General features: G+C 65.4%; 58 protein-coding genes, 1 tRNA gene and 1 pseudogene (2 of these 60 only partly in view). 28 read left to right on the top strand and 32 right to left on the bottom strand.

Annotated features, from left to right (window positions below):
• Together ccmB and U0023_RS08005 are read left to right on the top strand one after the other, a co-directional pair.
• Positions 1-565, top strand: partial view of a heme exporter protein CcmB gene (gene ccmB / locus U0023_RS08010; protein WP_009490617.1) — the 3' portion only. The gene continues 104 nt to the left of window position 1, outside the view; only the last 565 of its 669 coding nucleotides appear in the window; its start codon lies off the left edge, out of view; the stop codon is at positions 563-565.
• 2 nt (positions 566-567) lie between these two features.
• Complete coding sequence (locus U0023_RS08005; RefSeq protein ID WP_009490616.1) at positions 568-1056, top strand: GNAT family N-acetyltransferase; 489 nt, start codon at positions 568-570, stop codon at positions 1054-1056.
• Between the two features lie 3 nt (positions 1057-1059).
• On the opposite strand, the gene U0023_RS08000 is transcribed toward U0023_RS08005, so the two are convergent.
• Positions 1060-1761, bottom strand: a complete 702-nt coding sequence (locus U0023_RS08000) for an ArsR/SmtB family transcription factor (RefSeq protein ID WP_009490613.1) — start codon at positions 1759-1761, stop codon at positions 1060-1062.
• 78 nt (positions 1762-1839) lie between these two features.
• On the opposite strand from U0023_RS08000, the gene U0023_RS07995 reads away from it, so the two are divergent.
• Positions 1840-2169, top strand: coding sequence for an NIPSNAP family protein (locus U0023_RS07995; protein WP_009490611.1), 330 nt, complete (start codon positions 1840-1842; stop codon positions 2167-2169).
• Entirely contained in the window at positions 2166-2531 is a 366-nt protein-coding gene (locus U0023_RS07990; protein WP_009490609.1) for an antibiotic biosynthesis monooxygenase family protein, read from the top strand. The genes U0023_RS07995 and U0023_RS07990 overlap by 4 nt, the downstream gene beginning before the upstream one ends.
• Here U0023_RS07990 and U0023_RS07985 read toward each other — a convergent pair.
• Positions 2515-3501 (bottom strand): M23 family metallopeptidase, encoded by a 987-nt coding sequence (locus U0023_RS07985; RefSeq protein ID WP_009490607.1) that lies wholly within the window; start codon positions 3499-3501, stop codon positions 2515-2517. The genes U0023_RS07990 and U0023_RS07985 overlap by 17 nt on opposite strands.
• A 190-nt stretch (positions 3502-3691) precedes the next feature.
• Here U0023_RS07985 and U0023_RS07980 point away from each other — a divergent pair, with 190 nt between their 5' ends.
• Genes U0023_RS07980 through U0023_RS07970 form a run of 3 tightly spaced genes read left to right on the top strand, consistent with a single transcriptional unit; the run spans position 3692 to position 5162 of the window.
• A complete protein-coding gene (locus tag U0023_RS07980; protein ID WP_040638305.1) occupies positions 3692-4432 on the top strand; it encodes a heme ABC transporter permease in 741 nt (246 codons plus the stop codon).
• A gap of 3 nt (positions 4433-4435) precedes the next feature.
• A complete protein-coding gene (gene ccmD, locus U0023_RS07975) occupies positions 4436-4591 on the top strand; it encodes a heme exporter protein CcmD (protein ID WP_009490603.1) in 156 nt (51 codons plus the stop codon).
• Positions 4584-5162: a DsbE family thiol:disulfide interchange protein gene (locus U0023_RS07970; protein WP_009490601.1), complete on the top strand. Its 579-nt coding sequence runs from the start codon at positions 4584-4586 to the stop codon at positions 5160-5162. Before ccmD ends, U0023_RS07970 begins: the two co-directional genes overlap by 8 nt.
• Here the strand turns inward: U0023_RS07970 and U0023_RS07965 are convergent.
• A complete protein-coding gene (locus tag U0023_RS07965) occupies positions 5128-5616 on the bottom strand; it encodes a YaiI/YqxD family protein (protein WP_009490599.1) in 489 nt (162 codons plus the stop codon). The two genes, U0023_RS07970 and U0023_RS07965, sit on opposite strands and share 35 nt — an antisense overlap.
• 137 nt (positions 5617-5753) lie before the next feature.
• Here U0023_RS07965 and U0023_RS07960 point away from each other — a divergent pair, with 137 nt between their 5' ends.
• Positions 5754-7097 carry an adenylate/guanylate cyclase domain-containing protein gene (locus tag U0023_RS07960; RefSeq protein WP_195904170.1) on the top strand — a complete coding sequence of 448 codons (1344 nt, stop codon included), beginning with the start codon at positions 5754-5756 and terminating at the stop codon, positions 7095-7097.
• Between the two features lie 3 nt (positions 7098-7100).
• Here U0023_RS07960 and U0023_RS07955 read toward each other — a convergent pair whose 3' ends face one another.
• The 5 genes from U0023_RS07955 to fabA all read right to left on the bottom strand — a co-directional run bounded on the left by U0023_RS07955 (position 7101) and on the right by fabA (position 13767).
• Positions 7101-7727 carry a thioredoxin domain-containing protein gene (locus U0023_RS07955; RefSeq protein ID WP_009490595.1) on the bottom strand — a complete coding sequence of 209 codons (627 nt, stop codon included), beginning with the start codon at positions 7725-7727 and terminating at the stop codon, positions 7101-7103.
• Positions 7728-7851: 124 nt separating this feature from the next.
• Positions 7852-10428, bottom strand: coding sequence for a bifunctional diguanylate cyclase/phosphodiesterase (locus U0023_RS07950; RefSeq protein ID WP_009490593.1), 2577 nt, complete (start codon positions 10426-10428; stop codon positions 7852-7854).
• A 390-nt stretch (positions 10429-10818) separates the two neighbouring features.
• Complete coding sequence (fabI, locus tag U0023_RS07945) at positions 10819-11649, bottom strand: enoyl-ACP reductase FabI (protein ID WP_040638301.1); 831 nt, start codon at positions 11647-11649, stop codon at positions 10819-10821.
• A 158-nt stretch (positions 11650-11807) separates the two neighbouring features.
• Entirely contained in the window at positions 11808-13031 is a 1224-nt protein-coding gene (fabB, locus tag U0023_RS07940; RefSeq protein WP_009490583.1) for a beta-ketoacyl-ACP synthase I, read from the bottom strand.
• Between the two features lie 214 nt (positions 13032-13245).
• Positions 13246-13767, bottom strand: coding sequence for a 3-hydroxyacyl-[acyl-carrier-protein] dehydratase FabA (gene fabA, locus U0023_RS07935; protein WP_009490581.1), 522 nt, complete (start codon positions 13765-13767; stop codon positions 13246-13248).
• A gap of 230 nt (positions 13768-13997) precedes the next feature.
• Between fabA and irr the strand changes: the two genes are divergently transcribed.
• A complete protein-coding gene (gene irr / locus U0023_RS07930; RefSeq protein WP_009490579.1) occupies positions 13998-14468 on the top strand; it encodes a Fur family transcriptional regulator Irr in 471 nt (156 codons plus the stop codon).
• Between the two features lie 47 nt (positions 14469-14515).
• On the top strand, positions 14516-15388 hold the full coding sequence (locus U0023_RS07925) for an O-acetylserine/cysteine exporter (protein WP_009490577.1): 873 nt from the start codon (positions 14516-14518) through the stop codon (positions 15386-15388).
• Here the strand turns inward: U0023_RS07925 and U0023_RS07920 are convergent, their stop codons facing one another.
• Both U0023_RS07920 and U0023_RS07915 read right to left on the bottom strand, forming a co-directional pair.
• Positions 15389-15538 carry a DUF3096 domain-containing protein gene (locus U0023_RS07920; protein WP_009490575.1) on the bottom strand — a complete coding sequence of 50 codons (150 nt, stop codon included), beginning with the start codon at positions 15536-15538 and terminating at the stop codon, positions 15389-15391.
• Positions 15539-15612: 74 nt separating this feature from the next.
• Positions 15613-16146: an SH3 domain-containing protein gene (locus tag U0023_RS07915; RefSeq protein WP_009490573.1), complete on the bottom strand. Its 534-nt coding sequence runs from the start codon at positions 16144-16146 to the stop codon at positions 15613-15615.
• A 164-nt stretch (positions 16147-16310) separates the two neighbouring features.
• Between U0023_RS07915 and U0023_RS07910 the strand changes: the two genes are divergently transcribed.
• From U0023_RS07910 to U0023_RS07900, 3 genes are all read left to right on the top strand, one after another.
• Positions 16311-17303 (top strand): 2-hydroxyacid dehydrogenase, encoded by a 993-nt coding sequence (locus U0023_RS07910; RefSeq protein WP_009490566.1) that lies wholly within the window; start codon positions 16311-16313, stop codon positions 17301-17303.
• 302 nt (positions 17304-17605) lie between these two features.
• On the top strand, positions 17606-18331 hold the full coding sequence (locus U0023_RS07905) for a Crp/Fnr family transcriptional regulator (RefSeq protein ID WP_040638300.1): 726 nt from the start codon (positions 17606-17608) through the stop codon (positions 18329-18331).
• 14 nt (positions 18332-18345) lie between these two features.
• Positions 18346-18624, top strand: coding sequence for a hypothetical protein (locus U0023_RS07900; RefSeq protein ID WP_009490564.1), 279 nt, complete (start codon positions 18346-18348; stop codon positions 18622-18624).
• Between the two features lie 6 nt (positions 18625-18630).
• On the opposite strand, the gene U0023_RS07895 is transcribed toward U0023_RS07900, so the two are convergent.
• Positions 18631-19884 (bottom strand): flavin monoamine oxidase family protein, encoded by a 1254-nt coding sequence (locus tag U0023_RS07895; RefSeq protein ID WP_154661018.1) that lies wholly within the window; start codon positions 19882-19884, stop codon positions 18631-18633.
• A gap of 98 nt (positions 19885-19982) precedes the next feature.
• On the opposite strand from U0023_RS07895, the gene U0023_RS07890 reads away from it, so the two are divergent.
• The gene (locus tag U0023_RS07890; RefSeq protein WP_009490562.1) at positions 19983-20714 is read left to right on the top strand and encodes a sulfate transporter family protein; all 732 of its coding nucleotides are present in this window, start codon (positions 19983-19985) and stop codon (positions 20712-20714) included.
• 108 nt (positions 20715-20822) lie between these two features.
• Here the strand turns inward: U0023_RS07890 and U0023_RS07885 are convergent, their stop codons facing one another.
• A complete protein-coding gene (locus tag U0023_RS07885) occupies positions 20823-21929 on the bottom strand; it encodes a complex I NDUFA9 subunit family protein (protein ID WP_009490561.1) in 1107 nt (368 codons plus the stop codon).
• A gap of 179 nt (positions 21930-22108) precedes the next feature.
• On the opposite strand from U0023_RS07885, the gene U0023_RS07880 reads away from it, so the two are divergent.
• A tRNA-Leu gene (locus tag U0023_RS07880) sits at positions 22109-22193 on the top strand.
• A gap of 280 nt (positions 22194-22473) precedes the next feature.
• Here U0023_RS07880 and rpsU read toward each other — a convergent pair.
• The 5 genes from rpsU to U0023_RS07855 form a co-directional block, all read right to left on the bottom strand.
• Positions 22474-22776, bottom strand: coding sequence for a 30S ribosomal protein S21 (gene rpsU / locus U0023_RS07875; RefSeq protein ID WP_009490560.1), 303 nt, complete (start codon positions 22774-22776; stop codon positions 22474-22476).
• 69 nt (positions 22777-22845) lie between these two features.
• Positions 22846-23040: a hypothetical protein gene (locus tag U0023_RS07870; RefSeq protein WP_040638231.1), complete on the bottom strand. Its 195-nt coding sequence runs from the start codon at positions 23038-23040 to the stop codon at positions 22846-22848.
• Positions 23041-23083: 43 nt separating this feature from the next.
• The gene (locus U0023_RS07865; protein ID WP_009490559.1) at positions 23084-23431 is read right to left on the bottom strand and encodes a DUF6481 family protein; all 348 of its coding nucleotides are present in this window, start codon (positions 23429-23431) and stop codon (positions 23084-23086) included.
• A gap of 45 nt (positions 23432-23476) precedes the next feature.
• Positions 23477-23674 carry a hypothetical protein gene (locus U0023_RS07860; RefSeq protein ID WP_040638230.1) on the bottom strand — a complete coding sequence of 66 codons (198 nt, stop codon included), beginning with the start codon at positions 23672-23674 and terminating at the stop codon, positions 23477-23479.
• 107 nt (positions 23675-23781) lie between these two features.
• Complete coding sequence (locus tag U0023_RS07855; protein ID WP_009490556.1) at positions 23782-23991, bottom strand: cold-shock protein; 210 nt, start codon at positions 23989-23991, stop codon at positions 23782-23784.
• 554 nt (positions 23992-24545) lie between these two features.
• Here U0023_RS07855 and U0023_RS07850 point away from each other — a divergent pair.
• The 3 genes from U0023_RS07850 (at position 24546) to U0023_RS07840 (ending at position 26928) form a co-directional block, all read left to right on the top strand.
• Positions 24546-24698, top strand: coding sequence for a hypothetical protein (locus U0023_RS07850; RefSeq protein WP_009490554.1), 153 nt, complete (start codon positions 24546-24548; stop codon positions 24696-24698).
• A 508-nt stretch (positions 24699-25206) separates the two neighbouring features.
• Positions 25207-25875: a transglutaminase-like cysteine peptidase gene (locus U0023_RS07845; protein ID WP_009490549.1), complete on the top strand. Its 669-nt coding sequence runs from the start codon at positions 25207-25209 to the stop codon at positions 25873-25875.
• 111 nt (positions 25876-25986) lie between these two features.
• Complete coding sequence (locus U0023_RS07840; RefSeq protein WP_009490547.1) at positions 25987-26928, top strand: cytochrome c oxidase assembly protein; 942 nt, start codon at positions 25987-25989, stop codon at positions 26926-26928.
• Between the two features lie 6 nt (positions 26929-26934).
• On the opposite strand, the gene U0023_RS07835 is transcribed toward U0023_RS07840, so the two are convergent.
• On the bottom strand, positions 26935-29250 hold the full coding sequence (locus U0023_RS07835) for a heavy metal translocating P-type ATPase (RefSeq protein WP_009490546.1): 2316 nt from the start codon (positions 29248-29250) through the stop codon (positions 26935-26937).
• A gap of 75 nt (positions 29251-29325) precedes the next feature.
• Between U0023_RS07835 and U0023_RS07830 the strand changes: the two genes are divergently transcribed.
• Entirely contained in the window at positions 29326-29742 is a 417-nt protein-coding gene (locus tag U0023_RS07830; protein ID WP_009490545.1) for a MerR family transcriptional regulator, read from the top strand.
• A gap of 118 nt (positions 29743-29860) precedes the next feature.
• Here U0023_RS07830 and U0023_RS07825 read toward each other — a convergent pair whose 3' ends face one another.
• The gene (locus U0023_RS07825) at positions 29861-30877 is read right to left on the bottom strand and encodes an LLM class flavin-dependent oxidoreductase (RefSeq protein WP_009490544.1); all 1017 of its coding nucleotides are present in this window, start codon (positions 30875-30877) and stop codon (positions 29861-29863) included.
• Between the two features lie 313 nt (positions 30878-31190).
• Here U0023_RS07825 and U0023_RS07820 point away from each other — a divergent pair, with 313 nt between their 5' ends.
• The 3 genes from U0023_RS07820 (at position 31191) to U0023_RS07810 (ending at position 35337) form a co-directional block, all read left to right on the top strand.
• Positions 31191-32375 carry an AraC family transcriptional regulator gene (locus U0023_RS07820; protein WP_245272900.1) on the top strand — a complete coding sequence of 395 codons (1185 nt, stop codon included), beginning with the start codon at positions 31191-31193 and terminating at the stop codon, positions 32373-32375.
• A 146-nt stretch (positions 32376-32521) separates the two neighbouring features.
• The gene (locus U0023_RS07815) at positions 32522-34696 is read left to right on the top strand and encodes a mechanosensitive ion channel family protein (RefSeq protein WP_009490542.1); all 2175 of its coding nucleotides are present in this window, start codon (positions 32522-32524) and stop codon (positions 34694-34696) included.
• Between the two features lie 167 nt (positions 34697-34863).
• Positions 34864-35337 carry a helix-turn-helix domain-containing protein gene (locus U0023_RS07810; protein ID WP_009490541.1) on the top strand — a complete coding sequence of 158 codons (474 nt, stop codon included), beginning with the start codon at positions 34864-34866 and terminating at the stop codon, positions 35335-35337.
• A 96-nt stretch (positions 35338-35433) separates the two neighbouring features.
• Here the strand turns inward: U0023_RS07810 and U0023_RS07805 are convergent, their stop codons facing one another.
• From U0023_RS07805 to U0023_RS07770, 8 genes are all read right to left on the bottom strand, one after another.
• On the bottom strand, positions 35434-35727 hold the full coding sequence (locus U0023_RS07805) for a hypothetical protein (RefSeq protein WP_009490540.1): 294 nt from the start codon (positions 35725-35727) through the stop codon (positions 35434-35436).
• Between the two features lie 80 nt (positions 35728-35807).
• A complete protein-coding gene (locus U0023_RS07800) occupies positions 35808-36098 on the bottom strand; it encodes a hypothetical protein (protein WP_009490539.1) in 291 nt (96 codons plus the stop codon).
• A gap of 118 nt (positions 36099-36216) precedes the next feature.
• Positions 36217-37494 (bottom strand): MGH1-like glycoside hydrolase domain-containing protein, encoded by a 1278-nt coding sequence (locus tag U0023_RS07795; protein WP_009490538.1) that lies wholly within the window; start codon positions 37492-37494, stop codon positions 36217-36219.
• Between the two features lie 25 nt (positions 37495-37519).
• Complete coding sequence (locus U0023_RS07790; protein WP_009490537.1) at positions 37520-38569, bottom strand: ABC transporter ATP-binding protein; 1050 nt, start codon at positions 38567-38569, stop codon at positions 37520-37522.
• An 11-nt stretch (positions 38570-38580) separates the two neighbouring features.
• The gene (locus U0023_RS07785) at positions 38581-39441 is read right to left on the bottom strand and encodes a carbohydrate ABC transporter permease (RefSeq protein WP_009490536.1); all 861 of its coding nucleotides are present in this window, start codon (positions 39439-39441) and stop codon (positions 38581-38583) included.
• Positions 39438-40289, bottom strand: coding sequence for a carbohydrate ABC transporter permease (locus U0023_RS07780; protein WP_009490535.1), 852 nt, complete (start codon positions 40287-40289; stop codon positions 39438-39440). The genes U0023_RS07785 and U0023_RS07780 overlap by 4 nt, the downstream gene beginning before the upstream one ends.
• Positions 40290-40355: 66 nt before the next feature.
• The gene (locus tag U0023_RS07775; protein ID WP_009490534.1) at positions 40356-41639 is read right to left on the bottom strand and encodes an ABC transporter substrate-binding protein; all 1284 of its coding nucleotides are present in this window, start codon (positions 41637-41639) and stop codon (positions 40356-40358) included.
• Positions 41640-41706: 67 nt separating this feature from the next.
• Positions 41707-42714, bottom strand: coding sequence for a LacI family DNA-binding transcriptional regulator (locus U0023_RS07770; protein ID WP_009490533.1), 1008 nt, complete (start codon positions 42712-42714; stop codon positions 41707-41709).
• A 272-nt stretch (positions 42715-42986) separates the two neighbouring features.
• Between U0023_RS07770 and U0023_RS07765 the strand changes: the two genes are divergently transcribed.
• Positions 42987-43742 (top strand): HugZ family pyridoxamine 5'-phosphate oxidase, encoded by a 756-nt coding sequence (locus U0023_RS07765; RefSeq protein WP_009490532.1) that lies wholly within the window; start codon positions 42987-42989, stop codon positions 43740-43742.
• A gap of 9 nt (positions 43743-43751) precedes the next feature.
• Here the strand turns inward: U0023_RS07765 and U0023_RS07760 are convergent, their stop codons facing one another.
• Entirely contained in the window at positions 43752-45506 is a 1755-nt protein-coding gene (locus U0023_RS07760) for an adenylate/guanylate cyclase domain-containing protein (protein WP_009490531.1), read from the bottom strand.
• Between the two features lie 175 nt (positions 45507-45681).
• Complete coding sequence (locus U0023_RS07755) at positions 45682-45846, bottom strand: hypothetical protein (RefSeq protein WP_009490530.1); 165 nt, start codon at positions 45844-45846, stop codon at positions 45682-45684.
• 276 nt (positions 45847-46122) lie between these two features.
• On the opposite strand from U0023_RS07755, the gene U0023_RS07750 reads away from it, so the two are divergent.
• Together U0023_RS07750 and U0023_RS07745 are read left to right on the top strand one after the other, a co-directional pair.
• Complete coding sequence (locus tag U0023_RS07750; RefSeq protein WP_009490529.1) at positions 46123-46605, top strand: Hsp20 family protein; 483 nt, start codon at positions 46123-46125, stop codon at positions 46603-46605.
• A 78-nt stretch (positions 46606-46683) separates the two neighbouring features.
• The gene (locus tag U0023_RS07745; protein ID WP_009490528.1) at positions 46684-47238 is read left to right on the top strand and encodes an Hsp20/alpha crystallin family protein; all 555 of its coding nucleotides are present in this window, start codon (positions 46684-46686) and stop codon (positions 47236-47238) included.
• A gap of 191 nt (positions 47239-47429) precedes the next feature.
• Here U0023_RS07745 and U0023_RS07740 read toward each other — a convergent pair whose 3' ends face one another.
• The 3 genes and pseudogenes from U0023_RS07740 to U0023_RS07730 all read right to left on the bottom strand — a co-directional run.
• On the bottom strand, positions 47430-47717 hold the full coding sequence (locus tag U0023_RS07740) for a hypothetical protein (protein WP_009490527.1): 288 nt from the start codon (positions 47715-47717) through the stop codon (positions 47430-47432).
• Positions 47718-47782: 65 nt separating this feature from the next.
• Positions 47783-48229 (bottom strand): PRC-barrel domain-containing protein, encoded by a 447-nt coding sequence (locus U0023_RS07735; RefSeq protein WP_245272910.1) that lies wholly within the window; start codon positions 48227-48229, stop codon positions 47783-47785.
• Positions 48230-48319: 90 nt separating this feature from the next.
• Positions 48320-49765, bottom strand: a pseudogene (locus tag U0023_RS07730) (DUF1254 domain-containing protein); the annotation flags it as partial.
• Between the two features lie 332 nt (positions 49766-50097).
• Here U0023_RS07730 and U0023_RS07725 point away from each other — a divergent pair.
• The 3 genes from U0023_RS07725 to U0023_RS07715 all read left to right on the top strand — a co-directional run.
• Positions 50098-50934: an APH(6)-I family aminoglycoside O-phosphotransferase gene (locus tag U0023_RS07725; RefSeq protein ID WP_009490525.1), complete on the top strand. Its 837-nt coding sequence runs from the start codon at positions 50098-50100 to the stop codon at positions 50932-50934.
• 311 nt (positions 50935-51245) lie between these two features.
• Positions 51246-53879 (top strand): hemagglutinin repeat-containing protein, encoded by a 2634-nt coding sequence (locus U0023_RS07720; RefSeq protein WP_009490524.1) that lies wholly within the window; start codon positions 51246-51248, stop codon positions 53877-53879.
• A gap of 25 nt (positions 53880-53904) precedes the next feature.
• Positions 53905-54169, top strand: the 5' portion of a protein-coding gene (locus tag U0023_RS07715; RefSeq protein ID WP_009490523.1) for a hypothetical protein. 41 nt of this gene lie beyond the right edge of the window; 265 of the gene's 306 nt are visible here — the first part of the coding sequence; the start codon lies at positions 53905-53907; its stop codon lies beyond the right edge, outside the window.

The following is a 54169-nucleotide window of genomic DNA, read 5'->3' as shown; positions in this document are numbered from 1 at the left end:
GCTGATCCCCTTCGCGCTCGGGCCCGACCTCAACCTGCTCTCGCGCATCGGCCCGGCGATCCTCTGGGTCGCCGCCCTGCTCGCGACCCTCATCGGCCTCGACCGGCTGTTCCAGGCCGACCAGGAGGACGGGTCCCTCGATCTCCTGAGGCTCTCGCACGCGCCTCTGGAGATCGTCGTGCTGGCCAAAGTCGTGGCCTATTGGCTCGTCACCGGCCTGCCGCTCGCCATCGCGGCGCCTTTCCTCGGCCTTCTGGTGGCGCTCTCGCCCGAGGGCATGCTCGCCATGGTGGCGACCCTGCTGGTCGGGACGCCCGCGCTCACCTTCATCGGCGCGGTCGGGGCGGCGCTCACCTCGTCCCTGCGGCGCGGCGGGTTGATCCTGGCGATCCTGGTCCTGCCCTTCATGATCCCGACCCTGATCTTCGGCGTGTCGGCCGCCAACGCGGCCCTGGGCGGGACGATCCCGTTCGCGACGCCGTTCCTGATTCTGGCCGCCCTGTCGCTGATCGCCGCGGTGGTCGGAACGGTCGGGGCGGCGGCCGCCCTGCGCTCGGGGGAGTAGGAATGGCCGGACGCCTCGTCCTGCACCTGCGCCGATCCCTCGACGGTTCCGTGCCGGACCCGGATTGGCCCAAGGGAGCCCGCCCGGCTCCGTTCGATTCGGAACGGCATGCGCAACAGGTCCATGCGCTGCTGAGACAGGCCTATGCGCAAGGCGGCGGCTACGTGGAGCCCTTCGCGATCTGGTGGCCGAGCCTGCGGGATGATTCGGAATATGATCCGGCTCTCGTCTTCATCGCGGTGGACGAGCGGGACAGGATCGTCGGCGTGGCGCAGTGCTGGACGAGCGCCTTCGTGAAGGATCTCGCGGTTGCTCCGGCGTGGCGCCGAAAGGGACTGGGCTCCGCCCTGCTGCACGAAGCGTTCCGCGCCTTGAGGGAGCGCGGGGCTGCCGCCGTATCCCTGAAGGTGGATGCGGACAACCCGTCGGGCGCGCAGCGTCTCTATCGCGCGCTCGGGTTCGAGGAGGTCGAGTCCTACAGGCTCGACTGAGTCTCAGGCGACCTGCGACGCGTGATCCTGCGCCGGCATGAAAGCCGCCTCGAATTGCGCCGCTCCCTCGCAGGTGAAGGCGAGAACGCGCCCGCTCTCGCGCCGGACCCAGCCCCGATCGGTCATGCGGGACAGGATCGCGGCCCCCAGGGCGCCGCCCAGATGGCTGTGGCGCTCGCTCCAGTCGAGGCAGGCGCGGCAGACGGGGCGGCGGCCCTTCTCGAGCTTCGTGAGATCGATGCCGAAATCGGCGAAAAAGGCGCGGCCCTTAGGCGTAAGGGCCAGGTCCTGTCCGCCCTCGACGAGGCCCTGGCGCTGCACGCCCCTCAACAGCGCGACGCCGCGCTCGCCGGCGAGATGGTCGTAGCAGATTCGGGCCGACCGGAGCGCCGCGTCCTTCGGGCCTGTCCTGATCCGGGTGGCGCCCGTGCGCTGGGCCAGGCCCATCAGAGCTTCGAGCACCTGCGCCACATCCGGGCCCGAGAGCCGGAAATAGCGGTGGCGCCCCTGCTTTTCGGCCGTCAGCAGGTTGGCGGCATCGAGCTTGGCGAGATGGCCGCTGGCGGTCTGGAGGGTGACGCCTGCCGCTTCCGCAAGCTCGCTCACGGTGAGCGCCCGCCCGTCCATGAGGGCGGTGAGGATGTTGGCCCGGGCCGGATCGCCGAGGAGCGCGGCCACGGAGGCGATGACGGGTCCTTCCTTCATACTTCGATCATAGCCGAACCATCGATGTCGGGCAATCGGCTATCAGGAGAATGCTTTTCCAAGACAGGAGCGTTCACGATGATTACCTGCTTCATTCGCTACGAGATCGACCCGTTCAAGGTGTCTGCCTTCGAGGAATATGCCCGCAACTGGGGTCAGGCCATTCCCCGCTGCGGCGCCGATCTCATCGGCTATTACGCGCCGCACGAGGGCTCGGCCACCACGGCGTACGGGATCTACAACATCGAGAACCTCAGCCAGTACGAGGCTTATCGCGAGCGGCTGCGTAACGATCCGATGGGACGGGCCAACTACGAATTTGCTAAAAGGGAACAGTTCATCCGCCGCGAGGACCGGGTCTTCCTGCGGGTGGTCTCGGTCCCTCATGCGGAGCTCGTCAAACCATGATCGCGGTGATCTTCGAAGTCTGGCCTGACGGGGATGGAGGACATCGGGATTATCTCGGTCTCGCGGCGGCGCTGCGCTCCGATTTGATGGAGATGGACGGTTTCATCTCCGTCGAGCGCTTCCAGAGCCTGACCGAGCCGGGCAAGCTCCTGTCGCTCTCGTTCTGGCGCGACGAGGAGGCGGTGCGGGCCTGGCGCAACCTGCCCTCCCACCGCAGCACGCAAGGGGCAGGCAGGGCCGGAATCTTCCGCGATTATCGCCTGCGGGTCGCGAGCGTGATCCGCGACTATGGTCTCAACGAGCGCGAGCAGGCGCCCGCCGACAGTCGGGTGGTGCACGAGAACGTCACGGCCTCAGGCTGATCCCGAAGGCCTGCTCGATGGCGGGCTTGCCGTCCCGCTCGACACGATAGATCGCGCGGTAAAGGCCGGGGCGGAAGCCGCCCTGCGGCTGCTTCACGCCGGCGAAGGCCATCCATTGCGCCTTGGCCCGGTCGAGGGGTGGGGCCTTGTTCTGGGCCAGCGGCTTGCCGTCGGGATCGAACAGGGTGAGAATCTGGACGTCGCCGCCCTTGAGCCCGATGGCCCGGACGAAGGCCACGAGGGCGGGGGATCCCGTCGTCGGCGTGTCCTGTTCCGCCGTTCCGGATTCGATGGCGTCCATGGTCACGGGACCGGGGGCGAAGCCCTTGTTGAGGAGGCTGCCGCCCTGATAGGCGAGGGTGCGCTGGAGGGAGGCGTCCCACAAGGACTTGCCGCCGCCGCAGGATTGCTCCGGCGCCCCATAGGCGAAGGGATCGGCCGTCTTGCCGTCCTTGCGCAGGGTGAAGTGCAGGTGCGGAAATTCCGTCATGCCCGACAGGCCGACCTTTCCGATCCGGTCGCCGGCTTTCACGGGGTCGCCCGGCTTCACCGCGAGGCTGCCCTTCGCCATGTGGCAGTACTGCGTCTCCCAGCCGTTGCCGTGATCGATCAAGGCGCCGTTGCCGCATTCGGTGTTGGCGACGCTGTCGCGGCCTCGCCCGGAGACGGAGACATCCTCCACGCCGTCGCGGACCCGCAGCACCTTGCCGTCGGCTGCCGCAACCACATCGACGCCCGCCTTCATGGCGGCCGTGGTCGGCACCCGGATGTCGGTACCGTCATGGGTGTCGTAGGTGAGCGTGCCGCACTGGTAATCGCTCGCGGCCGGCGACGGGTCCCGGTCCACGTAATGCTGGATGAAGCAGGTCCGGCCGACCTCGCAGGCGACGGGGAGGCGCAGGGAGATATCCTGCGCGGCGGCCGGAAGCGCGAGGGTGAGGCCGGCGAGGCTTATGAGTCCAAGGCGCATGACCGCTCCGCAACAGTGATGCGGGAGTATAGGCTGGATCATAAGGCGGATGAAGGGCAGGCCCTACGCACAATTCCGGAATGCCCGGCATCTCCGGGAGCGCCTAAAAGCGCCATTCTGGCGAAAACGTTACGCGGCTTGCGGCGATGTCTCCGTTGCAGGTGCCATTCAAGACCGCTACATCGAATCCATGATCCGTGAGCTTGCCAATCCGACCCGCTTCATGAGCCTCAGCGGCACGCTCCTGCCGTGGGTGGGAGGCTTGGCCGCGCTCGTCATGGCCGTCGGGCTCTACATGGTCTGGTTCACGGCGCCGGCCGATTACCAGCAGGGCGAAACGGTCAAGATCATGTACATCCACGTGCCGGCCGCGTGGCTCTCCCTGTTCTTCTACATGATCATGGCCAGCTCCGCGCTGGGCACCCTCGTGTGGCGGCATCCCTTGGCCGATGTGTCGCAGAAGGCGGCGGCGCCCATCGGGGCGGCCTTCACGCTGATCTGCCTCGTCACCGGTTCGCTCTGGGGCAAGCCCATGTGGGGCACCTATTGGCAATGGGACGCGCGGCTGACCTCCATGCTGGTGATGCTGCTGATCTATCTCGGCATCCTGGCGCTCTGGCGCGCCATCGAGGAGCCGAATCGGGCCGCCCGGGCCGTGTCGATCCTGACCCTCGTGGGGGCGGTGAACGTGCCGATCGTGAAGTTCTCCGTCGATTGGTGGAACACCCTGCACCAGCCGGCCTCCGTGTTCCGCCTCGGCGGGCCGACGATCCATTCCTCCATGCTCGTGCCGCTCCTGGTCATGGCCGTCGCCTTCACCCTGGTCGGCGTGGCGCTGCATCTCTCCGGCATGCGCACGGAGATCCTGCGCCGCCGGGTGCGCACGCTCACCATCCTCGAGGCCGAGCGCCTCGACGCGCAGGCGGCCTGACAGATGTCGCACACGTTCTTCATCGCATTGTCCTACATCCTGACGGCACTGGTCGTCGCCGGATTGATCCTGCGCGCGGTGATCGACCACCGCATCCAGGCCCGCGCTTTGGCCGAGCTCGAATCACGCGGCGTCGGCCGGAGGTCCCGCCGTGGCTGATGTCGTCGAGCGACCGCGATCCCGCCTGATGTTCCTGCTGCCGGGGCTCGTCTTCGGCGCCCTGGTGGTGCTCTTCGGCGTGCAGCTGATTTCAGGGAAGAACCCCGCCGAGGTGCCGTCGGTCCTGATCAACAAGCCGGTGCCGACGTTCAGCCTCGCACCCCTCGAAGGCCTGCTGGCCAACGGTCAGCCCGTGCCCGGCTTCTCGAACGATGATCTCAAGGGCCGCGTGACGGTGGTGAATGTCTGGGCGTCCTGGTGCGCGCCCTGCCGCCAGGAGCATCCGCTGCTGGTCGATCTCGCCAGGGATCCGTCGATCCGCGTGGTCGGCATCAACCAGAAGGACAATCCGGACAACGCCCGCCGCTTCCTCGGCGCGCTCGGCAATCCCTACGCGGCCGTCGGGGTCGACCCGAACGGCCGCGCCTCCATCGACTGGGGCGTCTACGGCGTCCCCGAAACCTTCATCGTCGGCCCGGACGGCACCATCCGCTACAAGCATATCGGCCCACTGACGCCTGAGAATTTCAACGCGTTCAAGGAGCGCCTGAGCCAAATCCCGCGCGCTTGAGCCGGTTGATCGCCACATCGAGCGCCGAGAGGAACGCCGAGCGGTCCTTTTGCGAAAACGGCCTCGGGCCGCCCGTCACCTCGCCCATGGCGCGCAGGCCTTCCATCAGGTCGCGGGTGGCGAGCGCCATGCCGACCGAGGCTTCCGTGAAGGGCTTTCCGGTCGGGCCGATCACGTCGGCGCCGGCCTTCACGCAGCGGCTCGCGAGCGGGATGTCGGCCGTGATCACGATGGCGCCGCGCCGGGCGCGCTCGGCGATCCAGTCGTCGGCGGCATCGAAGCCCGAACTGACCACGATCCGCTTGATCAGCAGGCTCTGCGGCACCTGCAGGAAGGCGTTGGAGACCACGAAGACCTTGACTCCGTGCCGCTCGGCGACCCGGTAGATCTCCGGCTTCACCGGGCAGGCGTCCGCATCCACATAGACGACGATAGGTTGGAACGTCTCGCTCATCGGCCATATATTCCTGTGGGATGCGGGGACGCCGCCGGGATCTTTCCGGCAGGTCACGACGGCGTAACCGATCCGTAATGGGCTTTGAGTCACGTGTCGACCGGACCATATCCATCCTGGAGAGCAGAAAGAAACCCGTGACTCCCCGATCCCGCATCCGTGCCGCCCTGGGCCTGATCGACAGGCTGCGGACGTCTCCCTCCTTAAGCGACGCCACGCACCGGCTGATCCGTGAGGCCGATACGGGCGCGCTTCAGCGGGCCGGGCTCGCGCGCATGGTCACGGCCGGGCTGCTGCTCATGGCGGTCCTGGTCACCACCGCGGGCGTCGAGCTCAGCAATCCCATCGCGCTCAAGCAGGTTTGGGCCGCCGAGCTGACCCTGGTCCTTTTCGGGGCGCAGGGCTGGGGCGGCGCCTGGCTCGCGTCGAAACGGATCGGCATCGAGAAACTGCCGGTCATCACGGCCGTGGTCGACGCGTGCCTCGTCCTCGGCAATCTCGCCTATACCCATTGGGGCCTCGGCATCCCGGGCAGCCTCTTCTCGGTGTTTCCGGTCGCCTGGGTCGTGCCGATCACCATGGCGGCGGCGGCCATTCACTACCAGCCCCGCCTCCAGGCCTTCGTGGCGGCCATCTATGTCATCGGCCTTTCGCTGCTCGCCTTCGGCGGCGGCTACCTGAGCCCGGCCGACCGCCAGGAGGATCTGGCGGAGATCGTCGGCGTGTTCTCCGCCCAGGCCAACATGGTCCGCATCGTCATGGTCTTCGCCGCCGCACTGATCCTGATCCTGGTGGCGCGCCAGGGCCGCCTGATGCTGGAGCGGGCCGTGCGGGAGACGACCTTGCGCGTGACGCTCACCCGCTATCTGCCGCGGGAGCTGGCGCCGATCCTCACCGATCAGGCCTTCGCGTCCCTGCGCCAGGGACGGCGCATTCCGGTGACCCTGCTCTTCGTCGACATCCGGGCTTCGACCACCTTCGGCGAGACCATGGAACCGGCGCAGCTCGCCGTCTTCATCACGTCGTTCCGCCGCCGCGTCCTGCGGGCGGCCTCCCGGCACGGGGGCGTCATCGACAAGTTCACGGGCGATGGGGCCCTGATCCTCTTCGGCGTGCCCGGGGCCCGGGAGGACGATGCGCGCCGGGCGCTCGCCTGCGGCCGCACCCTCCTGACCCTGATCGCCCGTTGGAACGCCAAGCGCAACTTCAACCCGCCGGTGCGCCTCGGGATCGGCATCCACACGGGCGACGTGTTCTGCGGCGTGGTGGGGGACGAAAGCCGGCTCGAATTCACCGTGGTCGGCGAGACCGTCAACATTGCCTCGCGCATCGAGCAGGCGACGAAGACGGCCGATTGCGAACTTCTCGCCTCGCAGGAAACCGTCGTGGCGGCGGGCGAGGAAACCCAATGGGTCGAGGTCGCGTGCGATCCCCTGCCTGGGGTCACGCGCAGAATGGTGCTGATGAAGCCTGCCGGGTGAGGGTTACCCTCTCGCCCGCGCGATCGCCTCGCGCTTCTGCTCCAGGCTCATGCCGCCGACATAGGCTTCCGTCCCGATCAGGAAGGACGGCGTCGCCACGAGGCCGAGATCGCTTCCGGTGGCGAAGGCGTCCTTCATCCAGCCGGTGGTCTTGTCGCTGTTGGCGATCTCGGTCATGCGCGTCCGGTCGCCGCCGAGCTTTTCCGCTTCCGCCAGCGCCCGCTCGCCGTCCACCGTGCCGCGCAAGGCGAACAGGGCGAGATGCAGGGGCAGGTAACGCTCGGGGCCGTAGAGCTGCAGATAGGCCAGGGCCGCGCGCGTCGCCGCGACCGATTGCGGGCTCAGCACGGCGAAATTCACCAGCATGTAGGACAGCTCGGGTTCCGCCTTGAGCAGGTCGGGCAGGCTTTGCGCCGAACGTTTGCACCAGGGGCAGTTGTAGTCGAAATACTCCACCATGATCACGTCGCCATGCGGGTGGCCGATACGCACAATGGAGGGCAGGTTCAGGGCGTTATCGATCAGCTCCACGGGGATCATCTGCGGCTCCGGCGCGGATTGCGCGAAGGCGGGAGCTTTCGTGCCGGACAGGGCGAGACCGGCGAGAAGAACGCGGCGGGACAGGATCATGAACAGAACTCTCGTAAGGTGAGATCCTCGTGACGGTCGAACATGGCGATGGCAAGGCCAAGGTTCGTTTTCTCGCAGACTCGTGAAAGGTGTTCACGCTTGCGAATGCGTGTCGCGCAATGCCTTAAACGCCCGTCCACGACGTGACGAAGGTCGGCACGTCCCCGGCCGGCATGGGCCGGCCGAAATGGTATCCCTGCACGAGATCGCAGCTCATGCGCTGCAGGAGAGTGGCCTGGAAGGCGTTCTCGACGCCCTCGGCCACGACCTCGATGCCGAGATTGCGGCCGAGATTGAGGAGCGCCCTGACGATGGCGGCATCGTCCGCGTCCGTCTCCAGACCGCCCACGAAGGTCCGGTCGATCTTGATCGCATCGACCGGGTAGCGCTTGAGATGCGACAGGGAGGCGTAGCCGGTGCCGAAATCGTCGAGCGCGATCGTCACGCCCTCCGTGCTGAGGGTGCGCAGCGCCCGCTCCACGTATTCGGCGCCGGAGCCGAGGAACACGCTCTCGGTCACCTCGACTTCGAGGCAATGGGCCGGGACGTTCATCCATCGCAGGTCTTCGAGCACGCGCTCGGCATAATTGTCGCGTCGGAACTCGGCGGCCGACGCATTGACGGCGATCCGTCCGAAGGGAAGCCCCGCATCGAGCCAGGCGCGGATATCCTTGAGGATGCAGGAGCGCATGCGCTCGCCGATGGCCGTTCCAAGCTCCGTGTCGTTGAAGGCGGGGGCGATCCTTTCCGGCGATTGGATCCCGTTGCGGGGATGATGCCAGCGCAGAAGCGCCTCGAAGCCGCCGATCGCACCGGTGGCGAGTGTCACCTTCGGCTGATAGAACGGCACGATCCAGTCCGATGCGACCGCCCGTGCCGCCAGCTCCAGGGCCGAATTCGTTCTTTGCGACTCCTCCCGCATGGTCGCGACGAACATTTTGAACGAGCCGCGTCCGGACGTCTTGCTGCGATAGAGCGCCAGATCGGCCTGTTTCTGAAGCTCTTCCGGGCTCATGGCGAAACCGGACGAAATGGTCCCGCCGATGCTCGTGCGGCAGTCCAGAAGCTTGCCGTTGCGTTTCAGGGGCTCCTGCATGCGGGCCAGGATGGTGTCGGCCATGGCGGCCACGTCGCGGTCACCGGCGATGTCGGGCAGAAGCACGGCGAATTCGTCGCCGCCCAGGCGGGCCACGGTGTCGCCGGGTCTCGCCGCTTGGCGCAGCCGCTGCGCGAATTCCTTCAAAAGGTCATCGCCGGCATCGTGACCGAACCGGTCGTTGATCTGCTTGAGGTGGTCGAGATCCATGACCAGCAGGCCCGTGATGCGGGGCCGGCCGGACGGGGCGTCGAGGGCTTGCTGCAGGCGTTCGCGGAAGAGCCTGCGGTTCGCAAGCCCCGTGAGGTCGTCATGGTGGGCCGCCCAGCGGAGGGTTTCCTCCGTGAGCTTGCGGTCATGGATGTCCTCGACGGCGCCGTACCATCGGATGATGGTCCCGTCCCCGCCTCGCCGAGGTGCGGCCCGGGAGCGGACCCAGCGATAGGTTCCGTCCGCCATCCGGAGGCGATAATCCATATCCAGCCTTTCACCCGCCGCGACCGCCTGGGACCAGCGGCGCAAGGAGGTGGACGCGTCGTCGGGATGCAGCGCCCGGCTCCAGCCGGAACCCAGCGCCTCCCTCAGGTCCATGCCGGTCAGGTCGTGCCAGCGCGAGGAAATATCGAGGAGATTGCCCTGCGGATCCGCCGTCCAGGAGATCTGCGGGTTGAGCTCCACGGAATGGCGGTGATGCTCTTCGCTTTCGCGCAGGGCCACGTCGCTGCGCTGCCGCTCGAGAACCAGGGCGGCCAGATGCAGCACGGCCTCCATGCGCTCCATCTCGTCGCAGGTCGGGGCGCGGGGCTCGCCGTAATAGAACCCGAAGGTGCCGAGCACATCGCCCGAACGGGAAAAGACCGGCTTCGACCAGCAGGCCCGCAGGCCATAGGACAGGGCGATGCCGCGCCACTCGGCCCATAGGGGATCCGTTGCGATGTCGGCCACGATGATGCTCGTGCGCGAATAGGCGGCGGTTCCACACGATCCCCTGTCGGGTCCGACCTTCAGGCCGTCGATCGCCGCATTATAGGAAGAGGGAAGGTTCGGCGCGGCCCCGTGCCGGAGCGAGCCCGTCTCGGCATCGTACAAGAGGACCGAGCACCGCGTGCCGGGGAGCTGGGTCTCCGCCAGATGGCAGAGGGCGGACAGGATCTCGCCGATGGGCTGACCGGCCGCGACCATTTCCAGCACATGGGCATGGCCCTGCAGGACGAGTTCCGCTTCCTTGCGCTCGTGGATGTCTTCCGTCGTGCCGTACCAGAACGCGACGGCTCCGGTTTCGTCGCGCCGGGCCGCCGAGCTGGACCGGCACCAGCGGTAAGTGCCATCCGCCATCCTGATCCGGTATTCGCATTGGTAAGGCGTGCCGTCCGCGAGGCTTTCGCGCCTCGCCTCGACGAGACGGGGCAGGTCGTCCGGATGAACAAGCCTCACCCACCCGTTGCCGACCAGGGCTTCGGGCGGCTGGCCGATCCATTCGGACCAGCCGGGACCGACCTCGACGACGTTGCCGTTCGCATCGGCCAGCCAGGGAATCTGGCGGCTTAAGGTAAATGCGTAATGATACAGGCTGTCATAAGTTGCCGGCTGATTCCTCTTCGTCATGAGCAAGTCATGACGAACCAACTCGTTGGCAGAATTAAAACCAACATCTTCATTCCAACGCATGCCGCAAACCGAAACGCCGCGAATATCGAATAAATTCTTGGCCTATATCGCAATGTCTGTCCATCAGGAGGGATGGACTTGCACGGTCTTTCCCAGACCTTGGAGCGGCTGTTCTTTATTGATGATTTATTGATAAGGTTAAGAACGGGCAGGCGCACCGGCGTCCGAGGCCGCGAACCATGAGGCCGGCAACCGACTGCCAAACAGCCTCCGAGGCATCGGATCCCAAAGGCAGGCCTGCCGTTCGGGACCCGATTCGATGCTTGAGCGTTTTGGTCTCGCGCATCTTTTCGCGTGAAACCGGCGCCCGTTTTCGCGCTTGATGCTCTAATCCTCTTCGCCCGTCACGCCGGCGGCGTCCTGAGCCTTCAGGATCTCGGGACGCGGCATCGAGATGATGTTGTAGCCCGAATCCACGTAATGGATCTCGCCGGTCACGCCGTTGGCGAGGTCGGAGAGCAGGTAGAGGGCCGAGCCGCCGATATCCTCGATGGTCACCGTGCGGCGCAGGGGAGCATGGGCCTTCTGGTAGGTGAACATGAGGCGTGCGTCGGAGATGCCGGCGCCGGCGAGCGTGCGCACGGGACCGGCCGAGATCGCGTTGCAGCGGATCCCCTTCGGGCCGAGGTCGGACGCGATGTAGCGCATGGAGGCTTCGAGCGCCGCCTTGGCCACGCCCATCACGTTGTAGTTCGGCATCACGCGGGTGGAGCCGCCATAGGTGAGGGTCAGGAGCGAGCCGCCGTTCCTCATGCGCTTGGCGGCGCGCTGGGCGATCTCCGTGAAGGAGAAGCAGGAGATCACCATGGTGCGGGAAAAGTTCTCGCGGGTGGTGACGTCCACATAGGAGCCCTTGAGCTGCGACTTGTCGGAAAAGCCGATGGCGTGGACCACGAAGTCGAGGCCGTCCCACGTCCTGTCGAGGGTGTCGAACACCGCATCGACGGAGGCGATATCCTCCACGTCGCAGGGAAGGACGAGCTCGGAGCCGAGCGATTGCGCAAGGGGAGCAACGCGCTTGCCGAGAGCCTCGCCCTGATAGGTGAAGGCGAGCTCCGCCCCGTGCTGGGCCAGGGTCTTGGCAATGCCCCAGGCGATGGAGTGGTCGTTGGCGACGCCCATGATGAGGCCGCGCTTTCCTTGCATCAGACCGGTCACTTGGGTCCCCCTATGCATCGGCTCCATCGTGCGACGCCAATTGTTATGAAAGTGTGCATCGCGAGCCGGAAGAATGGTGTGATTCAGCGTGTCCATGCGAGGTCCCCCAGGAATATCCGGGGCATCGCATGGAGCCGTCTCAGGTTTATGACAGAGTCTTATCCGTTGTAACGGCTGAAGACGAGTGTGGCATTGGTGCCGCCGAAGCCGAAGGAATTGGACAGAACCGTGTCGATGCCGGCATCGTCGATGCGCTTGCGGACGATGTTCATGTCGGCGAACTCGGGGTCGAGTTCATCGATATGGGCGCTCTCGCAGATGAAGCGGTTGTTCATCATCAGGAGCGAGTAGATCGCCTCCTGCACGCCCGTGGCGCCGAGCGAGTGGCCGGTGAGCGATTTCGTCGCAGAGATCGGCGGGCACTTGTCGCCCGAACCGAAGACCTGGCGGATGGCCTCGATCTCCTTCTGGTCGCCCACGGGGGTCGAGGTGGCGTGCGGGTTGATGTAGTCGATCGGGTTATGGACGTCCTTGAGGGCCATGCGCATGCAGCGGATCGCGCCCTCGCCCGACGGAGCGACCATGTCGTAGCCGTCCGAGGTCATGCCGTAGCCGACGATCTCGCCGTAGATGCGGGCGCCGCGCGCCTTGGCGTGCTCCAGCTCCTCCAGCACCAGCACGCCGGCGCCGCCGGCGATGACGAAGCCGTCGCGGTTGGCGTCATAGGCGCGGGAGGCCCGGGCCGGAGTGTCGTTGTACTTGGTGGACATGGCGCCCATGGCGTCGAAGAGGTTGGACATGGTCCAGTCCAGGTCCTCGCAGCCGCCGGCGAACATCACGTCCTGCTTGCCGTACTGGATCATCTCGTAGGCATTGCCGACGCAGTGATTCGAGGTCGCGCAGGCGGACGAGATCGAATAGTTCACGCCCTTGATCTTGAACCAGGTCGCGAGCGTGGCCGAGGCCGTGGAGGACATCGCCTTCGGCACGGCGAAGGGGCCAATGCGCTTGGGACCCTTCTCGCGGGTGATGTCGGCCGCTTCCATGATCACGCGGGTGGACGGACCGCCCGAGCCCATGATGATGCCCGTGCGCTCGTTGGAGATCTCGTTCTCCTCCAGACCGGCGTCCCGGATCGCCTGGTCCATGGCCACATGGTTCCAGGCGGTGCCCCGGGCGTGGAAGCGCATGGCGCGCCGGTCGACGATCTCTTCGGGGTTCAGGCTGGGAGCGCCGTGAACCTGGCAGCGGAAGCCGTATTTCGTGTAATCTTCGGCCTTGCTGATCCCGGACTTCGCTTCGCGCAGAGAGGCAAGCACCTCCTGCGTGTTGTTGCCGATGGACGACACGATGCCCATTCCGGTGACGACGACGCGCCTCATAGCCTACCTCTTCAAAGGATCTTCACTATCTGCCTTAGCGGTTCAACACGTAAGGTCGATCCTGCTCATTCTCAACACTGAGCCATGCGAATGGGATGAAAGCGTGATCCCATGGAAAGGCCCCGCCGCTTCGCGGCAGGGTCGGTTCTTTAAAAAAGAATACGCTTTGTCAATAGGATGGGACCGGTGCTGACCTTTGGTCAGCACCTGAAATCTAGCCGCCTGCGGCCGCATCCGCCTGGAACAGGCCGACGCGCATGTCCTTGGCCTCGTAGATCCGGCGCCCGTCGGCCTCCAGCCAGCCGTCGGCGATGCCGAGCACCAGCTTCGAGCGGAAGACGCGCTTGAGGTCGACGCCGTAGACCACCTTCTTGACCGTCGGCAGCACCTGGTCGGAGAACTTCACCTCGCCGACGCCGAGCGCACGGCCGCGTCCGGGCGAGCCGCCCCAGCCGAGGAAGAAGCCCGTCATCTGCCACAGGGCGTCCAAGCCCAGGCAGCCCGGCATCACCGGGTCGCCCTTGAAATGGCAGGGGAAGAACCAGAGATCCGGCCGCACGTCGAGTTCCGCCAGCACATGGCCCTTGCCATAGGCGCCGCCATCCTCGCCGATGGAGGTGATGCGGTCGAACATCAGCATGGGCGGGAGCGGCAACTGCGCATTGCCGGGACCGAACAATTCTCCGCGCCCGCAGGCAAGGAGCTCTTCATAAGTAAAGCTGGACTGGCGGGCCATGCCGGATGCCGATCCTTTCATCGCGTCTTCAACAAGCGGCCCCGAGACGGCCTCGGGACCTGGGTGCGGGCTCTGGTAGCACAGGCTTGGCGATCCATCAAAGGGACCTGAACGGGGATTCTTCATCGTTCCGGGAACCGGCGACGCACCCGGGTTAGCCTTGCGGTAATCCTCTCGCTTTCCTATGATTGTGATGGTAGAAGCGCCCATCCGTTCATTCAGTTCCGCCGATGACCGATCCATTGTCCGCCTATATCGAGTCCACCACCGCTCCGCATCGGAAGGGTTGCCCCGTATCCGAATTGCGGGACAAGCTGCGCCGCGTGGGCTTGCGCCCGACCCGGCAGCGCGTGTCCCTGGGCTGGCTCCTGTTCGGCAAGGGCGACCGGCACATCACGGCTGAAATGCTCTTCGACGAGGCGTCCCGCGCCCGCGTCCCGGTCTCGCTGGCGACCGTCTACAACACCCTGCACCAGTTCACGGAAGCCGGCCTCCTGCGCCAGCTGTCGGTGGACGGGGCCAAGGCCTATTTCGACACCAACCCGACCGAGCATCATCACTTCTTCCTGGAGGAGGAAGGCGAGCTCGTCGACATGCCCGAGACGGCCGCCGTGAGTGTGGCCGACCTGCCGGAACCGCCCGCCGGCATGGAAGTGGCGGGCGTCGAGGTCATCGTGCGCCTTCGTCGTAAAGGCGCTTGAACGAACGCCTCCCTCCTGTCTGAAAAGCGGCTTCCGGTCGGTCACAGATGCCGCTCAGCCATAGCCTCGTCGCCCTTCTCGTCACGGCCATCTGGGGCCTGAGCTTCGTCGTCATCAAGCTCGGCGTCGGCACGATGCCGCCCCTCCTGCTGGCGGCCCTGCGCTTCCTCTTCGCCGCCTTCCCGGCCGTGTTCTTCGTGGCCAGGCCCAAGACCGATTGGCGAAACGTCGTCGCCTACGGCTTTTTCCTCGGCGTCGCCCAGTTCGGGCTTCTGTTCGCGGCGATCAGCTTAGGAATGCCGGCGAGCCTCGCGTCGGTGGTCATGCAGGCGCAGGTTTTCTTCACGATTCTGTTCGCCGCCCTGGCCATGGGCGAGCGCCCCGGACCGCATCAGGTGATCGGCGGCGTCGTGGCGAGCGCCGGCCTCGTGCTCATCGCCTGGCCGCGCATGACCGGCGGCGGTGCCGTTCCCTTCCTCATGACCGTGCTGGCCGCCGCCGCCTGGGGCGTGGCGAACATCGTCTCGAAGCGGGCAGGGCGGGTCGACATGCTGGGCTTCATCGTCTGGTCGAGCCTCGTCGCGCCGCTGCCGCTGTTCGGCCTGTCGCTGTTGCTCGACGGGCCGGCCCAGGTGTTCGACGCGCTGAAGAATATCGACGGGCACACCCTGGCGGCCGTGGCCTATCTCGCCTATCCGACGACGATCTTCGCCTTCGGAATCTGGGCCTATCTCCTGTCCCGCCACCCTGCCGCCACGGTGACGCCGTTCGCCCTGTTCGTTCCCGTCGCGGGAATTCTGGGCTCGGCCCTCATCCTCGGCGAGGCCATGCACCCGATCGAGGCTATCGGCGGGGCGGTCATCGTCCTCGGCCTCGCCTTCAACGTCTTCGGCCGGCGGCTCCTGAGGCGGACGGCCTGATCAGCGCAGCAAGCCGAACCCGACCAACGCATAGGCGATCAGGAAGATGGCCACGAAGATGTTGAGGAAGCGGGGTGCTACGATCGAGGCGATCCCGAGCACGAGGGCGAGGATCGGGAGGATGTTCTTCAGGCTCAGGGAAAGCGTCATGAGGGCGTGTCTTCGGATGAAAGGAAACGGTGTTTCCTTTTTAAGGCTCGAAAGCTTGATAAAACGGTAAAGGCCTATTCCACGGTCTCGTTGGGGTAGACGCCCCAGAGCTTCTCCTGCTGGATGTAGCCGTCCACGTCCCGGGCGCCGTCCAGAACGATCACCACCCGGCACCATTTGCCGTCGCAGCCCTTGATGTTGGTGATCACCCCCGGCTGCAGGTGGGCCGCCACGCCGCCCTTCTCGTCGGCCTTGTCGAACAGGCTGATCGGCGGCTGGTTGCCCTTGGCCCAGGGCATGACGAGCGCCGTGCGCCGGCCCGACAGGAGGGAATGGAGAACCCAGCCTTCCGTGCCCTCCGAGTCGCGGATGCGCCGCCAGGTCTCGTATTCGGCGATGATCTCCACCGGCAGGCCGGCCCGCTGGAACACCCAGGCCGTCCTGTGATCCTTGGATGGCCCCTCGCGCAGGTTCACCCGGTCGGTCTTGAGGCTCACGTAGCGCGGCACCGGCAGGCCCGTGCCGAGACGGCCGCCCGGGGGCTGCTGGGCGACGGCCGTTGCGGCGCTCAGGCTGACAAGAGCAAGGGCAAGGGCGATCTTGCGCATGGTTCCCCCGATAGTGACTTTGTCTTGGGTTGAGGCTCTGGTAGAGAAGCTTGACGGAGACCGCCACGCGGCGCGTCGTCACCTTTGATCGCCGAAGCAGGGTTAAGAGAGCGTGAAACTCTCTGAACTTCGCGGGTTTTCAGTGCCGGGGACGCTTGAAGTCGATGAAGAAGAGACCTGTCGTCGTTGTCACCCGCCGCCTGCCCGACGTGATCGAGACGCGCCTGCGCGAATTGTTCGACACGCGCCTCAACCTCGAGGACAAGCCTCTTTCGCCCGAGGAGCTGGTGGAGGCCGTCAGGACGGCGGACGTGCTGGTGCCGACCATTACGGACGAGATCGGCCCGCCCGTGCTGGAGCAGGCGGGGCCCAATCTGAAGCTCATCGCCAATTTCGGCAACGGCGTCGACAACATCGACGTGACGGTGGCCGCCGCCAGGGGGATCGCCGTCACCAACACACCCGGGGTGCTGACCGAGGATACGGCCGACATGACCATGGCGCTGATCCTGGCAGTCGCCCGCCGCATTCCGGAAGGCGCCCGCGTGATCCCGGACGGCACCTGGGCCGGCTGGTCGCCGACCTGGATGCTGGGCCGGCGCATCACCGGAAAGCGCCTCGGCATCGTCGGCATGGGCCGCATCGGCCAGGCGCTTGCCCGGCGCGCCAAGGCCTTCGGCCTGTCGATCCACTATCACAACCGGCGCCACGTGCCGCCGAAGATCGAGGCGGAACTCGAGGCGACCTATTGGGAATCGCTCGACCAGATGCTGGCCCGCATGGACATCGTGTCCGTGAACTGCCCGCATACCCCGGCCACCTATCACCTGCTCTCGGCGCGGCGCCTCAAGCTCATGAAGCCCGACGCGATCCTGGTGAACACCGCCCGCGGCGAGATCATCGACGAGGGCGCACTCACCAAGCTCATCGAAGCCGGCGCCATCGCGGGGGCGGGGCTCGACGTGTTCGAAGAGGAGCCGGCGGTCAATCCGCGCCTCGTGCGCCTCGCCAAGCAGGGCAAGGTGGTGCTGCTGCCGCACATGGGCTCGGCCACCCACGAGGGACGCGTGGCCATGGGCGAGAAGGTCATCGTCAACATCCGGGCCTTCGTCGACGGCCACAAGCCGCCCGATCGCGTCCTGCCCAGCATGCTCTGAACGGCCCTGGGACGAAGGACGTCGTCCTGCCGGCGAGCGCCGCAGATCCCTCTTGCCGTGCGAGTTACCTGACGATTCCGATGGAGGCGGGGCGTCCGGACCGACGCGCATGACCGGGTGCCGTGTCCGGGCCGGGAACTCGGCCCCTTCCTTTCCGGACAATGGAGCACTTCTTCGCCAGGGGCGAAAATGTGGGTCGCAATCCCGTGCGACCAAAATCCATCTTGAGCATAAACATATGTGAGTGCGGCTGAGAAGGGAGTTTGGCCAGAACAGGAGCGTCCTTACCTCCCATGGCCTTGATGACCAATTCCCTGATCCTGAAGCTCGAGAAATACGACCGGCTCTCCGACGACGAGAAGAGGGCTCTCGACAATGCCATCGCCCGCGTTCGCATCGTCGACGCCGACGAGGACATCATTCGGGAGGGCGATCGCCCGACGGATAGCTCGCTGCTCCTGGAAGGTTTCGCGGCCCGCTACAAGATCGTCTCGAACGGTCGGCGGCAGATCTCGGCGATCCACGTCGCCGGAGACTTCATCGACCTGCACAGCTTTCTCCTGAAGACGATGGACCATGGCGTGCTGGCGCTCACCAATTGCCGCATCGCCCTCGTCCCGCATGCCACGCTCGAGCGGATCACCGACGAATACCCTCATCTCACCCGTCTGCTCTGGCTCAACACCCTGATCGACGGCGCCGTCCACCGGGAATGGCTCACGGCCATGGGCCGCTTGTCCGCGACGGCCCACATGGCGCATCTGATCTGCGAGTTGTATCTTCGCCTGAAGGCGATCGGCCATGTCGAGGGCGACACGATCCAGCTTCCCATCACGCAGGCGGAGCTCGGTGATACGCTCGGACTGTCGACGGTTCACGTGAACCGCGTGCTGCAGGAACTGCGCAAGGAAGGATTGATCCGTTTCCAGGGTGACGCGTTGACCATTCTCGACTGGGAACGGTTGAAGAAGGTGGGTGAGTTCACCTCGACCTATCTCAGCCTTCAGAACGAAGACCGGCAGCCCTGACCCTCGGATGGACCATGAGCGACATTACTCTCCAAGAGATGCCAGTTCTGGCGGATGGCGGCAGGCACGAGGGACAGCTCGTTCTCGCGGATGGGCAGCTGGTGGCGGTCTTCACCTGGGTGACGCCGGAGGAGACCGTCGGCGGGGACGAGCGGGCCGGCGGCTGGTTCCTGGAAGCGGGCTTCGGCCCCTGCAGTGGCCTGCTCAGCACGACGCCGCCGGTTCTCGCCACTCTCGACGATGCCGTGACCTGGGTCCGCACCCAGCTGGTCAACGGCCTGGCTCAGTCCTGAGCGCTGTCAGCGCAGCATGGCGATGATCTCGCCGGCCGCCCTTTCGCCTTCTTCCCAGGCTCCTCCGGCCGTGCCCCATTGGGCCCGCGAGAGCGCCTCACCGGCAAACCAGATCCGCTCCCCGACCGGCGCCTTCAGGCGGTCCCGGATGGCATAGAGCCCCGGTGGGACCACGGCCCAGGAGGCACGCGACCAGGGATCGTGCCGCCAAGCGGTGCTGCGCAGGGTCGCGAGGTTGCGGATCGCCCGGTGGCCGAACTGCTCGGCCAGCACCGCGCGGGCATAGCGGTAGGGCGCGTGGACGTCCCGCCGGTCGAAGGAGGAAGCGGCAGGCTGATCGAGTTCGAAGAAGTGGAATGGCGTGCCGTCGATCCGGGTCAGGAGCCCCGGCGGCTGCCGGTGCGTCCCGGGGAGGCTCGCCAGACGGTCCGCGCCGCGAAAGGGCGAGTCCGGCCAGTGCAGGATCACGTGCTCGTAGACGCCCTGCGTGAAGCCGTTGATCGCTGCCGCCACGGGATGGGGCAGGGCGGGCGCAAAGCGGATTGCCTCCTGCTGCAGCACCGCCATCGGGGCGGTGACGATGACGGCCCGGGCCCGGAGCGTTCCGGACGACGTCTCGATTCCCACGCCCGCGCCGGACCAGTCGATGCGATGGACGGCCGTGCCGAGCCGCACGGGGAGATGATGGGCGAGGCGGCTCACATAGGCGCCGAGCCCGCCGGCGATGAAGAGGTTGTCCGCATATTCCATGCTCGGAAAATCGTGCAGGCTCACTTCGTCGAGCGGCCGGCCCGACACCAGGCCATGGATGGCCGCGACCCGCCGCCCCTGCGGACCCATCGGCGGAAGCGCGGCGGCCGCGGGCTGATCCTCCCGGGCCCTGGCCGCCTGGGTCATGGCCCGGTCGGCCATGTCGAAGGCGCGGTCGAGAGCCGCCCGCTCGGTTCGGGTGCCCGGCCGGCCGCGGACGAAGAAATGTCCGTCCACGGGCGCCCGGCGCAGGGGCTCGCCGCGCCGATGACCGAGCTTCACGAGAGGATTGATCGGACCGGCATGAAGCCAATGGGCGCCGAGATCCACCGGATGGCCCTTGAAGCGGCGTGTGACCGTGCGCCCGCCGATCCGGTTCCGCGCGTCCAGCACCGTCACCGTCAGCCCCGAGGCGAGGAGGCGCCGCGCCGCCGCGATCCCGGCGCTTCCCGCGCCCACGATCGCGACATCGGGATCCGCCTTCGCGCCCGTTGGGGTTTCATGGTCCATCGGCACGGCTTTCTCCACCCCTCGCTTTGCGGCGGGATCGTTCATAAGTAAGGTCCGCTTCCCGCATCAGGGGATGTTGAGCAAGGACCAAACGACAGATGCTGATCCAATCGGTTTTCGCGGCGGCCCGCGAGGTCTTCTCGCCGGCCCTGCGGCGTATCCTCTGGAAATCGATTGGATTGACGATCGCGCTGCTCGTCCTGGTCTGGCTGGGCCTGACCAAGCTGTTCGATCTCTTTCTGAACGATCATCACCTGAGCGCCACCTACCCGATCATCGACAGCTTCGCGTTCTTCCTCGCGGGCTTCGGTCTCTTCGTCGTCCTGATCTATCTGCTGCCGGCGATTTCGGCCATCGTGGCGGGCTATTTCCTCGACGACGTGGCCGAGGTGGTGGAGCGGGATAAATATCCGGCCGATCCGCCCGGCCGAGCACTGCCCTTCGGCCAGTCGCTCGTCTACGGCCTTCGCTTCGCCGGCCTGTCCCTGCTGGTGAACCTCGCGGCCCTGCTCCTGTTCTTCATTCCGGGCATCAACATCGGCGTGTTCTTCATCGCCAACGCCTATCTGCTGGGCCGGGAATATTTCGAGCTGGCGGCAGGCCGCTTCTGGAAGCCCGAGGACGTGGCGCGCCTGCGCACGGAGCACAGGGGCACGGTGCTGGCCGCCGGCGCCGTGGTGGCGGCTTTGGTGCTCGTGCCCGTGGTGAACCTGATCACGCCGATCTTTGGCGCGGCCCTGATGGTTCACCTGCACAAGAAGCTCACACGCAATCCGGGACAGCCGTTGCCGCTGCGCCGGGACAACGCCGTCTCGATCGAGAAGGCCTGAGGCAGGTCGAACACCGGCCGCGGATCCAAAGCCGCATCCGATGCGCCAGCCAAGGGAAGGAGCATCGGATGAATCCCAAAAGTGGCGTCCACTTCTGGGTCCGATGCTCTAGTGGCTCGACGACTGGCCGACGGCCGGACCGGGGGCCCGTTCCGGGTGGAAGTCGGATCCGGCTCCTCCCGAACGGGGGGCGAGCAGGTCCGGCGTGTGGCCCGGAGGGGCGTTGCGCTTGAGGTCGAACTGGCCGGTCCTGCGGAAGCGCAGCAGGTAGCTCGGGACGATGGCCTCGATGGTGGTGGGCGTGAGGCCGAGACCCTGGAGCGTCCGGCCCTCGCGAGCGGCGCTCTCCGAAACCACGTTGTCCGCCTCGAGCAGGATCGCCTGGTCGCGGGTGGTGACGAGTTCATCCGGAATCAGCCCCAGGGTGAGCCAGTCGAGCGTTCCCAGGACGCCGCCCATGGTCCGGGCCAGGCTGAAGGGCAGGGGCACGATGGGGCGGTTGCGCTCGGTAACCTGAAGGACGAATTCCATCATCTGGCGCATGGTGCGGATCTCGGGCCCGCCGAGCTCATAGACCCGACCGCCCGGCACGGCGCCGTCCACGGCGCGCACGACGGCCTCGGCCACATCGCCCGCATAGACGGGCTGGAACCGGGTCTCGGCGCCCGGCAGAGGCACCACGGGGAGCATGCGCGCGAGACTTCCGAAGCGGTTGAACGAGCTGTCGCCCGGCCCGAACATGAGGGAGGGGCGCAGGATCACGGCATCCGGCCGCTCCTGGAGCAAGGCGGCCTCGCCCTCGGCCTTGGAGCGCGCATAGGCCGATTCGGAATTCGCATCGGCCCCGATGGCCGAGACATGCGTGAAGGACACGGCCTTCCCGGCGAGCCGCGCGATCATCGCCGGCGCCTTCGCCTGGAGCGCGTCGAAGCGCTGGCGGCCGGTCTCCTGCAGGATGCCGACGAGATTGACCACATGGTCCGCCCGCGCCACCGCATGGGCGACCGAATCCTCGTTGCGCAGGTTGGCGTGGATCGGGTTGATCTGCCCGACCTTGCCCAGGGGCAGGAAGTTCGCGAGGTTCGGCTGGCGGGTCGGCACGAGAACGCGATAACCGCGCTCGGCCAGGCGGCTCACCACGTAACGGCCGAGAAAGCCCGATCCGCCGAAAACGGTGACGGTTTGCTGCTCAGGCGTGCGAAGGGCACCGATCATGAAACTCTCCCGCCCGGCTAAGGGCTTGCATGGAGCTTGGGTGTGAAATTCGAAAATGTCTCTAGTCAAACGCCGCTCCCCTGTGAAGAGGTGCAATGCCAAGAAAGCGCATCGGTCGCATTTTCAGTGATTGACGAACCCCGAGAAGCACCGTAAACGAAGCCTCGCCGACGAGGCATGCCCAGGTGGCGGAATTGGTAGACGCACTGCTTTCAGGTAGCAGCGGGTAACACCGTGGAGGTTCGAGTCCTCTCCTGGGCACCATCTTTCCCTCAAGACGCGGAATTCGCGTAGTGATCTGAGGGGGCTTCAAGAGCTTTAGGCTTTTGCACTGAGACGCGGGAGATGCCTGCCAGGGCATCCCGGTCTCGTAATCCTTAATCCAACGTTCGAATGCATCGCCCTGAAATACGGTGTTTCCGGCCGATTCCGGAGGAACCGGTGGGGGCTGGCGCTGGCATGCTTTGAGCCTAATGTTGCAGGGGCGCCGAGTCGATTCCGCGCCTCCTGCTTCCGATTCTTCGTCTCTGAGGCTCTGCTTTTGCTAGGCCTTCGTCTCTGCCGTCGCAGCGTGCGAGGTCACGGCGGGGGCCGCGACAGGCTTGCGCGGTCCGGAGAAGCGGGGCTTCGGCTTGGGAGCCGCGATCAAACCTTCCCGGATCGCCTGCTTGCGGGCCAGCTTGCGGCTCCGGCGGACGGCTTCGGCCTTCTCGCGCGTCTTACGCTCGGAAGGCTTCTCGTAAGACTTGCGGGCCTTCATCTCGCGAAAGATGCCTTCGCGCTGCATCTTCTTCTTGAGAACTCTCAGGGCCTGATCGACATTGTTGTCGCGCACTAAAACTTGCAATGGATGTCCCTTCTCGATGTGTTGGTTTCGTTCCGATGCGGCGGAGACTGGCGGGTCGATCCGCAAGAGTTACGCGCCGCGGATCTCGCTCTCACGGACGGCTCTTTCGATCGTTCCTGACTTGATGCGGTACGAGAACTCCCCGGTCTGGTCCGCCGGCATGAGCCGCGTCACCTCGTAAAGACTGGCGGCACCCGCTCGAGCGTCGGAGAAACCCGCCTGAGCCAAGCGAACCATCTGTCGGATCTTGAACTTGTGAGATATCGGTCAATCTCCTTGCGATCTGGATAATCGGGATCGGACGCCGTTACTTCCGCGCCTTGCGAGCGGCATAACGAGCATCTCGGGCCGCCTTGCGCTCGGCCTCTTGCCTGGCATCATCCGCTTGCTTTTGGGCCGCGGCGTGTCGCTCCTGTTCGGCCCTGTCGGCCGCCTGGGCTTCACGCACCTGGGCGAGATGGGCCTCCTCGGCCACACGCTGCGCTTCCCGCTCGGCCACACGGGCATCGCGTGCCGCGCTCACGGCCGCTCTCGCGATGCGCCGTTCGGAAACAGCCGGGTCGTCCGGCCGGGGGCGCTGATGGAACTTCGCCACCATGGCCTGCTTCGCGCTCTGGGAAACGTGCAGCCGCTCGCTGAAGGTTTTGTGCTTCATGTCACCTGTCGATCTTATGGAATCCGCCAAGCCCGTCCGATGACGTCATCGGACGCGCCGAATGCTCGTGATGTTTCCTTCAGGAAGAGTTCCCTGTTCCTGTCGGGTTCGCGCCATGCCTTCGACGAAGCGGGCGTCGGACGCCTTTTCCGGATCATCGATCCAGAGATAGGCTCGGCGCGCATCGTCGTAATCGACGACGAACATCACCGATTTGGCGGGGGATTTTCGAAACGTATACATCGCTTCAGCACCCGTTCTGGCCATGGATCATGGCGTGTTGAAAGAAAAAGCCGCTCCGTCGGGGAGCGGCTCCGGACGCGGCTCTTAGAGCGTGCGCCGCGTCATTCTCAGTCCGCCTGAATGCTGTTGACGGCGACCTTGCCGGAGCGGCGGTCTTCGGCGGTGTCGAAGGACACCTTCTGGCCTTCGCGCAGGCCGCGGATGCCGGCACGCTCGAGAGCGGTCGCGTGGACGAACACGTCCTTGCTGCCATCGTCCGGCTGGATGAAGCCGAAGCCCTTTTGATCGTTGTAGAACTTTACGGTGCCCGAAATCATGGGAATATCCTTGGTTAGGCTTGGTGTGCACGTGAGCAAGGGGCATGCATTCGCACGCCCGCACACTCGGGTTCGTCGATGTTTGGGAAGAGTGTCTGAACGTGCGCCTGGAAGGCCAAGGCGAAACGGCCCGATTGTCCGGCCAAATGTCGATATTCTCCATGTAGTGCCGACTTGCGGCGAATACAAGGCGCATCGACAAAGTCATGCTCCAGGTTACGCGGAGTCCAGGCCCGGAATGGAATGAATTTCGAAAGTTTTTCGGACAGTCGATGTGCCGGCGGGCTTCGCTCTCTCAAGGGTCATCATTTTGCATTCTCATCATTTTTTTATTCGTCCTTGCGAATTTGCGAAGAATGATCCATATTACTTTCATCCAACCGATACGTTCGGCCTGCTCTCTGAAGCTCATGATCGAGCGCCGAGCCCGCTTTCCGCACCTTTGAAGTTTGGTCGCCGCCTGTAACCCACGCGGCGGATCAGTCGTTTTGCTCCGCATTCGACGTCATCAACAACAGCGGCACAGCCTCAGGCTGAGGCCGTCTAGGGAACCCATGAATACGATACGCCACACGAAACCGGTGAAGACGCTGTCCCAGCCCTTGCCGAAGAAACAGCCGCACAACCCTCTCTCGACTTGGCGGCCGCAGCAGACCACGCTCACCCGCGAAGAGATCCGGGCGATCATTCTCGAGCAGATCGGCTGAGGCCGCGAGCGAAAAATCGGGAACCGGTTTTGCGGGAACGACGCAAAAGCCCCGAAACGGAGAACATCGGGCGTGAGTTTGAATTCACGTCCGATGCCTTAAGATCGCGATGGGGCGCCTCATGACAGCTCGGGCCCTTCGCATGCAAGTGTCGGGCCTTCTCCGGAAGGGATGACCGATCACCACATCCTGCCACGGGGACCCCGCCTGTCGAGGCCAGCTCATCTGACCGCCCCTTGGGCCAGGATCCTATCCCCGTCGGCATAAGCCGATCGATTTGTCCCAGTCGTCGCGCATGCGGCGGTTCGGGCTGCTGGCGCCCTCAAATCCTCACGAACTGCCCACATAGCTTTTAAGCGCCTACGACATAGAGCCATTTTCGGCGGCCCGCAGCTGGAACGAAACCGTCTGCGGCCTGTTAACCTTTGTTTAACTCTTGCCTTGAATTCGCCATCCGCGCCGTGCCAATAAAGATGAACAATTCCTTAACGGCACATCGGTGGGGGCAATGCGGCAACCTCTCTTCGGGCTTCTGAACGTCCGGGCTTTTTTCAAGAGCACGTTCCGTATCGCCGCCTATTCCATCGCCCTGACCGTCACGGTCGCCGCCGCACAGGCTCAGACCCAGACCGGGAGCATCCTGCCGGGTTCCTCGCAGCCCGTCGCCCAGGTGGGCGTGGCCAAGCCGATCATGGGCTGGGTTCGCTTCTGCGAGCAGTACCCCGAGGAATGCGCGGTCGATCCGTCGGAGCCCGCAACCATTCAGCTGGGCGCCAAGGAATGGCAGACGATCGTGCGCATCAACCAGCAGGTCAATGCGGCCATCAAGCCCAAGACCGACATGGACCATTGGGGCGTCGAGGACGTCTGGGACTTCGCCGAGGACGGCTACGGCGATTGCGAGGATTACCAGCTCGTCAAGCGCAAGCGTCTGGTCGAAGCCGGCTTCCCCCGCCGCGCGCTGCGCATGACCGTGGTGATCGACGAGGAAGGCGCCGGCCATGCGGTCATGATGGTGCGCACCAACCGCGGCGATTTCATCCTCGACAACAAGCGCAACGCCGTCCTGCCGTGGCACCGGACGGGCTACACCTACATCAAGCGCGAGGGCGACCAGGGCATGGCCTGGGCCTCGCTCGGCGGCCAGGTGTCGCCGACCATGACGGCCAACCAGTAAGCCCATTCCGGAACGGGACCGCCCCCGAGAGAACAAAGCCGCCCGGCCGCAGTTGTCACTGCGGAGCTTGATCGGGAGGGGCTAGTGTCCGGGATATTGGCGAAGGCATCGATGCGCTCCGGCCTTTACGGCGCCGGGGCTTTCTTCCTGTCCGGCGGCTCCGCGGCCGCCGCGCAGCCGGATCTTCCGTTCGGGCTGCTGACCCTGTGCCTTGCGACCCTTCCCGAGACACGGCCGGAGCAGGTCTGGACCGCCTGGAGCCTCTCCCCCGTGATCGTCCTGCCACTCGCCCTAATCGCGGTTCTCTATGGCCGTGGGCTGCGTGTCCTGCCCGATGACGAGCGGCCTTCCCTGACGCAGCGGGCATTGTTTACCGCCGGCATCGCGTGCCTGGCAGTCGCCTTGGTCTCGCCTCTTTGCCGGATGGCGGCAACGCTCGCCTGGGCCCACATGGTCCAGCACGTCCTGCTCGTCGCCGGCGCGCCGCTGCTCTTGGCCATGAGCCACCCCGGCCGCGTCCTGCTCGCGGCCCTGCCGAACCGTCTTCGGATGAGGATCGAGGATCTGCGGACCGACGGGCCGGCGTCGCAGCCCTGTGCCTATCTCCTTGCCAGTTTCGTGCTCTATGGCGCGAATATCTGGTTCTGGCATGTGCCGGCGCTCTATCAGGGCGCGCTCTTGGATGCCGGGCTGCATGTGCTCATGGTCGCGGTGCTGCTCGCCGTCAGCCTGCTGTTCTGGCACGTGATCCTGGAGACCTACCGGAAGCCGGGCCCGGGATCGGGCCTCGCCGCCGCGCTTCTCTTCTTCACGTTCCTGCACACGGCGGTTCTCGGCCTGCTCCTCGCCCTCTCGCCGCAGGTCTGGTACCCGCTGATGGCGCTGCGCAGCGCGGCCTGGGGCCTGCTGCCCATCGACGACCAGAGGCTCGCGGGGCTGATCATGTGGATCCCCATGGGCGGCGTCTACTTCGCCACGGCCCTCGTCATCATGGGGCGTCTCATCACCGGCTCCAGCCGAGCCCCCGAAGCGGCTTCAGCCGGAACCAAGTGAGCGCCGTCAGGTCCGTCCTCCGGCGGCGAGCAGGCGCATGGCGTTGGCCGTGACCAGCACGGTCGCGCCCGTATCCGCCAGGATGGCCGGCCACAGGCCGGTGATGCCCAGGATCGTCGTGACCAGGAACACCGCCTTGAGCCCGAGGGCGATGGTAATGTTCTGGCGAATGTTGGCCATGGTGTCCCGCGACAGGCGCACCATGCGGGCGATGTCGAGCACACGCCCGTGCAGCACCGCCGCGTCGGCGGTCTCCAGCGCCACATCCGTGCCGCCGCCCATGGCGATGCCCACATCCGCCGCCGCCAGCCCCGGGGCATCGTTGATGCCGTCGCCGATCTTGGCCACCACATGGCCGTTGGCCTGCAGCTCCCGGACGATGGCCTGCTTGTCCTGCGGCAGCAGATCGGCCCGGGGCTCGATGCCGAGCCCTGTTGCGATGGCGGCCGCCGTGCGCCGGTTGTCGCCGGTGACCATAAGGGTGTCGATGCCCGCGCGCTTCAGGGCCTCAAGACCTTCCTTAGCGTCAGGGCGCGGCTCGTCGCGCATGGCGATGACCCCAGCCACCTGATCGCCCGCGAGCAGCACCGAGACGGACTTGCCCTCGTCGTTCAATCCGGTGATCAGCGCCGTCTGCTCCGAGGTGAGAGCCACCTGCTCCCCGGCCGCCTTGGGCGAGCCGAGGAAGAGGGCGAGCCCGCCCACGCTGCCGGTCACGCCCTTGCCCCCGACGGCGCCTGCATGGGCCGCGGGAGGCACCGGAACGCCAGCCTCCGCGGCCCTGGCCAGGATCGCCATGGCGAGCGGGTGGCTCGACCCCGTTTCGAGTGAGGCCGCCAGGGACAGGACCTCGTGCTCGGAGCGCCCGACGGGGATCACGTCCGTCACCTTGGGCTTGCCCTCCGTCAGGGTGCCGGTCTTGTCCAAAGCCGCCACGGTGATGGTCCCGAGCGTTTCCAGCACGGCCCCGCCCTTCATGAGCAGGCCACGGCGGGCGCCCGCCGCCAGCCCGGCCGCGATGGCGGCCGGAGTCGAGATCACGAGGGCGCAGGGGCAGCCGATCAGCAGGATCGCCAGGCCCTTGTAGATCCACTCGCCCCAGGGTGCGCCGAAGAGGAGGGGCGGCACGACGGCGACGAGCGCGCCGACCGCCAGGACGGCAGGCGTGTAGTAGCGCGAGAAACGGTCGATGAAGCGCTCGGTCGGGGCCTTGCTCTCCTGCGCCTCCTCCACGAGACGCACGATGCGCGCGATGGTGTTGTCATGGGCGGCCGCCGTGACGCGCACCCGCAGGGCGCCGTCGCCGTTGATCGTGCCGGCGAAGACCGTCTCGCCCTCGCCCTTGCGCTTAGGCACGCTTTCGCCGGTCACCGGCGCTTCGTCGACGGCGCTCTCGCCGGAGACGATCGCGCCATCGGCGGGAACCCGGTCGCCGGGGCGGACCAGGATGACGGAGCCGACGGCGAGGGTTTCGGCCGGGACTTCCTCCGTCTTGCCGTCGCGTTCGATCAGGGCCGTCTTGGGCACCAGCTTGGTCAGGTTCTGGATGCTGGCCCGGGCGCGCCCGGCCGCGACGCCTTCGAGCAGCTCGCCGACCAGGAACAGGAACACCACCATGGCGGCCTCCTCGGTGGCCCCGATGATCACCGCGCCGACCGCCGCGATGGTCATGAGCATCTCGATGGAGAACGGTGTGCCGAAGCGGGCGGCGACGATCGCCCGCCGGGCGATCGGCACGAGGCCGACCGCCATGGCGAGAACGAAGGCCCAATGCCCGGTCTGCGGCAGGATCCGGCCGATGACGTAGGCGGCCACGAGCGCCAGGCCGCAGGCGATGGTCAGGCGGCCGCGCGGGCTCCTCCACCAGGGGCCGTCGCTGGGCCCGTGATCGTGCAGGTGCCCGTGCAGGCCGGCAGCTTCGGCCTCATGATCGTGCGTGTCGCGATGCTTGTGATCGTGATGGTCGTGGCCCTCGTGGTCATGGTCGCGATGGCAGCCGGTGCTGTGGACATGTCCATGATCGTGATCGGCCTTGGCCCCGGTAACCTTTGCGTTCGCGGGCCCCTGCGCGGTGACCTTGTAGCCGAGCGTCGCGATCCTCTGGGCTAGCGCCGCAGGCACGACGGTCCCGTCGTGATCGACCGTGACGGTTCCGGTCGGAACTGAGACATTGACGTCAGCCACGCCCGGGGCTCGCCGCAGGGCGGTGTCGATCTTGGCCGCGCAGGAGGCGCAATCCATGCCCGAGACCCGGTAGCGGGTCCGCTGTCCCTTCGCGGACTTGTCCTCATGGGCGCCGGGCAGGTTGCGTGGCTCACTCATCGCAAAAGACCTCTTCACTTCGATTCGCGCGGAGCCTACATCCTCTAGCGACTAGAGGTTCAAGAGGTTTCTCGCATGTCCCTGACGATCGGAGAGCTGTCGCGGCAGGCCCAGGTGAAGGTGCCGACCATCCGCTATTACGAGCAGATCGGTCTCCTGGCCGAGCCGACCCGGACGGAGGGCCAGCAGCGGCGTTATGACGTGGGCGACGTCCGCCGGCTCAACTTCATCCGCCATGCCCGCGAACTCGGGTTCGAAGTCGAGGCCATCCGGCAGCTCCTGGACCTCACGGGCGCACCCGACCGCGCGTGCGGGGAGGTGCACGAGATCACCAAAGCTCATCTCGACGAGGTCAACGACAAGATCGCCCGGCTCACGGCCCTGCGCGACGAACTCGAGGCGATGGTCGCGTGCGACCATCGGAAGATCTCCGAATGCCGGATCATCGAGGTGCTCGCCGATCACGGCCAGTGCAGGCACGATCGGCATTAACGTGTTGCGCGTTCGGTTCGATCCTTAGAGATGATTCCACTGGCGTGGAATCATCTCTCTATTTTTGCTGACCGCATATTTTGATGGCGAACCGGGTCCGCTTCGCCGAAAAAATACTCTAGCGCCAGCCCAGGGCCGGGGCCACATGCTTCAGAATGGCTTCGATGACGTGGGCGTTGTAATCGACGCCGAGCTGGTTCGGTACGGTCAGAAGCAGCGTATCGGCTTCGGCAACGGCCTCGTCGGCCTTGAGCTCCTCGACGAGCCTGTCCGGCTCCGCCGCATAGGAACGGCCGAAGATCGCCCGCATGTTGTCGATGACGCCGATCTGGTCGCCATCCTTGCCATGGCCGAAATAGGCGCGGTCGCGGTCGTTCACGAGCGCGAAGATCGAGCGTGACACCGAGACGCGGGGCTCGCGGGCATGCCCGGCTTCCTTCCAGGCTTCCCTGTAGCGGCGGATCTGCTTGGCCTGCTGGACGTGGAAGGGTTCGCCCGACTCGTCCTCCTTCAGGGTCGAGCTCTGGAGGTTCATGCCCCGCTCCGCCGCCCAGATGGCCGTCGCGTTGGAGGCGGACCCCCACCAGATGCGATCGCGAAGACCTTCCGAATGCGGCTCGAGGCGCAGCAGGCCGGGCGGGTTGGGGAACATCGGGCGCGGGTTCGGCTCGGCGAAACCCTCGCCCTTGAGGACGTTCAGAAACACGTCCGTGTGGTGGCGGGCCATGTCCGCGTCGCTTTGCCCTTCGTCAGGCCCGTAGCCGAAATAACGCCAGCCATCGATCACCTGTTCGGGCGAGCCGCGGCTGATGCCGAGCTGAAGGCGCCCATTGCTGATCAGGTCGGCCGCGCCCGCATCCTCGGCCATGTAGAGCGGGTTCTCGTAGCGCATGTCGATGACGGCGGTACCGATTTCGATGCGGCGCGTCTTCGCGCCGATCGCCGCCAGCAGCGGGAAGGGCGAGGCGAGCTGGCGCGCGAAATGATGGACGCGGAAATAGGCGCCGTCCGCGCCCAGTTCCTCGGCCGCGGCGGCGAGGTCGATGGATTGGAGGAGCGTATCGCGGGCCGAGCGCGTCTGCGACTGCGGCGAGGGTGACCAATGCCCGAACGAGAGAAAGCCGATCTTCTTCATGAGGCGGTCCTATGCAAATGCCGCGAGCCGACTCGCTGCGAGAGGGGCGGGTTGCGGCTCGTGCCGAAGCTCACTGACGAGACATTCTCCTATGAGACCTGTGCCACGACAGATCAATCCTGACGCGGATGCGATTCAAGCAGCGGAGAGTCGATCGAAATAGCCAAGTTTGCGCCCGAGATTGAGCTGCAATCATCGGATAACTTATGTTAATTTGATCTTGGTCAAGGCGTCCGCGTTCAGGTGGACCGAACCTACGGTCCTGAATCACATATCAGAAATCTGTCACGTATCAGAACTCTGCGAGAAGGCCATGGCGATGACCAACGACATCGGGCCTGCGCTCAAGAGTAAGAGCAACGGTCAGGAACGGCCCATATCGCTCTCGTCCACGGTTCCGGCGGGATTGGGTCGCACGCTCCCTCCCGGCTACATCCATCTGGGTGTCGCCAAGGAAATTGCGCCGACCCTGCGCGAATTCGGCATCGATCCGGCCCCGGTCATCCGCGAGGCGGGCCTCGATCCGGGCCTCTTCGACGATGGGGCGAACATCATTCCCCACGCGGCCCTGGGCCGGCTCCTGACCCTGAGCGTCGCCCGGACCCGGTGTCAGCATTTCGGATTGCTGGCCGGCCGACACGCCACGATCCTGTCCTTGGGACTGGTCGGCCGTCTGATGCAGCATTCCGAGACCGTGGGAGATGCCGTGCGGGCGCTCGTGGCGAATCTGAGCATCCAGAACCGGGGCGCCGTGCCCTCGCTGACGATGAGCGACGGCATGGCCCTGTTGAGCTTCGCGATCTACCAGCCCGAGGCGGAGAGCGCGGATCAGATCTCCGACGGCTCCCTTGCGGTGGCGGTCAACGCCCTTCGCGCCCTGTGCGGATCCGAATGGAATCCGACCGAGGTGCTGCTGCCCCGTGTCGCTCCCGCCGATCAGGAGCCGTATCGGCGCCATTTCCGGGCGCCCGTCCGGTTCAACCAGGAGAGCGCCACCCTCGTTTTCCCGGTCCATGATCTGGACCATCGGATCGAAGGTGCCGATCCGATGGTGCGGGAGGTGCTGGAGGAGCGCATCCGGCAGATGAAGATCGCTCAGGGCCGCGAGTTTTCGGACGACATCCGGCGGCTGCTGCGCACCCGCCTGACGAGCGCCCGCTGCTCGGCCGAGGCGATCGCCGAGACGCTGGCCATGCACCGCCGGACCCTGAGCCGCCGCCTGAGGGATGGTGGCATGGGCTACAGGGCGATCGCCAACGAGATCCGGTTCGAGATTGCCCGGCAATTGCTGCAGGATACCGAGGTGCCCCTGGGGCAAATCGCGGCGGCGCTGGGCTATTCGGAAGCCAGCGCCTTCACCCGGGCGTTTCGGCGATGGTCGGGTCGAACGCCGAAGGCCTGGCGGACCGATGGCCGCTCCAACGGCGCCCCGGCGGCCCAAAATGTCAATGGATTGTCCTCACGGGTCAAGCATCGCGCATCGGGCGGCCTACAGTGAAGCTCCTGGGCTGTCGCTTCCGGCAAAACCAGGGGGATCGCACCATGAATCGAGGATGGATTCGCATCCGGGCGCGACGCTCGGGATTAACGCCCGCAGCCAGATCGGTTACCCATATAGGTAATCAGGCCTGATCGGAGTGGACCGTGAGCGTGAGACCCTCCAAAACCTTGGTCGCTGCTCTTTGGGGGCTGATGGTCCTGATCCTGGTTCAGGTCGGCGCCGGCCCGGCCCGGGCTCAGGCCGACGCGGCTGCGCCCACACCCCCACCCGCGCAGGTTCAGGAGCTTCTGCGGCTCCTGGAGGATCCCGCGACGCGGGCCTGGATCGACAAGCAGGCGCGCACGGCCCCCTCGGCCGCGGAGACGCCGCAACAGCCGCAGGACATGAATTCCGACCTGATGGCGAGGCGTGTCGACGCGCTGCGGGCGCATCTCGCTTCCCTGGCGGCGGCGGTGCCGCGTTTGCCCTACGAGACCAAGCGGGCGGCCGATCTGCTGTCGCAGGAACTCCAGAGCCGGTCGGCGGTCGACGTCGTCCTCCTCGTGCTCGGCTTCCTGTGCCTCGGAGCCGGGGCCGAATGGATCTTCCGCAGGATCACGGGAGCCGCAGGCAGGCGGATCGTTTCCCAACCCGTGCAAACGGCCAGGGACCGGCTGCGTCTGGTCGGCTGGCGTCTCGCATTCGGTCTGGCCCATGTGGTGATCTTCGGGTTGGGAAGCATCGGCGCGTTCCTGATCTTCGACTGGCCGCCTCTGCTCAGGCGGATCGTGCTCGCCTATCTCCTTGCGGCGCTCCTGTTGCGGGTTGCGCTGCTGGTGAGCCGCGTGCTGCTCTCGCCCTGGCCGGTGGGCCTCCACGCTCCTGACGTTCTCCGGGTCGTGCCGATGACCGATGCGGCGGCACGCTTCTGGCATCGCCGCATCGTGCTGCTCGTCGGATGGTTCGCCTTCGGCTGGGCCACCGTCGAGTCGGTGACCACCCTCGGTTTTTCGCCCGACGGCCGCAGGCTGGTTGCGTATTCCCTGGGGATCGGCCTTCTGGTCCTCGCGATCGAGGCCGTCTGGCGCTGGCCGGCTCCTTTCCCGGCTCCGTCGGAAGCATCTGAGCGCCCGCCCCAGCATCACACGATCGGCACGTGGCTGCTGTCTCTTTATCTCGTCCTGCTGTGGGGCTTGTGGGTCGCGGGCCTGATGGGTCCGTTCTGGCTTCTGGCCGTGGGCGCATTACTGGTCCAGGCCGTGAAGATCACCAGGGACTCCGCCCGCCATCTGCTGCGGCCCCTGGAGGCCCCGGAGGCGGGCTACAGCCATGAACTCTGGGCCGTCTATCTCGACCGGGGCATACGGGCGCTTCTGATCGTCGGGGCTGTCCTGTTCCTCGCATGGGTCTGGGGGACCGACCTGGGCGAGATGACGAGCCGCGACACCGTCGTCATGCGTCTCGTCCGGGGCGTGCTCAGCAGCATCGTGATCCTGCTGGTGGCCGACCTCCTCTGGCAGGTGGTGAAGACGCAGATCGACCGCAAGCTGACACGCCTGCAGGCCGGGGCGACTCCAGGAAGCGAGGACGCCCTGCGCCAGGCGCGGGTCCGAACGCTGCTGCCGATGCTCCGCATGGCCGTGTTCATCGTTCTGGCGACCGTCGCCGTGCTCATGGTGCTTTCGTCCCTGGGCGTGGAGATCGGTCCGCTCATCGCGGGCGCGGGTATCTTCGGCGTGGCCGTGGGGTTCGGGTCCCAGACCCTGGTGAGGGACGTCATCAGCGGCATTTTTTACCTGCTCGACGACGCCTTCCGGGTCGGCGAGTACATCCAGAGCGGCTCGTACAAGGGCACCGTGGAGAAACTGGGATTCCGCTCCGTGAAGCTGCGGCATCATCGCGGCCCCATCTTCACCGTCCCATACGGTCAGCTCGGGGCGGTGGAGAACATGAGCCGCGACTGGGTCATCGACAAGATGACCATCAGCGTCACCTACGATACCGATCTCGACAAGGCGAAGAAGATCATCAAGCAGGTGGGCAAGGAGCTGGCGGCGGATCCGGAATGCGCCCCCAACATCATCGAGCCGTTGAAGATGCAGGGCGTGGAGCAGTTCGGCGACTTCGCCATCCAGCTGCGCATGAAGATGATGACGCGTCCGGGCGAGCAGTTCGTGATCCGGCGCAAGGCCTTCGCGATGCTCAAGAAGGCCTTCGACGAGAACGGCGTCGAGTTCGCATTCCCGACCGTCCAGGTGGCAGGTCGCGGGGATGCCGAGCCGGCGGCCGCCCGGCAGATGCTCACCCTCGTCAAGGGCAAGCCGGAAGAAGGCGGTTAGCGCATCGGATCCCAAAGCGCTGCCAAATGGGAACGACTGTTGGGAGCGTATCCAGGGCCCCGATCCCGGGCCGGATGCGTCCTGCGCGCCCGCATCGCAGCCTCCCTCTGGTCCCAAGTGTCAAAAGGAAGTCACAAGAGGTCAAGCAGGCGGTTGCCGGAGCGGCCATGATGGCGCTGTTCGAGGGCGGCGCGGCTGCCGGAGAGGCGGAGGGGATCATGGAGATGTCATCCACCCGCAGGACAGACGAGATACCGCCGGGCCATGGCTCCGGCCCCCTGACCGAGGACCTGCGGCGGGTGCTTCGCACCGAGCTGCTCCGGGACACCTGTTCCGCCGCGGCTGTCGCCCGCCTGTTCTCGATGCATCGCCGCACCATGAGCCGTCACCTGCGCACGGAGGGACTGGCCTTCCGTCAAGTGGCCAACGAGGTGCGTTTCGAGATCGCCTGCGAGCTGCTGGAGAACACCGACATGGCGGTGAACCAGATCGCCGCAGTCCTGAGGTATTCGGAGCTGAGTGCCTTCACCCGCGCGTTCCGGCGCTGGTCCGGACAGACGCCGTCGGCTTGGCGCGCCAGCCACTCCCGCGCCCGCACGTCCCTGAAGCCGCGCAGCCAGTGGCTCAAGATGCCCGGATGATCTACGCCTGTTCAGCCGGCAGCGGAGGCGGACACGGTTGTCCGTGCCCGACGATGCGCTTCCGACAAGGCGTCCGCCCTCAGGCGAGGACAGATCTCAATCGTCCCACAAATCCCTCGGGCCCTGCTTGCAGCGGTATCCGACGAAGCACCACGGCGTGTCGCGGCTCGGGACGTAGGCCTGCTGGGCGTATTCGCCGATCGCGCAGAAGGTTTCGTCGCGCACGAACCGGTCGTAGGTCTGGCCGCCGGTTCCCAGGACGATGGCGCCTCGCGCAAACACCAATTGCTGGCTGGCACCGCAGGGAGCGGCCAGCGTCGACGGACGCGGCTGGGCCTGCGCGCCGGTCAGGAAGGCAGAAGACATCAACACGATCACGGCTCGCTTCATGGGCGGCCTCCTGTCTCGTTGTGACGGCGGATCGACCCTGGACCGTTCCCTACCAGGAGACTTCGCCGCATCCATGCCCCTCAACGACCATTGTCGATCTCGTTGGAACGGCAAACCCCGCCAATGGGACATTGAGCGACATCGGCCGTTCTCACCCAGGCGGGCCGTGCCGTTTCCGGGAGCGCGCAGAACCTCGAATCTCTGACATAGCGGTCGTAAGTCGTTGGTCCAGTGCGGAGGACGACGGCGCCTTGCGAGGCCACGATTCCCCTGGCCTCGGCACAGGTCATGGTCAAGGTCGTGGCTCCCGTCTGGGCCACCGCTCCCGTCACGAAACCGGCCATGACGAGAGACGCGAGGATGGGCTTCATCGCTTTCCTGCCCTTCTCGGATCATCATAGCGCAATCGGACGCGATCGCTTGATGAAACGCGACAGCCCTTTGACGCTTTGCGTCGCAGGGCTGCGGAGAAAGCGGATGGTCAGGTCGTCAGGTCCGTCGGCCAAGCACCATGTAGGCGGCGGCGGTCCAGGAGAAGGTATCGCCGCCCAGGCCTTCGCCCGTCGTCGGGTCGAAATACTCGCAGAAACCGGCGCTCTCGATGGCCTGGACGATGGTCTGCTCGATCCGGCGCGCGAGATCCTCCGATCCGTTCAGGCGCAAGCCATCGCAGATGAGCCAGTTGATCACCGCCCAGACCGGGCCGCGCCAATAGCGCTTCGGTTCGAAGGCCGGCGAGAAGGACGGCGTCGAGGGAACGCCGGCGAACATGCCGGCGAGCCAACGCTCGATCTCCGCCACGATGGCCGTCCGCTGCCCGTCGTCGAGCGCCAAGGCGACGAGAGGAATGAAGCCGGCCTGGGTGGGCGTCTCGATGTCCCGGCCCGAGATCAGGTCGAGATTGACGAAGCGGGAAAGGTCGGGGCGCCAGCGGCGGGCGAGGCCCGCGCGCAGCCTGTCGTGCATGCGCGAGAGCTCGGCCTTCTCCTCGTCCGTTCCCAAGGTTTCGGCAAGGTGCATGAGGTCGGCGGTCGAACGCGCCAGGATGGCCGTCATCTGCACGTCGGCGACCTTGAAGGGAGCCGCCGCCCATTGCCGCTCCGGGTTCCAGCCGCAATCCCGATAAGTGTCGACGAGATGGATGAAACGCTGGTAATCCTCGTCGCGCGGACGCATGGACGCATCCACATGGCCCGTGTCCTTGCGGCGGATCGTGGTCGTCGTGGTCGTCGGCACGCGGGCGAGCGCCTCGTCCCAGGCGGGCGAGTTGTCGCTTCCGCTCTCCCAGGGGTGAAGGATCGACACGAGGCCGAGTCCTTCCGGGTCGCGCGCGTTCAGCCACCACCGGTGCGAGCGCAGGGCCGCCTTGAACAGGGCTTTCGTCCGCTCCGTCGCGCCGGCTGTTCCGGTTGCGAGGGCCGCCTCGTGGACATGGCGGAGCGCCATGCCGAAGACCGCCGGCTGCGTGATGCCCGAGGTCGGGACCCGGTGGCGCGTGCCCCACACGTCCGGGCCGGGAAAATAGGTGTCGCTCGGCGCGTGGAACACGATGTGCGGGATCATGCCGTCGTCCCACTGGCCCTCGGTCAGGCGCTCCAGTTCGCGATAGGCCCGGTCCACGTCGAACAGGGAAAAGCCGATGGCCACGAAGGCGGAATCCCAGTTCCACTGGAACGGATAGAGTCGGTCGGTGGGCACCGTGTAACCGCCGCGATCGTTGCGTGCGAGAATGGCGCGCGCGGCCTCTTCCCTCGGAAGCATGGTCATCTCAAAGGTCCTTCAATTCATAAATTCAAGCGCGGGCGAGGGAGCGCCCGGTGGTGCTGTCGATCCAGGTCAGGCGTGCGGGATCCACGGTCAGTCCCACGCGCTCGCCGGCATTCACCTTGGCGGTCGGCGGCGCGACGATGCGGGCGAGCTGACCGTCGATGGACCCGGTGAGGAGCAGGTGCGAGCCCATCGGCTCCACGACGCGCACGTCGAACGGAATGCCCGAGCCGTCGGGCTCGAGGCTCGCATCCTCGCCGCGCAAACCGAGTTCCAGGTCCCCGGCCGTCGTCGGGCAGGGCAGGGCGGCATCGCCGATCCGCGCGGTGCCGTGGCTCGACCGGACCTTGATGAAGTTCATGGGCGGCGAGCCGATGAAGCCACCGACGAAGCGGGTGGCGGGCGTGGCGTAGATGTCGAGCGGCGAGCCGATCTGCTCGATCTTGCCGCCGTACATGACGGCGATGCGGTCGGCGAGGCCCATGGCCTCGGTCTGGTCATGGGTCACGTAGATCGTCGTGGTTCCGGCCTCGCGCAGAACCGCCTTCAGCTCCGTGCGCATCTCGAGCCGCAGGAGCGCGTCGAGATTGGAGAGCGGCTCGTCCATGAGGAGCACGGCCGGTTCGACGGCGAGCGCGCGCGCCACCGCCACGCGCTGGCGCTGTCCGCCGGAGAGTTTCGCCGGATAGCGGTCGAGATAGGGCTCGATGTGCAGCAGGGCCGCAGCGCGTTCGACCTTGCGCTTGACCTCCGCCTGAGAGGCCTTCTGCATCCGCAGCCCGAAGGCGACGTTCTCGAACACGGTCATGTGCGGGAAGACGGCGTAGTTCTGGAACACCATCGCCAGTCCGCGTTTGCGCGGAGCCAGCGTGCTCACATCCTGCCCGCCGATGACGACGCGGCCGGAGCTCTGGGTCTCGAGCCCGGCAATGATGCGCAAAAGCGTGGTCTTGCCGCAGCCGGAGGGGCCGAGCAGAGCCACGAACTCGCCGTCGTTCACGGTGAGCGAGACTTCCTGCAGGGCGCGGAAGGAGCCGAACTCCTTGACGACGCGATCGATGACGATGTCAGCCATGAGGTTATCCGTTACTTGCTGGCGATGCCCCACACCGCGAAGAGGTATCGTCTCACGGCGAAGATGAAGAGCACGGAAGGGATGATGAGGATGAAGCCGCCGGCGAAGCGGTAATGCAACGGGCTCTCGGCCAGGATCCGGAGCAGATAGGCCGTGAGTGTCCGCTCGCGCACGGTGAGGATCGAGGCGGCGAACACTTCGTTCCAGGAGATCACGAAGGCGAAGATCGCCGTCGCGGCCAGGCCAGGCAATGCGAGCGGCAGAACCACCTTCATGAAGGCCTGGAAGCGCGTGCAGCCGAACACCCAAGCGGCCTCCTCGTATTCGCGCGGAATGCCCATGAAGAGGCTTTGCGTGACGAGGGCCGCGAAGGGCAAAGCGAGCACCGTGTGAATGAGCGAGACGCCGAAGGGCGTGTCGTAGAGGCCGAGGCGGATGAACGACACGGTGAGCGGCAGCGCCAGGATGGCGAGCGGGAAGGCGCGGGTGAGAAGGACGAGCAGCCGATAGGCGTTCTGCCCGCGAAAGGTATAGCGCGCCAGCGCATAGCCGGCGGGAGCGCCCAGTGCGATGGAGAACACCACGGTCAGCCCGGCGGCGATGAGCGAATTGACGAGGGCGTTGAACACGCCCTCGATGGCGAGGAACTGGCTCATGGCCGCGAAGGATAGGTCCGCGGGCCAGATCGATTTCGGCCAGCGGAACACGCCGAGCCGGCCGCCGAAGGCGCCGAGGGCCACGAGATAGATCGGCACCAGCACCCAGGCGATGAGCACCGCAAGACCCGTCCAGAGAAGCAGGCGTCGCGCCGAGGGAAGAGCCATGGCGCGGCTCGCGGAGGCGGGTTTGAGTTCTGCAGCGCTGGTCGTCATGGAAGCTGCTCCGGACGCGTCCTCATTACGCGCAGGTAAAGGGCCGTTGCGGCGAGGGAGATCGCCATGATGAGCACCGCGTAGGCGGCGGCGACGCCATAGTTCTGGTTGTCGTTCTGCCAGACATAGGCCTCGCCGGCGAGAACCGGGAAGTTGCGTCCGCCGAGCGCATAGACGACGGCGAAGACCTCGAAGGCGAGAACCGTGCGCAGGATCAGGGCCGATTGCAGGCTGGGCTTCAGAAGCGGCAGGGTGATCCGGGTGAAGCGCGTCCACGGCTTGGCGCCGAAGATCTCGGCCGCTTCCGCGAATTCCTTCGGGATCAGCTGCAGGCCCGCGATCAGGATCACCAGCACGATGGCGGTGGCGCGCCAGAGTTCCGCGAGCACGATGGCGAAGAACAGGGCGACGGGCGTCTCCTGCGAGAGCCATCCTGTCGGACCCTGGATGAGGCCGAGGGCGTAAAGCGCGGAGTTCAGGTAGCCCGTGTTCTGGAGCAGGGCGAGCCAGGCGAGACCGGCTGCGAGATCCGAGATTCCGAGCGGAATGGTGAGCACCCACAAGACCAGGTCGCGGCCCTTGTCGAGTTTCGTCACCATGGTGGCCATGCCAAGCGCCAGAACGACCTGGAGCGGCACGACCACGAGGGTGAGCAGGAACGTGTTTTTGATGGCGAGCGCGAAATTCAGGTCCCCGGCCATGCGCTGGTAATTTTCGAGCGACAGGCCTTCGCCTGCGGAGAACGACAGCCAGACCGTCTGCACGAGCGGCACGAGGAACAGCGCGCTTAAGAAGACGACCGATGGTGCGATCAGCGCATAGGGAATCCAGGAGGTGCGCGCAGGCATCAAGCCGCTCCACTCGCGAGGGAAGGGCCCGGCGAAGTCATCTTCGCCGGGCTTGACAGGTCAGGGTTATTGAACCGGGCAGGCGCCTTGGCTCGGCTTGTCCGGAGCCCAGCACGGCGCGCCGGTTTCCTTCATGAGCGTGTCGAGAACCTTCGCCTGGGCTTCAAGCACGTCCTTGACCGGCTCGTTGCGCAGCACGATGCGCTGGAACGAGTCCATGTAGACCTTGTTGAACTCGCCGCCCTTGGCGCCGAGGCCCACGGGCAGGAGCGACACGAGCGCGTCCTTGGCGTTCTGCGTCGCCGCCACCGCGCCGGCGAGCGCCTTGATGCCGGGTGCTAGATCCGACGGGAGCTCCGCCTTCACGACCGGGAAGAAGCCGACTTCGGCGGCCGTCGCCAGCTGCGTCTCGGGCTTGGTGAGGTGTTCGATCACCGCCACGGCGCCCGCGCGGTTTGGCGCGTCCTTCGGGATGGCGAGGCCGGCGATCACCGGCATGTAGCCGCGTCCCTTCGGGCCGGCCGGAGCCGGGAAGGCGACGAACTGATCGGGCTGCAGGGTGAGTGCTTCCTTCACGCGGGCGATGTGATCCCACGCGATCCACACCTCGCCCGAGAGCAGCGGCTCCTGCATGAAGTTGTAGTTGGTCGAATTGGGATTCGACACCGCCCACAAATCCTTCAGCGCGTTCCATCCGGCTTCCGCATCGGGAGACTTGAAGGTCGTGACCACGCCGCCCGTGAAGGACGGATAGAAATAACCCTGGAAGAACCGCGGCAGGAGGCCCGTCGGACCGGCCGGGAAGCCGAGGCGGCGCTGCCCGGTCTTGTCGACGATGTTCTTGCCCCATTGCTGGAGCTGCGCATAGGTGAGCGTGTTCACGTCCGCGCCGGCCGGCAGGTATTGCAGGGCCTGCTTGTTGGCGACCATCACGTAAGTGGCCTGCATCCACGGGATGTATTGCTGCTGGCCCGTGCCGAGCTTGCCGAGATCCATCAGGCTTGCCGGAATGCCGCGATCCGTCAGCTTCGCGGCCACGTCGTCGACGGGCTGGAGATCGGCCGGAACGTGCGGCTGCAATTCGCCGTGCAATGCGCCGACGACGCTCGCCGTGCGCTTGCCCGCCTGCGTCTCCGCCTTCATGCGGACGGCGAAGGCGGGCGGCTCGTCCACCACGTAGGTGGTCTTGCCCGGGATGCCTTTCAGCAGGACTTCACGGACTTTCGTCGCTTCCTCGATGGGACGAAGCTGCGTCGAGTAAAAGATCGTTTCCTGCGCCTGCGCGACGGTGAGCCCCCCGAAAAGGGCTGCCGCGGCGGCAATGGCGCGAAGCGATACCGGATGCGTCATTTCCTTCCTCCATCGGTCCCTTCTCGTTGCCGCTCGATCCGGGGCCGGAAGATCGAGGGCGTCAGACTTAGTCCGCCGGTCCGTGGGTGGACCTCGGAACCTGCCGAACCGGCAGAATGGTTTGCAGCTCACGGGCGTCGCGTCCGCCGAGCCGGGCGATCAGCATATCGGCCAATTGCCGGCCCACATCGGGGGCGGCGATTTCCATGCTCGACAACGGCGGATCGGTGAAAGCCGCGGAGGGCAGATTGTCGTGGCCGATCACCGCGATATCGCGCCCGGCGGCGAGGCCGCGCTCCTTGAGCGCGCTCAGGGCTCCGATCGCCATGCTGTCGGTTGCGCACAACAATGCGGTGGGAGGGTCGCTCTGCTGGAGCAGCCATTGCGCGGCCTCATAGCCGCCGGCTTCCGTCGGCTGCGCCGTGTATTCGAGCGGCTCCGAAGCGCCCAAGTCTTCGAGCGCCGCAAGCCAGCCCCTGCGGCGCAAGTGCGCGAAGGTGAGATCCTGCGGCGCGGCGATATGGGCGATACGCCGATGGCCCGTGGCGGCGAGCTGTCGAGCGGCTTCCCTGAAACCGGCCTCGCCATCTCCGTCGATGAAGGCGTGCTCTTCCGATCTGGCAGTCCTGCCATGAGTGACGAACGGGATGCCGCGTTCCGTCAGGAAGGCGACACGCTCATCCTCGAGCCGCGTGCGCACCACGATCACCGCATCGGCCCGGCGGCCGTCCAGGAGCCGCCGATAGGTGTCCATCTCGCCGGCGCGTCCAGCGATGGGCAGCAGCATCAGGTCGAGGCCTTCCTCGGCCAAGCGCTGCCCGCAGGCGGCCAGCATGTTCAGGAAGATGGGAGGGCCGAACCGGCCCGGCTCCGTCGGCAGGGTCACGGCCACCGCTTCGGCCTTGCGCCGCCGCAGACTGCGGGCGGCCGGGTTCGGGCGATAGTTCATGGCCTGAGCCGCAGCCTGAACGCGCTCGCGCGTGGCCGGGGCCACGTCGGAATAACCGTCAAGGGCTCGCGACACCGTCGTGATCGACAGGCCGAGCGATTGAGCGAGAAGCTTCAGGTTCGACACGGGGGGTCTGCTCTCCTTATAGCCACAACTAGATCTCCAAAACGTTTTGGGAAGTCAACGTTTCCCATCTCAATCCTTGGTCTAATGTTGCATCGGAGACAAGATCAACCGCCGTACAATCCTTGGCCGCCCGGAGCTAAGGGCTTGCCGGCCGCGTCCGGACATGACGCGGAGCGGACAGGGCCAAGGTCTGGACTTCGGCCGATGAGCGCCCCTATGAGGCCTGATCCTCGGCGGGTATAATCCCGCCATCGAGGCCCGGAGGACACGAGATGGCGAAAGACCCGATTCTGCCCGTCGACGATGACGCTCGCGCCCTGGCCAAGAGGCTGATGCGCACGGCCCGCTCCGGCGCGCTCGCCACCAATGATGCGGAGAGCGGGATGCCGTTTGCGAGCCTCGTTCAGGTCGGCACGGATCTCGACGGCGCTCCCGTCATCCTCACGTCGCAGCTGTCCGTGCATACGAGGCTGATGGAGGCCGATCCTCGCTGTTCCCTGCTCATCTCCTCCATCGGCAAGGGTGATCCGCTGGCGCATCCGCGTCTGACCCTGCAGGCAACCGCGGAGCGCCTCGACCGGGAGGCGGACGAAGCAAGGAATATCCGCCGCCGGTACCTGCTGCAGCATCCCAAGGCCGAGCTCTACGTCGATTTCCCAGATTTCAGTTTCTGGCGCCTCAAGGTCTCATCCGGCAGCCTCAATGGCGGGTTCGGCCGGGCCTATCGCATGACGGCCGGGGACCTGCTCGCCGACATGTCCGAGTTCTTCGACTTCTACGAATTCGAAGCCGGTGCGATCGAGCACATGAACGCCGAGCATGCCGACGCAGTGGGGCTCTATGCCACTCAGCTCTGCGGTGGCCGCGAAGGGGCTTGGCATCTCATCGGGATCGATCCCGAAGGCATCCAGATGGCCTTGGGCGACGACATCCTGCGCCTGTCCTTCCCGAAGGCCCTGACGGGACCGCACGAGGTGCGCCCCATGCTCATTCGCTTGGCGAACGAGGCCCGGAGCATGGCTTCATAGCCATCGCGCTCACTCAGGAATCCCCGCGGCCTGGAGCGCATCGAGATAACGCTGGGCGAAGGTCTGGTCGCGCCAGGGGTTGATCTGTCTCTGCAGGCTCAGCGTATAGGTCGGGAAGGCTTCCATCAGGCGTTCCGCCGCCATCTTCGCCTCATCCAGGCGCCCAAGCCCAACGAGCGCCCCGATGACGACCCTGTAGGACGAGCCGTAGCCCGGCATCTCCCGCAGGGCGATTTCTCCCCAGTTCAAGGCTTCCTCGAACTGTTCGAGCATGAGGTAGCACATCCCGATTCCCGAAAGGGCGATGCCTTTCTCCGGGTCCAGAGGGCTCAGCCGCATCGCCTTATGGAAATGGTCGATCGCCACGAGCGGGCGGCTGGCATGGGTGTTGACCCACCCGCTGCTCGTATAGCTCTGGGCCGAGTTCGGGTTGAGCGACAGGGAACGTTCGATGGCGTTCAGGGCAGCCTCGTAATCCTTCGCGCTATAGGCGAGGACCTGGGCCGCGAAACGCAGGCTCGTCGGGTCGTCGCGCGCCTCCGACATCACCTCGCGGGCCATGCGGATCGCGACGCGGATATCGTCCGGCTCGTGCCAGCATTGGCTCACCGAGATGCTGCGGATATAGGCGCCGAGCGCCTTCGCCAGCGTGAAACCGGGATCGATGCTCAAGGCCTCGTTCGTGAGCCTGCGGACATCGGCGAAGCCCTCACGGGTCATTTTGTAGAAACAGGGCAGGGCGCGCAGGTACAGGTCATAGGCTGTGACGGATGTGGTCGGCTTGTTGTGGGCCTGCCGGATCTCCTCGAGCCGGATGCTGGGTTCGACCGCCCCGACGACGCTTTCCGTGACCCGGTCCTGCAATTCGAAGATGTCGCTCATGTCGCCGTCGAATCGATCGGCCCAGACATGGTGCCCGGTCATGCCGTCGATCAGCTGACCGGCGATCCGGACCCGCGATCCCGCCTTCCGGATGCTACCCTCCAGAACGTATTGCACGCCGAGTTCACGAGAGACCTGCCTGACATCGACGGCACGGCCCTTGTAGGTGAACGAGGAGTTCCGGGCGATCACGAAAAAGGACCTCACCCGGCTCAAACCCGTGATGATGTCCTCCACGAGGCCGTCGGCGAAGTACTCCTGCTGCGGGTCTTCGCTCAGGTTGGCAAAGGGAAGCACGGCGATCGAAGGCCTGTCGGGAAGTGACAGGGGCTTGGCATGGTCGGAGCTCGTCGAAGCGACGGGGCCGGGCTTCAGGGAATAGGCCCTGACCGGCTCCTCCATGTTCTTCACCCGTTGTGGTCCGAGATCGGAGAATGACAGCGGCAGGAGCTTGCGCACGTAATGATAGGCCGTTTCCGACACGCAGATCGATCCCGGAGGCGCCAGCTCCTGCAGCCGCGCCGCCACATTGACCCCATCGCCGAGGAGGTCGCCGTCCCGCACCATGACGTCGCCCACATGCACGCCGATGCGGAACCGCAGGCTTTGGCTTCCGGGCTCCAGGCCGAGCCGTTCCTGGATCTCGACGGCGCATTGGACGGCATCGACCGCGCTAGGGAATTCGGCCAGGAGGCTGTCCCCGGCCGTATTGGCGATGCGCCCGCCATTCTCCGAGATGAGCCCGTCCATGATCGCGCGATGGGCCGTCAGAATCCGGAGGGTTCCGACCTCGTCGGCCTCCATGAGACGCGAATAGCCTGCCACATCGGCCGCCAGGATAGCGGCGAGCCGGCGCTCGACCCTTTGCTTCTGCGGATTCATTCCATCCTCAGGGCATCGTCTCGGCTTCATTCTGCGGCCGTTTGGGAAAGTCGTCCAGTCGGCCAGGATGACGGGTGCCCGGCGATGCTCTGCTCGGAACGGGCTCAAGGTCGCGCAGCTTTGCCGGAGGCGGCTCCACGTCAGGCGAAGGCGGATCGGCGTCCGCGTCTCGGGATCACGAGCTCACCCCTTCGTCGCGCTTTCTCTCGCAATCCCGCTTCGGGGTCTGCTGCGGCGCCTGTTGCTGCTGAGCGACGATCTTGTTGTCATGGAAGACATCCGTCGCATGGGACGGAACGGCGAAGGCTGTCAGGACGGCAAGGGAGAGAATGCGAAGCATGATCTGTCTTTCCTTGGTCGAAGCACCCGGATGCTAGCGCATCTTACGGAAAAGTGGATCCGGTTTTCCGCATGACGCCTTCTCCGAAGAACGCCGGGGCGGCGCGGGCGCCAGCCGGGTTGAAAACCATCCCGTTCGTGTTCTTTGCACCTCTTGAAATCCTGAAATCCACTTCCTACCATCAATATTGCCGAGGCCTTTCAAAGGCTTGGCATGGCGGGCGCCGGCGGGTGTCCGGCGCTCTCACGTCCATGTTGCTCAATGGAGGATATGGTGATGAGATCAGCTTTCGACTTTTCCCCTCTGTACCGCTCGACGGTCGGCTTCGACCGCCTGTTCGACATGCTCGACCAGTCCGCTCAGATCGAGCCCATGACCAATTGGCCGCCCTACAACATCGAGAAGGCGGGCGAAGACCAGTACGTCATCACGATGGCCATCGCGGGCTTCTCTCCCGATGAGATCGAACTCACCCAGAAGGAGAGCCAGCTTCTCGTATCGGGCCAGAAGAAGGGCTCCGAGGAGGGCAAGCAATATCTGCATCGCGGCATTGCGACTCGAGCCTTCAGGCAGACGTTCAACCTCGCCGATCATGTGAGGGTCACGGGCGCAAGCCTGGAGAACGGCCTCTTGACGGTCGACCTCAAGCGCGAGGTGCCGGAAGCGCTCAAGCCGCGCCGGATCGAGATCGCGACCGGCTCCGGAACGGCGCAGCTGGGCCGGCATCCGCAGCAGATCGAGCACGGCAAGGCCGCCTAGAATTCGCTGAACCGACGAAGGGCGCCGGCCGCGTGCCGGCGCCGCACCCATCGGCTTTGAGTGAAGGAGGAAGATACCATGAACATGCGTGATCTTATTCCCTGGGCTCGCAATCAGCAGATGGTTCCGGGCCGCTACCGCGACGAGGGGGATCCCTTCATGATGCTCCATCGCGAAATGAACCGGCTCTTCGACGATGTTCTGCGCGGTTTCGATACGCCCTTGCCCGCCGGCGCGAACCGGCCCGCAGGCTGGCCGCAGATGGAGGTCGTCGAAACCGACAAGGAGGTCCGGGTCTCGGCGGAGCTGCCGGGCCTCGAGGACAAGGACGTCGAGGTGCTGATGCAGGACGGCGTTCTGACCATCCGCGGCGAGCGCAAGTCCGAGATCGAGGACAAGGAGCGCGCCTTCAGCGAGCGTTATTATGGCCGCTTCGAGCGCCGAATTCCGATGGCCTGGGATGTGGACGAGGACAGGATCGACGCGAACTTCCGGAACGGTGTACTCATCGTGACCCTGCCGAAATCACGCGAGAGCCGTCCGCAGGTGAAGCGCATCGCGATCAACAGCGCCGGCAAAGAGACTAAGCACCGGGATGCGAGTTCCGATCAGAGCGGTGCGGCGAGGACATGAGCTGGCTTCGCCGGCGCGCGGGACCATGGCGATGCCGGTAATTGGACCCGGTCGGCCGCAAAGGCCGACCGGTGATTCAAATCTCCGGTGAACTGAATGGGAACGGCCATAATCGGGTCGATCCCCGGCCTCTTCGTGAACGCGCCGACCGCGACGTTCCCGTTCAACGCGAATGTGCGGCGATGGGGCGGTCAGAGATCGTCGTCGGGTCCGTCCGCGCAGCGATAGCCGACAAAGCACTGGGCCGTATCGTCGCTCGGAACGAAGGCAGGTTGGGGATATTGATCGACCTGGCAGTAGCGGGCATCCCGCACGAAGCGGCCATAGGTGTATTGCCCAGTGCTCAGGACCACTGCGCCGCGGGCGCTCACCAACGCGCGGTCGGCCGAGCACGGGCGGCCTGTGGTCGAGGGGCCGACCTGCGCCAGGGCGCCTGTCGTCAATACGGTCAACGCGAGAGCAGCAGTCAGTCGGATCATGATGGCGCCTCCATGCGCTTGTCGGTGAGCGGGGCAGGACGGAGGGACCACCCTCCGCGTCTCGCCTAAAGCATCGGACGTGAAATCGAACCCATGTCCGATGCTGTCCGTTTGTGTCGTCTCATCTCGCATCGTTCGACGCAGGAAACCGGTTCCCGCTTTTGCGTTCGATGCTTTAGTCGTTGCTGCCCCCGCACGAAGCGCGGCATGGCTTCCAGCGACTGCCTGGTCGCATTCGGCAGCACGATCTCGCCGTCTTTCAGCGTGAACTGGCTGACGGGCACCGCCGTCAGATGCTCCCCAAGATCGAGCAGGCCCCCGGTGCCGACGATCGCGTAAGTGGCGACCTTGTCGGGCGCCACGATCAGGTCGGTGACATGCCCGACCCGCTCGCCGTTGTCGTTGTAGATCTCACGTCCGAGAATCTGGTTCTTCACGCTGTAGCCGCTGTAGAGCGTCCGCACGTCGACGACGGCGACGCCGACGGTCGAAGATCCCGCAACGGGTCCCATCCCGGCGCTGCCGGTCGTTGCCGGGATGGCGGCGCTCGTCGGCGTCGATGCGAGCTTATTCTGATCCGCCGCCGTCAGCCGTTCCTCGGCCCGCTCCACCTTCGGCGGCTTCCAGGTGCCGTTCAGGATCGAGGGAGAAGTCTCCTTGGGCCAATAGAGCCGCAGCATCAGGTTCATGTCGCCCGTCGGAGCCGGCAGCCAGTTGGCCTCCTTGCCGGATCCGGGCGACTCGTTCTGGAGATAGAGGTCCACCGACCCGTCCGGGTTCGGCGTGAGCTGGTGGCGCTGGCTCAGAGTGTAGCGGTTGAGGGGATTGGCGACGAAGAAGAAGTTCGCATCGTACATGGTCAGAGACCAGAAGCCGTCGACGGGCGGCAGTTGGCCCTTGTCGAAGTGGATGACGTATTTCTGGTTCCCGGTCAGCTTCCGGCCTGCCGAATCTACACTCGTGGTGGGATAGACCGCATCCTGGGGCAGGTTCGCGCCGAGCCCAAAGGCCGCGACGGTGGCGCGCTTGCCATAGTCGGTCCCGTAACGTCCCAAGCTCGTCGCGACCATCCAGCCGTTCTGGATAGATCCCATGTCGCGAATTCCACCGGCGATTTCCTCCCAGCCGGCCCGGTGAGCGCGCTCCACCCCCTTGGCGATCTCGGGATCGAGCTGACCTGTGTCGAAGGCGCGCCCGGGCACGATGCCGATCTTGGCCATGCGGGCGAGCATCGGAGCGTCCTCCGCCGGGGGCGGATTGTCCTTCATCAACTGCGCCAGCAGGTTGAAGTAGGGACCGGGCTCCATCCGGTTGACCTGCTTACGCACGGCCGTTTTCATGTCGATGTTCGGGTCCACCTTGCCCGACGGTGGGGTGTAGGGCTTGCCATAGGCGCTGAGCGGCACGAGCTTGATCTGGTCCTGCAGCCCCCAAACGGCCTTGTAGTCTTCGGGCGTGCCGGTGGAGTAGATACGACCAAGGATCCAAACCAGATCGGTCGGCGACTTGATTTCCCTGACACCATCGGGCAGCGCGCCTTTCCAGCCCGGGCCGGTGACGGCATAGGTCTGGGGGCCGGTGCCGCTGGTACGCTTGCCGGGATCCGCGATGATGTCGGTCCAGCCGGAGAGCATCGGGAACAGGTAGTAGCGCCCATTCATGTCCGGCAGCGACAGCACATAGGGCTCCTGGCCGACATCGATGAAGCCGGATGTGTAGAGAGTGTCGGCATTCGGGGCCGTCACGTCCCGATAGGCCGCCGTCGGATACTCGCGCAGGCTGACCAGCTGGCCCATCGGCGTGCGGGTTCCGGTCGGCTCGGCCACATTCGTAATGACGCGCCGGGTCATTTCCATGGTGACCAGCGGGTAGCCATAGACATAGGCGTCCTTGGCGATGGCGAAGGCTTCCTGCTCCTTCAGACTGGCGGCGGACAGCGTCGGGCTGGCCTCGGCGAGCTGGGCCCAGGCGGGACCCGTCCCGAGGGAGGTGAGGGCGGTCGCCATCAGGGCCGCCGCAGTGATCCGCGCCAATCTTGAATGGGTCATAAGGCAGGCTCCTCTCGCGTCAGGTGGGACGGCAATCGATTCGCCATTGTGAATCACCGGAGCAGGCCTGCTTGACCGAGCGGGACGCCACTTGACGCCTTGGGACATTGGAGTGCGGGTGGCCGTCAGGGGCGGATGACACGATGCCGGACGTATGTCCGGGACGGGCCATGCCTTTCCGGTCAAGAGGGCCTTCGGACTTGGCGTGTCCGGTCACCTGCGTCTTCCGCTGTTCCGGATCGGGAAAGCGGGAAATGCAGGTTACTTGCAGTTATTGTAGTGGACGTCCGGTTCGGCGCGGGATCCAAGTGGACCACTTGAGGAGAGTTCCAATGGATGTTCATGCCGTCCTTCCGCTTAATCTCGAAGGGTTCCTGGAGGCATGGCGCTTGGTCGCCGGCGGCCCTCTGCTCACGACGCGTTCCAGTTGGGTTCTTCCAGTTCTGCACGAGGGCTCGCCCGCGACGCTCAAGGTCGCCCGCATCCCCGACGAGCAGGCGGGCTATCGTCTCATGATCTGGTGGGATGGCCAAGGCGCCGCCAGGATCCTCGCCTCGATGGCGGATGCCCTGCTTATGGAGCGGGCTACAGGCACCGGCAATCTCGCCTTGATGGCTTGGTCGGGCCAGGATGACGAAGCTTGCCGGATCCTGTGCGATACGGCGGCTCGATTGCATGCACTCCGGCGTGGCTCGGTCCCGGAGTTGCAACCGCTGGAGGCTTGGTTCCAGCCGCTCTTCCAGCTCGCCCGGGAGCACGCTGTACTGGTGCCCGCGGCCGAGACCGCGCGCCAGCTTCTAGCCACTCCGTGCGCGGTCGGTCCGCTCCACGGCGACCTGCACCACGAGAACGTGCTCGATTTCGGTGAGCGAGGGTGGCTGGCTATCGATCCGCATGGCCTGCTGGGCGAGCGAACCTTCGACTATGCCAACATCTTCACGAATCCCGATCTCAGCGATCCCAGTCGGCCGCTCGCTACCTCGCCAGGCCGGCTTCGGGCCCGGCTGGACGTCGTAATCAGCGCGACCGGGATTGAGCCGGAGCGGCTCCTTCACTGGATTGTTGCGTGGACGGGATTGTCCGCCGCTTGGTTCATCGGCGACGGCGACGACAAGGGTGCTGCCATCGACCTCACAATCAACGCGATGGCTCAGGGTTTACTCAGCTAGCCAATTTACCAATCGGCCCCTTTCAAGAGCGGTGCGCTGGAACCAGACCTCGACCGAAGGCTCGCAGTTGTCCAGGATTCCAAATAGGATAGTACCCCATTCATCCAGGCGCTTATCCGCCAAGTGGTGGTCTTTGCTACAGAATGCCGCTTTGATGAATCCTTGGCACATAAGCCTCGACCGCTCATGCAGTCAGAAGCTGCGCGAAGTGAAGAGTCCAGGAGGCCTCCGCCCTGCAGGTCGGAGGCCTCCTGAGCGCCAAGGACCTCTTCATCGAGACCAAGAAAGACTTGATTAATCGGGGCGGCAGCATGCTCGCATCCGATTCCCTCTCGCTGAAGGCGGGCGGCAACATCCGCATCGAGGCGCAGACGGTCACGAACAACGTCTACGCCGGCAACACCAAGAACTGGACCTTTACCGCGGATATCAGCCACGTAAGCGGCCTGGTCTCTTCCGGCGGCAACCTGGTAATGAAGGCCGATAAGAAGCTCGACATCCTCGGCTCTACCGTGACGGCCAAGGGCGATGCGCTGCTGGTCGGCAAGAAGGGCGTGACCGTCGCTTCCGTCCTCGACCAGCACGAGGTGATCGGCGGCGGTAAGAGTGGATTCCTGTCGAAGTCGAGCTACAGCTCGTCCGATGTCACCCTCACGAACCTGAGCTCCGTGGTTTCGGCCGGCAAGAGCCTGACCGTGCGTTCCGAGACGGGCGATATCACGGTGGCGGGCAGCCACCTCATGGCCAAGAAGGACCTTAACGTTCTCGCAGGCTACGATGACGAGGGCAATGCTGTCGCGGGCTCCAAAGCCTCGGTCAAGGTGCTGTCCGTGCAGGATGTGCAGAACACCGCCTTTTCGCAGAAGAAGAGCGGAGTCGGCCTGTTCTTCACGGGCAGCGGGGTCGACATCTACCACTCGACGAAAACGGCGAGCACGACCTCGGAGATCCGGAACGTCGCCTCCTCGCTGAGCGCCGACGGCAACGTCACGGTCAAGGCCGCCCGCGACATCAAGGTAATCGGCTCGGTGGTCGCCGCCCAGGAGTATGTCACCCTCGATGCCGGGCGCGACCTGATCGTCGGCACGGGTCTGGATGCAAGCGCTTCGGCGTCGTCACGCAAGGAGAAGGGCATCGGCCTGACCTGGTCGGGCGGCAATGGCGGCTTCAGCATTGGGTCGGGCTACCACGCCTCGAGCCAGTATTCCGCCTATGACAAGGTGTCGGTGGCGCGTTCGCTCATCAAGGGCGACAAGGGCGTGTCCGTCACGGCGGGTGACGACATCGTCATGACGGCGGCCAGTGTGATCTCGCAGGGGCATGTGAGCCTGGAGGCCAAGGACGATATCAAGCTGCTGGCCGGCTTGAACCGGGAAAGCTCGTACCAGAGCTCGAAGGAGATGTTCGCCGGCATCACGCTCAAGGTAAGCCAGAACGTCACCGGCGCAGCACAGCAGCTGCAGCAATCGGTCGGCACCTTCACCTCGGGCTATGGCGGGACGGGCTACAAGATCCTGGGCCAGGTCTCCGGGGTGCTGCAGGCGACCGACGCGCTCAAGAGCCTGACCAACCCGACGGTAAGCGCCAGCCTGATGCTGGGCGCCTCCGGCTCGTCCTCGTCGAGCCAGGCGGTGGCGTACAACGCGGTGCCGACCACGATCAAGGGCGGCTCTCTCAGCATGACGGCTGGCGGCAACGCGCATCTGGTCGGCACGCAGATCGACGTGAAGAAGGATCTCACGTTCGACGTGAAGGGCAACCTGACCGTGGAGAGCGCGCAATCCTATGCCGAGGCGTCGAGCAAGGCGAACAGCTGGAATGCGGGCGTGGGCGTGTCCGGCAGCCTCGGGGCCTCGGGCGGCGGCCTCGGCATCACCGTGGAGGGCGGGTTCTCGAAGGACAAGTCGAAGAGCTGGAGCGAAAGCCAGCTTAACGCGCATCTGACCGTGGGCGGGACGGCGACGATCAAGACGGGCAACAACGCCACCTTCGAGGGCGCTGTGGTGAAAGCCAAGGACATCGATCTCGATGTCGGCGGTAACCTGACGGTGGGCTCGCGCCAGGACACGGCGCACAGCGCGTCGTCGTCGGTGAACGGCTCGGGCTCGGTCACGGTCGGAATCGGCGGCGGGCCGTCCTCCGTGTCGGTGTCGGTCGGCGGTGGCAAGAGCACGTCGGACCGGGCCTGGGTGAGCGAGCAGTCCGGCCTGTTCGCGACGAACAAGCTCGACGCCTCCGTGAAGGAGCACACGCAGCTCAACGGCGCGGTGCTGAACTCCGACACCGGCCAGCTGTCGCTCGACACCGCCACGCTCGGCTACAGCGACATCAAGGATTCCGACAAAGCCACCTCGGTCAGCGGGCAGGTGGGCGTGACACTCGGCACGCAGACCCTGCCGAACGGCCAGGCGCCGACCAGCACGGGCGTGAACGTGTCGGGCTCGTACGCCAGCCACGACATCGAGCAGGTGACGCAGGCGACAGTTGGTAATGGTACGATCGTCATCCGCGACAAGGACAAGCAGAAACAGGATGTCAAGGACATCAATCGCGATGTCGACAAAGCGCAGGTGATCACCAAGAATGTTAGATCGGGCGTTGACCTATACGCGTCGTCTGCTGCGGTTGAACATGTTGCGCATACCATCAAAAAGGAGGCGATAGGGGCAGCTGATTTGATAAAATCCCTGCAGCAACTTGGGCAGGGCTTTTCGGATAAGGATCCCACAACCACTGGATCGGTCGCAGAGAGATTGGAAGCTCTGGGGGGAGGGAAGCCCATCCAGAGGAATACCCCTAAAGGTGCAGTTCAATTCATCTTTCCGAACGGGATGGTAGTGCGTTTTGATCTACAGCCGGGGCAGTATTTGCAGGGGCAAGTTCCGCACATTAATATCGAGTGGCCGGGCACGGGTATCAATGAACACATCGATCTTAAGCCATGAGTTGTAGCAGATTTGGAGCCTCATAATGCCAAGGTATAATTACAATGCTTTGAACACAGTTGCGAGAAAACTTGTAGATGAACGTAATTTCAGAGATGCTCTTAAAATATATTTTTTCATGATTGATGGCGACTCAACGCTTGAGGCCGGATTTTACGGCGAAAGAATTGGTTATTGCTATGAAAAGCTGGGTGATCTTCATGCTGCCAAATACTGGTACGGCAGGGCAAGTGAGGAGAATCCTGTTATTGAAGTTTATAGAAAAGCAAGAGAAAGGCTGGAACATGTCG

It is taken from the genome of Microvirga lotononidis (assembly GCF_034627025.1).
In the GTDB taxonomy this organism is placed as follows: domain Bacteria; phylum Pseudomonadota; class Alphaproteobacteria; order Rhizobiales; family Beijerinckiaceae; genus Microvirga; species Microvirga lotononidis.
Note: the sequence above shows the minus strand (reverse complement) of the source record. Positions and strands in the feature narration are given on the sequence as shown.

Bases quoted from the DNA above. Each gene is read 5' to 3' on its own strand.
- U0023_RS07920 (WP_009490575.1), bottom strand. From the start codon at position 15,538: ATGACGCTTTCCCTGAGCCTGAAGAACATCCTCCCGATCCTCGCCCTC.
- U0023_RS07830 (WP_009490545.1), top strand. From the start codon at position 29,326: ATGTCCCTGACGATCGGAGAGCTGTCGCGGCAGGCCCAGGTGAAGGTG.
- U0023_RS07740 (WP_009490527.1), bottom strand. From the start codon at position 47,717: ATGATCCGACTGACTGCTGCTCTCGCGTTGACCGTATTGACGACAGGC.
- U0023_RS07965 (WP_009490599.1), bottom strand. From the start codon at position 5,616: ATGAGCGAGACGTTCCAACCTATCGTCGTCTATGTGGATGCGGACGCC.
- U0023_RS07910 (WP_009490566.1), top strand. From the start codon at position 16,311: ATGAAGAAGAGACCTGTCGTCGTTGTCACCCGCCGCCTGCCCGACGTG.
- U0023_RS07845 (WP_009490549.1), top strand. From the start codon at position 25,207: ATGCGGCAACCTCTCTTCGGGCTTCTGAACGTCCGGGCTTTTTTCAAG.
- U0023_RS07735 (WP_245272910.1), bottom strand. From the start codon at position 48,229: ATGGGACCCGTTGCGGGATCTTCGACCGTCGGCGTCGCCGTCGTCGAC.
- U0023_RS07850 (WP_009490554.1), top strand. From the start codon at position 24,546: ATGAATACGATACGCCACACGAAACCGGTGAAGACGCTGTCCCAGCCC.
- U0023_RS07890 (WP_009490562.1), top strand. From the start codon at position 19,983: ATGCTGATCCAATCGGTTTTCGCGGCGGCCCGCGAGGTCTTCTCGCCG.
- U0023_RS07955 (WP_009490595.1), bottom strand. From the start codon at position 7,727: ATGATCCTGTCCCGCCGCGTTCTTCTCGCCGGTCTCGCCCTGTCCGGC.
- fabB (WP_009490583.1), bottom strand. From the start codon at position 13,031: ATGAGGCGCGTCGTCGTCACCGGAATGGGCATCGTGTCGTCCATCGGC.
- U0023_RS07900 (WP_009490564.1), top strand. From the start codon at position 18,346: ATGAGCGACATTACTCTCCAAGAGATGCCAGTTCTGGCGGATGGCGGC.
- U0023_RS07855 (WP_009490556.1), bottom strand. From the start codon at position 23,991: ATGATTTCGGGCACCGTAAAGTTCTACAACGATCAAAAGGGCTTCGGC.
- U0023_RS07760 (WP_009490531.1), bottom strand. From the start codon at position 45,506: ATGAATCCGCAGAAGCAAAGGGTCGAGCGCCGGCTCGCCGCTATCCTG.
- U0023_RS07720 (WP_009490524.1), top strand. From the start codon at position 51,246: ATGCTCGCATCCGATTCCCTCTCGCTGAAGGCGGGCGGCAACATCCGC.
- U0023_RS08000 (WP_009490613.1), bottom strand. From the start codon at position 1,761: ATGAAGGAAGGACCCGTCATCGCCTCCGTGGCCGCGCTCCTCGGCGAT.
- U0023_RS07810 (WP_009490541.1), top strand. From the start codon at position 34,864: ATGATGGCGCTGTTCGAGGGCGGCGCGGCTGCCGGAGAGGCGGAGGGG.
- U0023_RS07860 (WP_040638230.1), bottom strand. From the start codon at position 23,674: ATGTATACGTTTCGAAAATCCCCCGCCAAATCGGTGATGTTCGTCGTC.
- U0023_RS07995 (WP_009490611.1), top strand. From the start codon at position 1,840: ATGATTACCTGCTTCATTCGCTACGAGATCGACCCGTTCAAGGTGTCT.
- fabA (WP_009490581.1), bottom strand. From the start codon at position 13,767: ATGGCCCGCCAGTCCAGCTTTACTTATGAAGAGCTCCTTGCCTGCGGG.
- U0023_RS07775 (WP_009490534.1), bottom strand. From the start codon at position 41,639: ATGACGCATCCGGTATCGCTTCGCGCCATTGCCGCCGCGGCAGCCCTT.
- U0023_RS07950 (WP_009490593.1), bottom strand. From the start codon at position 10,428: ATGACGAAGAGGAATCAGCCGGCAACTTATGACAGCCTGTATCATTAC.
- U0023_RS07800 (WP_009490539.1), bottom strand. From the start codon at position 36,098: ATGAAGCCCATCCTCGCGTCTCTCGTCATGGCCGGTTTCGTGACGGGA.
- U0023_RS07820 (WP_245272900.1), top strand. From the start codon at position 31,191: ATGGCGATGACCAACGACATCGGGCCTGCGCTCAAGAGTAAGAGCAAC.
- U0023_RS07795 (WP_009490538.1), bottom strand. From the start codon at position 37,494: ATGACCATGCTTCCGAGGGAAGAGGCCGCGCGCGCCATTCTCGCACGC.
- U0023_RS08005 (WP_009490616.1), top strand. From the start codon at position 568: ATGGCCGGACGCCTCGTCCTGCACCTGCGCCGATCCCTCGACGGTTCC.
- ccmD (WP_009490603.1), top strand. From the start codon at position 4,436: ATGTCGCACACGTTCTTCATCGCATTGTCCTACATCCTGACGGCACTG.
- U0023_RS07835 (WP_009490546.1), bottom strand. From the start codon at position 29,250: ATGAGTGAGCCACGCAACCTGCCCGGCGCCCATGAGGACAAGTCCGCG.
- U0023_RS07865 (WP_009490559.1), bottom strand. From the start codon at position 23,431: ATGAAGCACAAAACCTTCAGCGAGCGGCTGCACGTTTCCCAGAGCGCG.
- U0023_RS07840 (WP_009490547.1), top strand. From the start codon at position 25,987: ATGCGCTCCGGCCTTTACGGCGCCGGGGCTTTCTTCCTGTCCGGCGGC.
- U0023_RS07980 (WP_040638305.1), top strand. From the start codon at position 3,692: ATGATCCGTGAGCTTGCCAATCCGACCCGCTTCATGAGCCTCAGCGGC.
- U0023_RS07825 (WP_009490544.1), bottom strand. From the start codon at position 30,877: ATGAAGAAGATCGGCTTTCTCTCGTTCGGGCATTGGTCACCCTCGCCG.
- U0023_RS07780 (WP_009490535.1), bottom strand. From the start codon at position 40,289: ATGCCTGCGCGCACCTCCTGGATTCCCTATGCGCTGATCGCACCATCG.
- U0023_RS07765 (WP_009490532.1), top strand. From the start codon at position 42,987: ATGGCGAAAGACCCGATTCTGCCCGTCGACGATGACGCTCGCGCCCTG.
- U0023_RS07895 (WP_154661018.1), bottom strand. From the start codon at position 19,884: ATGGACCATGAAACCCCAACGGGCGCGAAGGCGGATCCCGATGTCGCG.
- U0023_RS07990 (WP_009490609.1), top strand. From the start codon at position 2,166: ATGATCGCGGTGATCTTCGAAGTCTGGCCTGACGGGGATGGAGGACAT.
- irr (WP_009490579.1), top strand. From the start codon at position 13,998: ATGACCGATCCATTGTCCGCCTATATCGAGTCCACCACCGCTCCGCAT.
- U0023_RS07750 (WP_009490529.1), top strand. From the start codon at position 46,123: ATGAGATCAGCTTTCGACTTTTCCCCTCTGTACCGCTCGACGGTCGGC.
- U0023_RS07985 (WP_009490607.1), bottom strand. From the start codon at position 3,501: ATGCGCCTTGGACTCATAAGCCTCGCCGGCCTCACCCTCGCGCTTCCG.
- U0023_RS07805 (WP_009490540.1), bottom strand. From the start codon at position 35,727: ATGAAGCGAGCCGTGATCGTGTTGATGTCTTCTGCCTTCCTGACCGGC.
- U0023_RS07755 (WP_009490530.1), bottom strand. From the start codon at position 45,846: ATGCTTCGCATTCTCTCCCTTGCCGTCCTGACAGCCTTCGCCGTTCCG.
- U0023_RS07785 (WP_009490536.1), bottom strand. From the start codon at position 39,441: ATGACGACCAGCGCTGCAGAACTCAAACCCGCCTCCGCGAGCCGCGCC.
- U0023_RS07745 (WP_009490528.1), top strand. From the start codon at position 46,684: ATGAACATGCGTGATCTTATTCCCTGGGCTCGCAATCAGCAGATGGTT.
- U0023_RS07790 (WP_009490537.1), bottom strand. From the start codon at position 38,569: ATGGCTGACATCGTCATCGATCGCGTCGTCAAGGAGTTCGGCTCCTTC.
- U0023_RS07925 (WP_009490577.1), top strand. From the start codon at position 14,516: ATGCCGCTCAGCCATAGCCTCGTCGCCCTTCTCGTCACGGCCATCTGG.
- U0023_RS07905 (WP_040638300.1), top strand. From the start codon at position 17,606: ATGACCAATTCCCTGATCCTGAAGCTCGAGAAATACGACCGGCTCTCC.
- U0023_RS07885 (WP_009490561.1), bottom strand. From the start codon at position 21,929: ATGATCGGTGCCCTTCGCACGCCTGAGCAGCAAACCGTCACCGTTTTC.
- U0023_RS07725 (WP_009490525.1), top strand. From the start codon at position 50,098: ATGGATGTTCATGCCGTCCTTCCGCTTAATCTCGAAGGGTTCCTGGAG.
- U0023_RS07915 (WP_009490573.1), bottom strand. From the start codon at position 16,146: ATGCGCAAGATCGCCCTTGCCCTTGCTCTTGTCAGCCTGAGCGCCGCA.